The following is a 57,671-nucleotide window of genomic DNA, read 5'->3' as shown; positions in this document are numbered from 1 at the left end:
CGTCCCACGAACGAACCTGCGTCCCTATGGGAAAAGGTCGCGTTCATCGACGGTGCGGGCACGACAGATCGCCCTCAATCATACCAGTATAAATTCACGGTTGATGCGCCCGGTCAGTACAATATACGACTCCGTCAGGTAGACGTAGACGGTGCGATATCGCTCAGTCGGGTCTTACACGTGACCGTCGGTACAAACAGAAGTCTGTTCCTGTCTCCCATCGCACCGCATCCGGTTACCGCGTCATCCCAGGTGACGGTCAAATCGTCAATTGCTCAGGATGTTAGCATTGACTTGTTCTCTGTAACAGGCCAACACATCAGCACCATTCTGAAGACGAAGCTGCGTACCGGTGAGCACCGGACGTTCTCAATCGACGCAGCCAGCCTCTCTAGCGGTCCGTATGTTCTATCCGTCCAGGGTAAAACGCAAACAGTGTCGCAGCTCGTCCATGTCGTCAAGTGACGACACGGACCCTTTCGCTGGAGCACACTCGATCGAGCGAACACTCTCCGGCTTATGACACCATGCGATAGTTGTCGCTGTGATAATATCCGTACTTATAATTCGAACCGGACGCCTTGGCGTCGTCAAAGCGGTTAAATATGACACCGCTTATCGAAACCCCAACCCCTTCCAACATGTCACGCGTCAGATCGAGCGAGTCCACATCGGTTGAGTTTGCCGACGTTACAACCAGGGTCGCGTCTGCTCGTGGTGCCAGAACCAGTGGATCACTCGCTGCTAAAACCGGCGGAGTGTCAATAATGACGATATCGCACCTGGACTTGCCTAGTTCGATGAGCTTGTCCATCCGGACCGAATCTAGCGCTTCGGTTGGTGGATCCTCTGCTTTTCCTGCTGGCACGAAGTAGAGACCATCGACATAGGTTCGACGGACAACCTGAACCTTGTCATCCCCGCGGAGCATCTCTGCAAGACCGGGAGATCGCTCCATTCCAAGTAGCTTATGAGCTGTCGGACGACGCATATCGGCGTCGATCAAAAGCACTTTCTTCCCACTCAACACAAAGGTCAGCGCGAGATTTATGGCTGTTGTCGTCTTTCCGTCTCCCGGCTCCGGACTGGTCACAAGAATCGTTTGTGGCGGTTCGCCATACGATTGACCGGATCCGGCATACTGCATGTTCGTCCGAATCAATCGGTAGTTCTCAGTCACGGGTGACCACGGACTCAGAATAGGAAGAAGCCGCGTGGACAACTCGTGTCCTTCAATCTCGACGGTATCACGACCTCGAAATTCTTTTTTGATTTCGTTATCCATTTTGGGAACGACGCCGGTTACGCGATAGCCGTTCCGAAGAAGGTCGTCCGGACGATAAATTCGCGAGTTGGATGCTAAACGGAGAAAGGCCAGTCCGATGCCGAAACCGACGCCGAGAAGCAAACCGAGAAGCAGGTTTTGTTGAACGTTCGGTTTCACAGGAATCGACGGCACGAACGCCTTTCGGACCGTCTCCACGTATCCAAGTTCTGACTCTTCAGCAATGATGGTTTTCTGAAGTTCGGACGTTATGGACTGATAAAAACGTTCGGCCTGCTGTAGCTTACGATCGATTTGCTCCCGCTGAATCGTTTGCTGCGGAATTCGGTTCAATCGCGGCTCATAGCTTTGTATGGCGCTTTCTAAACCGGCAATTTGCGCCTCAATCTGACCGATTCGGATTTCTTGCTCTGTGATCCGGGTTTTAAGCTGCATGATGCGGTTTAAGGCACTGGTCCCCATCTGGGAGTCATTCCCGGCCGTTGCTCCCGGAAGTCCCGAGCTCTGCGTAGCCTCTGCAACAAGTTGATTCGTTAGCGAACGCTTGCGCTTCTCAAGCCCATTAATCCGCTCAAGCAAATCAGCAAGCTGAGGAAATTCAGTCTCGATGCGGTCGGTATCCCCTTCGAGCCCATCATTGGCAACGTAGTATTGAGCAGCTTCTGCCCTCATTTCACCGATCTTACGCTCCAGAACGCTAATCTCGCTTCGTAGCCCGCTTGCTTCTTGTTCCTGTTGAACCGTTTCACGAAGACCCGGCTCGAACTGAGCTAACTGATCGCGGAGGAGGCGAAGGGCTTCTTCCTCTTGCTCTAACTCAAATCGAAGAGCGTCACGTCGTGCAGTCAATTCGGTATATTCCGCCACGAGTCGCTCACCGCCGATCCCCTGCGTGACCACCTGATTATTCTGTGCAAAGGTTTCCCATTGTTGCTCCAGTTCTCGAATCTCCTCGCGGCGTTTCTCCGCCTGCGTTTCCAGGAAATCGCGCGCCGCCGTAACGCTCGCTCTCGCTTTCTCTCGGCTAAAGATTTCGTACTGCGAAGAATACAGATTCGCTACCGTGGACGCTTCTTCCGGGACACCGCTTTCCACGGTGAACTGGATCATGCTCTGGCTCTGCATGGGAACGAAACTCACACGTTGCATCATGTGAGACATCACTTCATTGGTTGACCTCGCTTGACCGTCCTCGCCGTATAATAGAGGAAACTTTCCTTTTTCCTCGAGAGCGGACTCGGTCGCACGTAACTCAGCAACGACCCGGGAGGCGAGTTCAGCGGAATACTGAAGAACGCCGACTTCACTCGCCAGATCACGCTGCTGCCCGAAGGCCCCCATCCCTCCAGGCCCGGATTGTGCACCTAAATCGATCTTCACGATACTCTTCGCCTCGTACACAGGGTCGACCGTGTAGGTGTACGCTCCGACCAGTGCAACCACAACAATCGTCGTGGCAGCGATAATCCACTTGCCGCGACGGAGCATATCCAGAATTTCCGCGACATCAATTCCTGCATTGGCTTCTGACGAAGAGCCAGACGAACCGCCACCATGGTGGGCCGAACCGTTCATCCGATTACTCGCGTGCCCGTTTCGAAGCGGAGCCGGCGTCATGTCGCCGCTGTCAAAGCGACTCAGATTCTTGTCATTCATGGGTCTGGGGGTGTTGCAATGATGGGGCGTACCGAAAGAAGGAGTGTTGAGGTTCTCTATAACCGCGTTCTGCACCCGAACGCTGAGTCAAGATGCGCCCTCGCCCGAAAGGACCACGGGCACGGTGCGAATGAGCAGGTAGAGGTCAAGCCATGGCGACCAGTTCTTGAAGTAGTGCACATCCAAATCCACGCGCCGCTCGAAGCTCAGAGCGTTTCGACCTGAAACCTGCCACAGCCCAGTGATTCCCGGTGGGGTCTGAAGAACGATGCGAGCGAGATTTTTCATCTTGGGAAGTTCTCTCGGCATGTACGCGCGAGGCCCCACGAGACTCATATCTCCTGCGATCACGTTGAAAAGCTGCGGGAGCTCGTCCAGACTGTATCGACGCAACACGCGCCCAATCCGGGTCACCCGCGGGTCTTCCTGCAGTTTGTGAAACTGCTCGTACTCGGCCCGTAGCGTGGGGTCCTTATCGAGCAAGTCGGCCAGGATGGCGTCTGCATCCACATGCATCGTCCGAAATTTCAACACGGAGAAACATCGGCCCTGGCGTCCCATCCGGTTCTGGCTGTAGAACACGCCCCCGGGGGAGTCGATCTTGATCAGAACGGCGATCGTCAAAAGCAGGGGAAACGATACAATCGTGAGTAGCAGGGCACCGATCATGTCGATGATGCGCTTGGCGAACCGCGCACCGACCTGCAATTCGTAGTGACTCACGCCGTACCCGACAAGGCCCTGATGCGAGCGTCCGGTTCGCCACAGCGCGGCGGCTCCCTTCTTCACGTCGGGGACGACGAGCACGTTGTCGAAGAACTTGCTGTAGCGTGCGACAAGATGGTCGTGCTCTTCGGCGTCGAGATTCGGTTCGACGACAATCGCGTACGGTATATCGTGATTCGCGGCCACATGTAGGGCCGTCCCGCTCGGGCCAGACCAGATCGGTGTATCAACAGGTCGATCGGTGAGAAGCGCAACGGGACGCAGCCCAATTTCCGGCCATCGTTTCAGCGTATCGGTCACCGTCAATGCTTCCTCCTTCTCGCCGATGACCACGGCAGGTTGTCCCCACCACTCTGCCCGTGCACAAATGACTCGGAAGAATCCCCGGCAAAGCGGGACCACAACTGCCCCAAGCAGAGCAGCTGCCACCATAGTCATCGCCACGATGGAGTTGCCGCCGCCCACGTACACAGCGATGGCCGCTGTCAAGCCGATGGTCACCGTCACCTGACTCGCCATCCGCATCTCATCTGCTGGATGCATTCGGGTGTGGTGATACAGCCCGAGAAAGACGAACGCAATGAGGATGACAGGAAGTAGAGCCGCCGCCGACCAGACCGTGCTCGCGTACGCAGGGGCAACGGCATAGGCCGCCAGATCGAGGATCCCAAGAACCGACCCAAACGCGACGAAATCGGTCACAGCAAGAGCCAGGAGCGTCATCCAGCGTGCACGTCGTGCATGTACGGCTTCTAACGACTGTGTGGACGCCGAAGCGACGTCTGCACGAGAGACAATCGTCAACTCGGGCGCAGGAGGCCCGATCATCGAATCATGCTGAAGAGTCGCAGCCACAGGATCTAGGTCGAAAGCGAAACAGATGATGAATGACCCACCGAAGGGCCGATGCGGCAACGGATCTCACGATCCGACGACTTCCGGCGCCACGGTACGCATTGCGTGGTCGTTGGACACGAAGTGATCGTCGATGAACTCGGCATAGGCTCGATTTACTGCTCGCGTGAAGGCGTCGCGGAATACCTGCGGCGAAAATCGCTCGGCATTTGCACGGATGGTTTCCGGATCAAGACGATCTTCAACCGCCTCAAAATCGTCAATAGCGTTTTTTAAATGAGCTACGTCTTGCTCCTGAAAGAAAATGCCCGTTTGTCCCGGCACGATCGTTTCCAGCGCACCGCCCCGCCCGTACGCGATGACAGGTGTTCCACAGGCCTGTGCTTCGACGGGTACAATGCCGAAATCCTCTTCTGCGGCAAAGACGAAGGCCCGGGCGTTTTGCATGTAGTACTCCACCGCCTCATCTGGCTGATAACCCAGAAGCGTCACGTTGGGCCCGGCGAGCTTCTCGATCTTCTTCATCTCCGGACCATCTCCAATGACGACGAGCTCCTTGTCTGGCATGGCCGTAAAGGCCTCGACGATCAGATCGATGCGCTTGTATGGCACGAGACGGGACATCGTGAGGTAGAAATCCTCCTTTTTCGCCTGAAGCTGGAACCGATCAACGTCTACCGGAGGGTAGATGACCTGCGCCTTGCGCCGATACGTCTTCCATATTCGGCGCGCTACATGCTGGGAGTTTGCGAGGAAGACGTCCACACGATTGGCCGCGATGGCGTCGTAGAGGCGAATGTAGTGAAGGATCGCACGGGCACACATGCTGCGAATGCCGCTTGTCAGTCCACTTTCGCGGAGGTAATCATGGTGGAGGTCCCAGGCATACCGGATCGGACTGTGCACGTAACTGACGTGGAGCTGATCGGCCTTCGTGAGGATCCCCTTTGCCACAGCGTAGCTAGACGAGACCACGACGTCGTAGTCCGTGAGGTCGAACTGCTCGATCGCCATCGGTGCCAGCGGCAGGTAGTAGCGGTACTTTGACTTGGAGAATGGTAGGCGCTGAATGAACGATGTCTCAACCGATTTCCCCTGCAAAAAGTCACGTTGATCATCAGGGATAAAGTCGATGAGACTGTACAGATCTGAGGAGGGGTACGCACGAATGATTTGTTCTAAAACACGCTCGGCACCCGCATACACCGGCAGCCAGTCATGCACTAAACCAACGTGTCCCGGCCGCAGCACGGTGGACGCATCGGGACCACCGTCTCCTTGCATCATACTCATGGAGCCAGATCGGTGGAGAATGTCGTGCGATATTGAGGGCATGTATCGTCAGAACGTTAGCGGAGTCGAAGATGACGAACGTGCCGATAGTCTACGACACGACGCGTCCAGACACGGTACAGGAGTAGCGCAATGATGACGGGCTTATGGCAAACAGATATGTCCAACGGATAGCCCTTTTTCCAGAACGGAGTGCGCCAAAGATCGGGGGACGTATGGTTGGAAATGTGCGCGAAATGGGTGATTGCATGAACCATCTTTTCTCGATGGACTCGCATCCGGAATCGAGACCGGACTCGCGGATACAGATCGTTACTGCCCATTCGCAGAACCCTCCTCTTCTCGACCATACGCCCATTGAACAGCGTATTGAAGGAGCTCGGCGACCGTCTCGAAGCCAAGCTTTTCTTTTGCACGGCGACGGTACGTCTCTATCGTTTTTCGACTCAGATCGAGCTGGGCGGCAATTTCGCGGACACTGTAGCCTTCCCCAAGCTTTTGAAAAACGGTCATCTCCCGATCCGTCAGCTTCTCTGTCGCCGAACCAAGCTGATAGTCCTGCTGCCGGATCACCTTGCTCAGGATGCGAGACGACATGCGACGACTCAGGTATACATCCCCTTCGCTCACGGCTTTCACTGCATTGACGACGTTTTGCGTCGGCTCGCTTTTCATGATATACCCAGACGCGCCGGCCCGTATCGCTCGCTCGGCGTAGACGCTTTCATCATACATCGAGAAGACGATGATCCGAACCGATGGAAACCGATCGCGGATCTCCTCTACGAGGTCGAGCCCGTGCGCGTCGTCCAGCGAAATGTCGACGATCACGACATCGGGGGCGTTGCGCTCCATTTGTCGCAGTGCTTGCGTCGCTGACCCGCTCTCCCCCACGAGACGCATATCGACCTTGCTATTGATCGTCGTCGCAAGCGCCTCGCGAATTGCAGGATGATCGTCGATGACAAACACGCGTGTTCGGTCGGAGGATGTGTTGTGCGAAGAATCCCGCCGAATGCGCGAGGACTGTGCCTCAGATGTTTCGTTCATGCGATTTTTGGTCACCTGTGGGTGCGGACCCGATCCCAAGAAGAGGACAGCCATCCGCGGAGTGAGGTCGTATCGTTCTACCCGCCAGGGCAGTAGTGCGCGGGTCGGCATCCGGAGATCAATTCCCATGCGCGCTCAATCTGGCTGGAGGCGATTGATTCACTTGGATGAGACAGTCTCTCGGAGGCGACGAGAAGAAAGTATCTTTTTGCTCTTTCCGCTTCGCATGAGTTCTCGCCCAACCCACAGTGTAGTTCGGGCGCATCTCCGGTTAACCGTTCCTATGGCACGAGTCAGACCTCGGGCGCGCGTCCAACGTGTATTGCGACCCATGCCATACCGTGGATGTCACTTGCTCCTGCCGCGAGTCATCGAGGCCGCCTTGATCTCAACTGAGATATAGGCGTTCTATGACCCGCGTGCATCGATGACGACACCGTACGAGATCCCATCCCCGGGTGAATGAATCTTTCCACCCCGCGCCCACACGGCCCTAGATTCTTCGCATAGACCCGTCGCGGACATGAATCGCGTTCCCCGCCCGGACGACACGAGGTGCAGTCGCGTCTCCGCACGTACCCTCTGTCCGATCGATCGACTCCGTGTCCCTCCCAAAACCGGGTGAGACGGTTGCGTACAGGTCCCCGCTACAGACCAGACGACGCTGACAACAACGCTCTGAATGACGTATGGGATAAACACACGACAGGCCCATCCTCCGAAGAGAATGAGCCTGTGGCTTGAGCACCGCTGGGGATGCAGCACGTTCAAAAACGTTCACGTGCTACGTGGGGATTGATGATGCAGCGCGTTGCACCATCATGATGAACAGGTCACTACACTATGAGGTGGAAGCGGGGGGCTTGGGCGTCGGCACATCCGCATCACGACCATGAGTACCCTGCCCGTACGTCCATTGGACGGCGTACTGCAGCAGTTCGGATACGGTATCGAACCCGAGTTTCTCTTTCGCTCGGCGGCGATACGTTTCGATCGTCTTACGGCTCAGACTGAGCCGATCCTGAATGTCCTGGACACTGTATCCCTGTCCAAGCATCTGAAAAACGGCCATCTCCCGATCGGTAAGCTCGTCAATCGCAAAGCTCGGCTCGGAGTTACGTCCCATTGCAACTTTGTTCAGAATCCGAGACGCCATCTTCCGGCTGAGGTATACCTCCCCGCGGTGGACACTTCGGATGGCTTCAATGACGCTTTTGGTCGGCTCACTCTTCATGAGGTAGCCCGACGCTCCAGCACGAATCGCCCGCTCAGCATACACGTTTTCATCGTACATGGAGAATACGATCATCTTCACATCCGGGTACTGTGCCCGGACATTTTGAACGAGGTCGAGCCCGTGTGCATCGTTGAGAGAAATATCGACGATCGCGACATCCGGCTCGAGTTCCTCGATCATGCGGAAGGCTTCATCAGAAGAGCTTGCCTGTCCACAGATTTCAAGGTCCATAGTGCCGTCGATCGTATCAGCGACCGCCTCGCGAATCGCAGGATGATCGTCGACGATGAAGACACGGATGTGGTCGCTCGCGCGGTTGTTCGTAGAGTTGGCCATGAGTGGTCGGTGCGGTCTGCTTCGGTCACAGGAAAGAAAGCGGGGAGTGTTCACCAACGAACGAACCCGCTAGGGTCCGACCCATCACACTTTTCGTCCCTGCGAGGAGTAATACGCTAACCTCGCAAGGAGACTACATCTGGATGATCGGAAGTCAACTGCCTACAACAACGTCAATACTGAGTGCGCCTCATTCATCTTTTGGATGAGAGAACACGGTACGCGGGGATCACAGATGGCGCAATTCGAGAATGTCTAGGCAATCCGCGCGCAAAAGCGTATTCCGCCTTATCCAAACCTTCGTTTAAAAGATACTGCACGCGAACCGAATAGCAAACTCGCGGGGAATATTGGCTTGCTCCTTCGGTCCTTTCGGGGCGCGTCTGGGATGGATCGCCCCGTCTTTCTCTCCATCATCGTAGCACCTTTCGTCGTCTGAAACGGGCAAACGCGCAATCAAGCGTGGGATACGCTCGCATCAAGCGACAAACGGCCCGTGGTTAGGCTCGGTCGCCGAACGCGGGAGTGTGACCTCGATCCGCGTTCCCTCCCCTTCCGACGAGTCGATGTGCAGCGATGCCCCAATGACGTGTGCACGATACCTCATACTGTGCAGACCAAGCGCCGACGCTTCCCCTTCCTGAAGGCGCTCGGGGTTGAAGCCCGCGCCGTCGTCCTCCACTTTCAGGTGGATGGATGATTCGGTGCCAACCAGTTCGATGTGGATGTGTGACGGATCACCGTGTGTAAGTGCATTTCGCGTCGCCTCCTGGGCGATACGGTACATCTGTAGCTTCACTTCGTGGTCATCGACATCCGTTCGACCGTCATGATCGTAGGTGCACCTGATTCCGGGAAGACGATCGATCCGGCTGCTCAGTTCGCGGAGTCCCTGCGCCAGTCCATCCCGATCTACCTGGACCGGCATCACGCCTCGCTGTAGATCTGAGACGTGCTGTGCAGCCTCCTGAACGTAATCGATAATCTTGTTGACCTCTCGCTGTCCCCTGGGATCATCATCGAAGTATCGGGACGACAGGTTTTGCGCGAGCATTCGGGTACCAGCAAGCTGCTGACTCACCCGGTCGTGGAGATCATGCCCAAACCGTTGCTGCTGCCGCTCAAGCGCTTCTACCATTCGGCGCTCAAGCACGACGCGATCGGTGACCTCGGCCCCACTCCCCCAGATGCCCTCGATTCCATTTCCGTCGTCCACACCCACGGTGTTGATGACGAAGTAGCGAGATGGCTGATCGTCGATCGACACCACATACTCGTACTGCTGAAGCTCAAATCCAGCCTCCGCGAGCTCAAAAAGAAAGTCCCGATTTACCTCCTTCATGAACTGAGATACAGGAATATCAATCAGCGCCTCCGGTGATGACACGCCAAAGAGATCTGCGAGTGCCGCATTGGCTTCGCTAACGACTCCGTATTCCAAAACATGATCGACCTGAGCCTGCACCGATGCCTCCTCAGGTAGCGGACGCGCCAGATCGATGCGCCAGATGGCTTCGGCGATCGTATCGACAAAGTAGCGATACCGCTGCTCGCTTCGACGCAGCGCCTCTTCCGATAGCTGTCGACGAAGATACGTGCACAGCATATCACCGAGGACGGAAAGGACCCGTGCATCCTCGTCATGATACGGGGCTGAGCCAACCTCATACTCGATGCCAAGGTATCCGAAAAGTTGATCGTCAGACGAAAGGATCGGAACGGCAAAAGTCGGCCCACTCTCAGCCTCCACATTCCGCTCATGCGATATTTTCGGAGACAGAAACCACTCGTACTGCCGGTAGGTGTCGAGGTGGATAGGCTGCCGGGTTACGTCCGATAGAGATCCACTCTGCGGAAAACCGACGACGTCATCGGGCGTGATGATGACGAGATACGCGTACTGCGCCCCGGTCGCTTGTCCGACAATATCGAGCAACTCGTCGAAGTCACATGCATCGGAGGAGACGAGCAACCTCGAGGCGTCGACCAGCGCACGCTCCGCTCGTACGCGGCGCCGAAGACTCAGATTCTGACGTTCGTTTGTTAGCGTGCAAACGTTTTCAGCCGTGCTTTGAAACCAGCACACCGAGCATACAGGCTCATCGGCGTCGTGTATTGGAGTCACATGCAGACGAAGGGAAACCGCGTCCGTCGCTCCGACCGACACATTGACGTCCAGTTCGGTTCCGTCTCGTAGAGCCGCGCGCAAGTCACCCCGACGCTCAACCGGTCGCACGACCGGAATCAGCCCTCCGTTCCGGTTGAGGCCCACACGCGTCTGCCCACAGATGTCGACAAGAGCATCATTCTGATACATGACCTGACCATCGGGGCTCACGACAGCGACGCCCCCCTTGAGCTGGCCAGACGACTCGGCATGCTCGATGACCTGAGATACCACATCCGGAAGTGGCGTCTGCCTGACCGATCGAGACCGGCTATGCCGAATGGCCTCGCCAAAATTCTGAGCCATGAGTTGCAGCACACTGATGCGCCGGCGAGTCCACTCCGCACGAGCGCTGGATGTCTGAAATTGAAGCGTCCCCCACGTCATGTCGCCAACGGTGATCGGCAACGTCATGGAAAAACCTGCTCCCTTCGCCGCCGAATGCTCGCCCCCTTGATCGGGCGAATCGGCTGCCGTCACGGTTTCCTCCGCAGGGGTCGACCAGGAATAGAGCAGTTGGGCGTGTACGCCCGAGGAATCGTCCCGGTGCTCGCGTGTCGCTGTCGTTTTGACATCGCTGACTGCGGCTGCCCGAGATGGCGTATACTCGTAGATGGCAGCGGCATCCGCTCCGACGGCTTGCCCCACCAGGTCAAGCGCGCGCTCCACGGCGAGATGCAGGTCATCACCGCGAAGCAGTTGTGCCGTAGCTAAAATGATGTTGCGCAGGAGAGCGCCGTTCTCTGTTTCCTCCATAGCAGGTAGAGCGGGTGCAGCCGAGCGGTCAATACTCATGGATAGAGTGTGTTGTAAGAGACCCGAATGTACTGGAAGGACACCACGAGTCTCGACTTGAGAAAACGGGAACGATACGATCGATACTCCGCCCGGGGTGCGTTCCAATACGTATTGAAGCGTATGACTTCAACATGCTGCTGAAGAATCAGTCAACTGATGTTGCAAAGCCAAGAACGACAGAAGATCGCTCTCTGTTGCCCCGCCAAATTGCCCGTACAGGCACAGTTCGGCATCATCCTATGGAGCATGCCGGCTCATCCTAAATCATAGGAATCTACTTCCATTCATAAGTCTCTCTTATATTACATGTTTTCATTCCGGAATCCATTACCCCATGCGCTAGCGAATACTCATGGACGGCAACGAATACGACCCGGTAACGACCGTCTAGACAATAAAAAAAGACGACGAAGGACGTTGAATCCTTCGTCGTCTAAGCCGATCTCGCGGAGCGGGTGATGAGATTCGAACTCACGACCTTCTGCATGGCAAGCAGATGCTCTAGCCACTGAGCTACACCCGCTGGAGGCGTCGATAACACCGTAAGCTACATACGTGCGATGCTATCTCAAAAATAAAATGTATACTCTGCCGGGTCAACCGGTCTGGAGCGGGTGATGAGATTCGAACTCACGACCTTCTGCATGGCAAGCAGATGCTCTAGCCACTGAGCTACACCCGCGGATTGCGGATCAAAACGGTACCAAATCGCACCGTCGATGTCAAGTCCGCGCCGCAGCATCACACGATTTGCACGAGCGGCCAACCCGTCCCGTGTGCTGCTCGGTTAAGGGATGCTGCGAAACGCCGCCCCCTACCCTCGGTTCCTAGACGAATCCGATCTTTTTCGTTCCTTCGTCATCCTTGGCATCCTCGGCGACCTCCCTCTCTATCGTGTACGTCTGAGAGAATGCAACGGCGTCCTGTGCTTCCCAGAAGTCTCGTGCACCGCGATTCAAGTCGAGGACGCTCAGTCGGATACGCTCGGCGTGAACGCGGTCACTCCATGCCACAACCGCCTCGACAAGCTGCTTCCCCCGGCCGGCACGCCGATAGTCCGGCTGGACGTAGATCTCATCAAGGTAGACCTCTCCGCGCGACTCGTAAATCGGCGGAGGAGCGGTGCGATGAGCGGTCGCAAAGCCAACGACATCACCATCTGCTTCGACTACATAGACGCGCCGAGTCTCGTCTTCTAGCCAGGCGGGAAAGTCGTTTTTCCAGCGCTCTTCTGCATCTTCCGACACGTCCAGACGGTCGTCGGTCTCCGCCTGCTCATCCAAAAAGTTGATCCACAGCTCCGTTACAGCATCACGGTCAGTTTTGAGCGCGCGGCGTACATCAGCGTAGGCCATACAAACATGTATCGGATGAATGAAAGCGATCGGATCCGGACGCATGCGTCCACGAACAATGTCCGTAGAGCACCCAGGAAGCTTTTACCTCATGCGGACAGGTAGCCATCGCGAGCGAGCAATTCGGCGTTTAGAACCGCACCGCCGGCTGCCCCCCGAATCGTGTTGTGTGACAGCGCAACGAACTTCACATGGTTAACGGGGCATTCCTGAATGCGACCAATCGAAACGGTCATCCCGTTGCCGTTCTTCACATGACGAAGCGGCTGCGGAGCATCCACTTCGTCCATCACGCGCAGGAACGCATCTGGCACGCTCGGTAGATCTTCAGACGTCAGAGGCGACCGGTATGACTCCAGTGCGTCAGTGACATCCGTAACGTTCACAGGCTCAGTGCAGGCGACGGAGATGCACGCGAGGTGACCCTGTCGAACCGGCACGCGATTGCACTGTGCGCTCACGACCATGTCCGCCGGCCTGATTTCGCCATTTTCCAGTTGCCCAAGAATCTTCCGTGGCTCCGTCGCAAGTTTGTCCTCTTCTCCTCCAATGTACGGAATCACGTTCCCGAGCGCATCGAGCGATGAAACGCCCGGATATCCCGCTCCTGAAAGGGCCTGCAGCATGGTCACCTGCACCTTCTCTACTCCGAAGGCGTCAACGAGTGGACGCAACGCGCACACAAGTCCAACCGTCGAACAATTTGGATTGGTGACGATGAACCCGTCAGAGCCCCAGTCCTGGTTCTCGACCAGTCGGGCGTGATCCGCGTTCACTTCCGGGATGAGCAGCGGCACGTCCTCCTGCATTCGGTAATTCTTCGCGTTGGAGATTACCGGAAAGCCAGCCTCCGCAAACGCCTTCTCAACGTCACCCGCAACGGACGAACTGAGGCCCGAGAACACGAAGTCGCAATCCATCTCCGACGGCTCCGTGGTCGTCACCTCGAGCTCGGCGACAGCATCGGGCATCCGCTTTCCGCTGAGCCAGTTGGCCGCCTCCCGGTACGGTTTACCTGCGGAACGCTCCGAAGCAGCGAGAGCCGTGACGGTGAACCAGGGATGATCTTCGAGGAGTCGGATGAATGTCTGTCCGACAGCGCCCGTAGCACCGAGAATCCCGACGTTGAACGAAGGCATAGACATGAGGCAGAAGGAATAGGTCTGGGGAAAAGGGCCGTCCGGTCGAGGGTCAGTCGGCCGCTGGCACTGGAGGTACGATCACGGAAAGGTCGACGCCGGTCGGGAGGATGCAGGTACCACGCGCCTGCGGGCGCAAGATCGATCGAACCTGCATCGGAATACCTGCGTGCACGAGTGGACGGAGCGTTTTGGGGTGCATGCCGAGAGCACCGGACTCCGTTCGCGCGTAGGCCTCTTCCATGTCGATCCGGTCGAGGCGTTCCGCGTTCGCGTCCGTGTTTGGGTCCGACGTGTATAGGCCGTTGACATCCGTGTATCGGGTGAGCGCACCGGCCTCAAGAATCGCGGCGAAAAGCGCGGCCGAATAGTCGCTCCCTTCGAACCCGAGGGTCGTGATTGTCCCGGCTCGTGTCGCACCGATGAATCCTGCTACGACTGGGATAGCCTTTTCGTCGAGCCCGCCATACCAGCGCCGGATGCGATCGGCTGAATCGGTGAGTTGAACATTGGCTCCACCGAACGCGTCGTCTGTAACCACAAGTTGCGTGGCGTCGCAATGGGGTGCGAGATATCCTGCGTCCTGTAGAGCAAGGGTGAGAATCGGAACCGACATCTGCTCTCCGGCCGCAAGCACGGAGTCCCGCAGCGCTGGAGAAAACCCTTCCTCCCGGACGCGCCCGAAAACGGTTCGAAGGCGAGACAGATGATCGTCCAGGATGAGTCGATACGCTTCGAGAGAGTCAGATCGCAGCGCCGCCTCGGCGTGATCGAGATGACGCCGTCGGAGCGTATCGACCAATTCATCGACGACGCCTTCGTCGTGATGATGCGTGGTAAAGTTTTCGAGGGCACCCGAGAGAAGTCGCGTGACCCGCGCGAGCGCAGAGGCAATGACGACGATGGGACCGTGCTTTACCGACTCAGATACCACATCCACCACGGTGGAGAACGTTTCGGGCGAGCCGACGGATGAGCCTCCGAACTTCAACACGGCCACTGGACGAGCGGCAAGAGGGACATTAGACCAGGAGGACGGCGAGATCGGCGACGGCGAAGCAGCGGTGGACATGCGATAAGCGCGGTGGCAGGAGGCGACGTGAGCGAAATCGGGGCGGCCCGGCCCGTTTTCGACTGGACGCGTTGCTACCCAGCGCCGACGAAGAACGTTCCGTTTGCGGTCCCGGGTTCACCTGCTGTCCTCGAAACGATCCGGGCATCTAGATCAAGCGGTACGTAGCCCGTTCATTTCGACCCATTACCACGTCGAAAAAGGGCCCTCCTCAATCACTTTTCGCATCTCTACGGGGAGGAGACGTTTCACACGGGGATAGCTTTTTGTATGGTGTAGAGTGTATTCTCCTCCACCGTCCCATCCTCACCGCTTTCTCCTCCCGTGGCCCAGATTCTCAACGGAAAAGAGCTCGCCCAATCCGTTCGCAATGACGTTGCTGCTGAAGTCCAAGCCTGGACCGACAGCGGACAACGCCCACCCTGCCTCCGCGTCGTCTTGATCGGCTCGAACCCGGCATCGGAAGCATATGTCCGCGGGAAGGAAAAGGACGCCCGCGAGGCCGGCATCGACAGTGAGACCCTCCGATTCGACGACGACATTTCCGAAGCCGACCTGCTCGGGGTCGTGGATCGACTGAATACCGATCCAAGCGTCGACGGCATTCTCGTCCAGCTTCCTCTCCCCGATCACATCGATGATCGCTCGGTGATTGACGCCATCGATCCAGAGAAGGATGTCGACGGGTTTCATCCGGAGAATCTTGGACGTCTCCTCATCGGTGCCCCGTCGTTCATCCCCGCGACGCCATTTGGCATCGTGGAAATGCTAAAGCGCTCGAAGATTGAGACAGAAGGAATGCGTGCTGTGATCGTTGGCCGCTCGAACATCGTCGGCAAACCACTGGCGGCCCTGTTGATGCAACGGGACATCAATGCGACGGTCACCGTATGCCATAGCCGGACCCGCAATCTTGCAGCACACACCCGCGAGGCTGATCTACTCGTTGCCGCCGTCGGGCGAGCCAATTTCATCACAGCTGACATGGTCAAGGAAGGCGCTGTCGTCGTCGACGTGGGCATCAATCGTGTGGACGATGAGTCCCGAGACAAGGGATACCGGCTCGCCGGAGACATCGATTTCGAGGGCGTTCGGGAGAAGGCCTCATGGATCACACCAGTTCCTGGCGGTGTCGGCTTGATGACGCGTGCCATGTTGCTAAAAAACACGATGAACGCAGCCCGTCGTCATGCTGACGTTGTGGCTCCGTAACGCGGCTCTTCTCTCAATCCCGTCGGAGCGTACTCGGACGTATCCGCTGCGCCTGCTTCCCAAACCGTTCTAGTCGTCTATGTTGCCTCAATCTGCCGATACGGCCGCTGCCGACTCGACGTCCGTGCCGTCATTTTTCAATCGAGGGATCTTCACGCCCTTCTCCAGCGGATCCAACGATTCAGCACCAACGGATTCGTCCGCAGTCGCTGATTCGGCCGATTCCAACCCGATGGATCAGGCAACGAATCTGGCTCAGGACTTTGGCGAGTTCGTCATTGACGTGATCCGCTATGCTCGTGCGGGCGACTGGCAGGCGATCGAGAAACTCGTTTACGAAGGCGCTATCGTCGCGGGAGGAAACATTCTTGCCAACGTGGTCGAGGCGCTTCTCTACCTCGTCATCTTGTTCACGATCTACCGACTCGTTGATCGCGCGCTGGCGCGCATCTTCGACCACAGTAGTAGAATTGATGCAGGCGTTCAGGGCCTGCTCATGAAATCATTTCGCGTCATCGCGATCACGTTCATCATCGCGATGGTCTTGAGTTCGCTCGGCGTGAATGTGACGGCCCTCGTAGCGGGTCTTTCGATTGCCGGTATCGCCGTCGGTTTTGCCGCACGTGACTCCCTCGAAAACTTCATCGCCGGTGTCACGATCCTCATGGATAAGCCGTTCAAGGTGGGCGACTACATCGTGATCAAAGATCACTACGGCCAGGTTCACGAAATCACGCTCCGCTCTACGCGTATCCGAAGCGTCCGGAACGAGGTGCTCGTCCTACCGAACACGGAGATGATAACACAGGAGGTCGTCAACCACACGAAGCAGAACACGCTCCGGATCGACATCGAGTTCGGGATCGCGTACAAAGAGTATCCGCAAGAGGCTCGTGAGGCCGTGCTTCCAATTCTGGAGGATGACGACCGCATTCTGACGCGGCCCGAGCCCTCTGTCGTCGTTACGGGGATGGCGGACTCGGCCGTCACCATGACACTCCGCTTCTTCATCCGCGAACCCAGCGAAGAGGTTCCGATGCGATGGGAGTACACCGAAAAGGTTCGCGAAGCCCTACGAGAGGCGGATATCGAGATTCCGTTCCCCCATCGCCAGCTCTTCCTCGACGAAGCTCGCGGCCTCCACGATAGCACGCTATTCAACAAACAGGAGAACGGGACGTCGACCAATCCTTCAGCTGAAGAGCCGGATGCATGACGGCCGGACATCGATCGGATATATCCGCATTGTCCTTACTCTTCCCCGTTCCACTGCCAGTCGCGAATGGATTTCAGGTGCTCGTAGGCAGTGAGATCAAACTGGATTGGCGTGACCGACACGTACCCATTTTCAATCGCCTCTAGATCGGTCTCGTCTCCATCGTCCAGGTTCACGAATTTGCCGGCTATCCAGTAGTAGGGCCGGTCGAACGGGTCGACGCGCGCCTCGAAGCTCTCTTCCCAACGCGACCGTGCCTGGCGGGTCACCCGGATTCCCTTAATTTCGCTCTTCTCGTAAGCGGGCACGTTCACATTTAGGAGTACGCCGGGCGGCAAGCCACCGGCTAACACGCGGTCAACAATCTGTTCGGCAAATCGACCTGCGGCTTCGTATTCGTCTCGAGTGAACGAGCACAGGGACACCGCAACCGCGTCGAATCCGAGAATGGCAGCTTCCGTAGCCGCACTCACGGTTCCGGAATAAAGAATGTTAACCGCCGTATTCGGCCCGCGATTGATTCCGCTCACGACAACATCCGGACGTCGGTCCAGCAGTTGGTGCGTCGCCAGCTTGATGCAGTCTGCCGGTGTCCCACTTACCGCCCAGGCCGGAATCGGGCCGGAAGGCACCTCGAACTCATACCTGTGCGCACGCACCGGATCGCGTACGGTAATGGCGTGACCCACGGCGCTCTGCTCCCGCTCGGGAGCGACGACGCAGAGATCACCATGCCCATCGAGGGCCGTGGCCAGCGCCTGGATTCCGGGAGCATCAATCCCGTCGTCGTTGCAGATGAGAATGAATGGGCGATCGGGGGTTGAATCGGTTGAAGACATGCAGATAGATCAAAAGAAGAATCTCATTCAGAAGTCGATTCCTACAGTCAAATCTCGACAGTAGGTCAGTAGCTTTCGTCTTCACTCGGAAAGTCGCGACTACGGACATCTTCGATATACCGCCCAACAGCACCTTTGATTTCCTCGTCTAAGCGCGCGTAGCGTCTCACAAATCGCGGATTAAAGTCCGTGGTAAGCCCGAGAGCATCGTGCATGACGAGGACCTGACCGTCCGTCCCACTTCCCGCACCAATACCGATGACGGGAATGTCGATCGACTCCGTCACCTTCGTAGCGAGACCGGCCGGGATTTTTTCCAGCACGAGAGCAAAGCATCCGGCCTCCTCTAATCGCTTCGCGTCTGCCAGCAACTGCTCGGCTTCTTCCTCTTCCTGGGCCCGGACTTTGTACGAACCGAAATTGTAAATGCTCTGCGGCGTGAGGCCGAGATGTCCCATCACCGGAATCCCCGCTGTCACGATTCGCTCGATCGTATCGGCTATGACGTGTCCACCCTCCAGCTTCACGCCGTGAGCACCTGCCTCTTTCATCACACGGATGGCGGACACGAGCGCCTCTCTCGAGTTGCCCTGGTACGTTCCAAACGGAAGGTCAACGACGACGAGGGCTCGCTCGATGGCATTCACCACGCACTGAGCGTGATAAATCATATGGTCGAGCGTCATGGGCAGTGTCGTCTCATTGCCCGCCATGACATTCGACGCGGAGTCACCCACTAGCAGGACATCAACACCCGCCTGGTCGAGTAGACGAGCCGACGTGAAATCGTATGCTGTGAGCATCGCGATCGGGATATCGGCCGACTTCATTTCTTGCAGCGTCTTTGTCGTGACGCGAGGGACGTCGGAGGGATTTGGAGGCGTCGTCTGGGTACTCATGGTTTCTGCTTTACGCGATCGAGGCGAGGAACGGGGTGGCAGGAGTAAGCGGGGCGGTGTAACGTACGAAAGATCTCGACTGCCCCCAAATGCGCATGCAGAATCTGTCGGCTCTCCATCCCGGCCATGCGAGCGTTCTGCGAGAACGCGTTCCGCCCAACACGACAGAAAACACGAAGCGCGGGCTCCCCGGTAAGGAACCCGCGCTCCGGCGTCATGCAATATACGATGTCGGGGGAAACGCCCGATCACGTCATGATCCGACGGACATCCCGACCTCGTGCTACAGGACTACGGCGTATCCGGACCCTCCATGTCGACCGTCGGCTCCGGCTGCGCATCGCCTTCCGGCACTTCAATGCCGAGCTGTCGCGCGACGTCAACGGTGATGTCAACGGCCGACTCTGTATTTTCAGAGACGTAGAGAAGGGCTTCCGTCCGCATCACGATGTCAATATTCTGCTGCTCGGAGACATCGCCAATGGCCGTTTGTAGTTCTTCGAGAAGCGGCTGCATAAGCTCCTGTTCGCGCTGAGCAAGCTGCTGCTCGCGCTGAGCGGCCGAACGCTGGAGCTCCTGCTGTTGCTGACGCAGCTCATTCTCTCGGCGAGCCTTTACGGAGTCAGCCAGTAGCGACTGCTGGCGCTGGTACGTCTGTAGACGCTGCTGAAACTGCTGCTGCTCCTGCTGCAGCTGCTGCTGCTGTTGCTGGGCCTCCTGCTGCAACTGCTGCTGCACGTTGGCGTATTCCGGCATGTTGACCAGGATCAGCTGCTGATTCGTGTAGCCGATCTTTTGTGCCTGCGCTGGAGCGGCAAGCAGAAGTCCGCCTACCAGAAGAAACAGGGCAAGCGTTTGTAGTCGTCGGATCATGATTAGTCAGTCGATTCTCGTAAGTACGATCAGGGGTGAAACGGAGGTCCGGTTGAGTTTCGTATCCGGGCTCGTATTCTTCACACGGAGCGGACTCAGCGCGGACAATGCACAATAATGTGCGCGGTCTCATTGGAAAAGGACCGTCTCTAGTTGTTGCGACGCCCGGGACTGTTCCCTTGCGGCTGCGTCCCGTTCGCCGGTGCAGCGTTGTTCTGCTGGCGATCGACATCGACGCCCAGCTCTCGCAGGACGGCGTCGCTCAAATCGTTCTGTTCTCGCGTAAACATGAAGAGGACGTCGCCACTTTGGTCCAGAACGTAATCGTATCCGTCGCTCGTAGCGACTTCTTCGACGGCGACCAGAATGCGTTCTTGAATCGGTCGCATCAGCTCGCGTTGGCGAGCAAACAGCTCACCATTTGGCCCGAAGTAGCGCTGTCGTAGCGCTTCTACTTCACGACGCGCTTCGTCAATCTCCTTCTGTCGCTCTGCTCGCTCTTCGTCCGTGTAGAGGAGCTCGCGCGCCTGGAACTCTTGACGCAGTTCTTCGACACGGTTCCGAGCCTCTTCTATCTCTGCTCGCCACTGCTGCTCGACCTGATCAAGCTTCTGCTGAACAGTCTTGTATTCAGGCAGTCGATCAAGAATGTACTGGGAATCGATATGCCCAATCTTCTGCTGCGCTTGAACAGACGACGGGATGAGGGCGGTGGTCAGAAGTAGAACGAGACATACGCACAGAGCACGTGCCTGGATCGAGCCCCCGTTCGAGCTCTGGCGTGTACCGCTCGTACGAGGGCGCGCTAGACATCGACGAGGTCGGAAATCAGGCACGGTGCGGGTTGTGCAAGTCAATGGAGAACATCGGGCGGAGACTCGCCCCAGCGGCAACAGAGCGCAAGAAACAGCTCAAGGCGAGACCCGGAAGGCGTTCTGCTAGTTAAATCCTCGGCCGAGAGAGAACTGGAACGTCCAGTCCGACACGCCGTCGTCGTTTGCCTCTAGCGGAACGTAGCTATCGAAGTTGTAGCCGTAGTTGACTTCGATCATTCCGACAATCGGTAGGAAGATCTTGAGTCCTACACCAGCAGCTCGGTATAGCTCGCTCGGATTGTAGCTATCAAACCCGATCCACGTATTTGCCGCATCGGCGAATAGGTACGGCTGGGCCTGCAGCTGCTGCGACTCGACGGCTTTCCAACGGAATTCGGCCGTATACTTATTCAGCACCGTACCGCCGATCGGAATCTGTCCGTCGTTGGCACGCGGGCCGATGACGCGGGCCGGGAAACCACGGACGAAGACAGGATCCGTCCCGTAATTATAGCCGCTGTAGTCGAAGGGCGTCCCGCCAACCTCAAAGCGCTCGAAGCCAACATCTTCGCCGGTCAGGGAGCCGATGTATCCGAAGTCGGTTCCGATGCCAAGCGAGAATTTATTGCCCATCGGTAGATTCCAGCGCGTATTCAGGCGCCACTTGTGGTACTGCTGCAAATCACCAATCGGCGGGGCCACCTCGAGCGAGAGCTCCATTTTGGAGCCACTTCGTGGGAAGAGCGGGTTGTCCTGAGAGTTGCGTGTCAGCGACTGGCGAATCGTCACCAGCTGGTTTCGCCCAGGCGGCACCGACGAAATCAGGCCGCGATTCACCGGCTCCGCACTAGGATCGGTGGAGGAGCGGTAGCGCTGCACGTTGTTGTATAGCTGGAAACCGAGCGTCGTGCCCGTGCTGAATTTGTCGTCCGGCCAACCGAGACGCCGCTCGTAAAAGACGGACCCGCTGACTCGCGTGAACCGGCCGTCGCCGACCTCCGTGCGGTCCTGCTGCTGAAAGCGGAACTGGCTGGGTGTGTTGCTGAAGCGCGAGTACGAGATCGACCCACCGAGAGGCGTAGGGCGGCCGCGGAACCATGGCTCGGTGAAGGACAGCGAATAGCTCTGGTAGAACGTACCGTTCGTGCGCACATTCACGCCGAGTTTCTGCCCGTCGCCGGTCGGCAGCGGGCGCCAGGCATCACCGTTGAAGAGATTCTGAATCGAGAAGTTGTTGAACTGGAACCCGAGCTGCAGGATAAGCCCCAGCTGGCGCCCATATGTTCCGGACAGCTCCACCTGGTCGCTTCCGACCTCCTCGACGTTGTAGGTCAGATTTGCCTGCTTGTCTTGCTCGTCAACTCGTACGTCTGGACCCGCTGCCAGCGATTCCTGACTGAAGTACTTCAGCTGCATGAGACGACGAATCGACTCCTGAATCGCGCTTCGGCTGAAACGCTGCCCCGGCACCGTGTACAGCTCACGACGGATGACATGACTCTTCGTCTTGTTGTTGCCCGTGATCTGGATGTCACCGAAGTTATAGATCTCGCCCTCCCGCACATCAAACGTGATGTCGAGGGAGTCATCACCGACAACCCGGACGGTCGGCTGGATGTTGGCGCGCATGTAGCCCTGATCCATGTAGAGCCCCATCACGTCGCTTCCCTCCCGGTTTCCGAGAAGATTTTCCTCCAGTCGCTTTCCATTCCACGGCTCATCCTCCTCCAGTCCGAGACGCTCCGTAAGGGTCCGGTCAGGGAAGATGGTATTCCCTTCCCAGTCGATGTTTCGGACGTAATACTTCTGCCCCTCCTGAACCTCTACCCGAATGCCGATCCCGTCCTCACTGCTGTAGTAGACGGAGTCGCTAACGATCCGGGCGTCGTAATATCCTCGCGCGTTGTAGTAATCAACGACACTTTCGAGATCGTCCTCGTACGCGTTCTCTTTAAACTTCTCCCCTTTCCAGAAGCGCCACCAGCGGTTCTCCTTGGTTTCGTCCATCGCGCCTCGGAGATCGCCATCATCGAACATTTCGTTACCAACGAAATCGATCGTCTCGACCTCGACTTTCTCGCGGCGATCAACCTTAAACGTAAGGTTTACGCGATTGTCCGCCGTCGTCGTTTTCTCAATATCGACCTCCGTCCGGAGATACCCTTTCTCAGCGTAAAAGGCCTTGATCTGTTGCTTCGCGCGTTCCGTATCCGACGGACGCACCGGACGTCCAGAAAGGAGCGTTATTTTTTCTCGCAAATCGTCTTCGTGACGACCTTTGATTCCGGTGAAGTTGTATCGCCCAAGGCGGGGCTCCGGCGTCACTTCGATGACGAGATCTACGTTCCGGCCGGTCGTTGATTCTCGGTAGATACGGACGTCCGAGAAGAGTTGCAGGTCATAGATGGATCGGATCGCGTCGGCAATCCTTTGCCCTGCTGGCATCTGAACCTCCATCCCACGAGCAAGTCCGCTCGTTTGCGAGATGAACGTTTGCGTCTGCTGGTCCTCGACGCCTTCGACCCGGATGTTGTCGATGATAAACGTCGACGCCTGTGCGCCGGGCGAACTCTGCAGTCCTCCGTTGGGGACTTGCGCTTCTGCCGGTACGACCCAGAGCAGAATCGCTAGAACGAGGAGGAGGGAGCGAAATCGCATGCCTGGAAACAAAAGGTGATCGGGTGACAAACGAGAGAGGGTCGCAGGGACGACCGCCGGCATCAATTCAGATTGGTACAAAATGCCGGGAATAGGACGATTCGACCTACGTCAGGGTATCGTTCAAGCAACCCGGCGGGAGGTTCGCAGTTTCGAAATGGACACCGGCTAAACTACGTTCAACGGCGTCTATTGCCATCGCCCCACAAAGTTGTTCCAGCCTTCACGAGCGCATGACGGTGGAGTCGGCGCCCTGCGGATTAGTTTGAACGCAGGTGGGGCGTCGTTATTGTCTTATCCGCTTCGTTTTCCTCAAGTCGACCCCGTCACAACGAGAATAGCTACAGGGCGCTGGCCGAACGAGGCCCGCAAGCGCTAGCCAATAGACGAAAGAAATAGACGAATTACCCTACCCGTCCAATCGCTGGGCGAATGGCGCTTCGGGCGAGGACATCGACAGACTAAGAGGCCCAATACTACCTCATTCGAGCTGTGCGCAGCCCCCCAGGGGCACGTCCTCCGGGGCGTGGAACCGCTTCACGTTCACCTGCTTCACGCGCCTGGATCCGGCCCGGTTTGCCCGCTCTCGCTCATCGAAGCACGGTTTGTTCGGTCCGTTAAGACGACGGAAGCACGTCAGGAGATGAGATGGTGGCGTCCGATGACGCATCGTTCGGGACCGCACCATCCCCAGATGTTGACTCCGTCGGCGCCTCGACGCGGCCAAATCGCCGATCACGATCCTGATACGTTCGAATTGCTTCGTACAGCTCGTCCGAACGAAAGTCTGGCCAGTAACAGTCCGTTATATACAACTCGGTATAGGCGCTCTGCCAGAGCAGGAAATTTGAAAGACGGTATTCCCCACCGGTCCGGATGATCAGATCCGGGTCTGGCATGCCAGCCGTATCGAGATAGCGAGCAAAGAGGGCTTCGTCTACGGCTTCCGGTTCCAACTCACCGTCGCGAACCTTTCGAGCGATGTCCCGAACGGCGTCGATGATTTCCCACCGCCCGCTGTACGATAGTGCCAGCGTCAATGTCATTCCATCGTTGACCGACGTTTCTTCTTTGGTTCGGTTCAACGCGTCACGGCATGGCTCGGGGAGTTCTTGCAGGTCCCCGATCGTGTTGAGCTGTACGTTGTTGCGCATCAGCGTCTCCCGCTCCTTCTCGATCGTCCGAACGAGAAGCTCCATGAGCGCATTGACCTCGAACTCGGGACGGTTCCAGTTCTCGGTGCTAAACGTGTACAGCGTGAGGTAGTCGACCCCGACGTGCGCACACGTTTCCGTCACGTCGCGAACAGACGAAACGCCCTCGTAGTGACCGTAAGAGCGGTGCTGATCCCTGCACTGTGCCCAGCGGCCATTGCCGTCCATGATGCACGCGATGTGCCGAGGGACCTCCCCTCGTTGACGCAACGCCTGCTGCTCGCGAACATCGGCAGCCGAGCGGGTGTCTTCGGTGGAGACTTCTTCGCCCGCAGACTTGGAAGCGGACGAGGACTCAGGTGTGGACATCGATTCGGAAGCCATCCTTTTTCGATAACGTGACAGGTTCTTCTATCCCGGCCTGCCGCAGACACGCGAAGGCCTGCACGACCAGAGCGTCGCGTTTTTCACGATGATACTCGCAGAGACCGGAGCGAGTATCGACTTTACAGATTAAAGGTATCGCTACCGAAGATCAACGCTGCCACGTGGAGGTTCGATCAACTGTGTGTAACTTGCAACATTTCTACCCCAAACGAAGCGGGTGGACGAAAAAAACCACAGTGGACGTTGCCTCCGCTCTGCCCTACAGACGCATCAGGTCGTTGAAAATCAGGAACGTGATGAACGCCAGGAGCAGAATCATGCCGATCTGCTGGGCCATCAGGCGGAAGCGCGTTGACGGCTCACGGCGCGTGACGATCTCATACAGCAGGAAGATCAGGTGACCACCATCCAGCGCCGGGATCGGAAGGATGTTCATGATGGCGAGCGTGATCGAGAGAATCGCTACGATGCGCCAGAACTGGCTCGGGCCGGCAGCTGCGGCAGAACTGGTAATCTCGACGATTTTTACCGGTCCACCGAGACTGTCACGCGGATCGTCTTGTCCCGTGATCACACGCTTCAGGCTGAGCACGGTCGTGCGCGTGAAATCCCACGTCTGGTTGGCGCCCGCCACAACCGCACCGGCCAGCGAATACGGCTCACGCTTTACCTCGTACGCACCCGAAATCGGGCCAGCAACACCTATTACGCGCTGCCCTTCCCGATTCTGCGTCGCAAGTGTCGCCTCGTATACGGTCCCATCGCCGAGGCGCTGCACCGACTTCGCATTCGCCGGCACCGCTTCTACCGAGTCGGCTCTCAGCCATTGGATCTGCATCGTGTCGCTCGGTGCCGTATTGACGCGGTAAATCAGCTCCTCGAAGTACCGCACCGTGTCTTGATTTACTCGTACGATCCGATCTCCCGCAGCCATTCCGACGGAATCAGCCGGATACCCCTCCGACACCTGCGACACTGTGGGCGGATCGATGCCGATTCCGATCGCCCGGCCGCGGAGCTCAGGACGATCCGAATTGTTCAAGCGTGTCACCTTCCGGATGATCGAGTCCCGCGAGATCGCAAGCGGAACGGTCTTTCCGTCACGCTGAACGGTGAGCCGAAGCGTATCCTTCTCGACAACGGAGTTGAGGTTCATGAGCGTGCCGAAACGCTCGACCGGCTGCCCGTTCATCGACAGTACGCGGTCGCCGGTCTTCATGCCCATGTCATCGGCAACCCCGCCCGGCACGACGTACACGTGCTCCACCCCGTCCATCGGAATGTATACGTCGCCCTCGCTGAAGCTAATGCCTGCAAAGATGAGCACAGCGAGGATGGCGTTGAAGATGACACCCGCCGTGATGAAAATCATTCTCTGCCACACGGGCTTTGCGCGGTAGTCGTGCGGCTCAGGCTCCTGGTGGATTGCATCGGTATCCAACGATTCATCGAGCATTCCGGATACACGCACATACCCACCAAGCGGGGTTGCCCCCACAACGTACTCGGTCTCACCGACCGTCTTACTAAAAATCTTAGGCGGAAAGCCGATCGAGAATTGTTCGACGCGCATGCCAAAATACTTGGCGGCGAGGAAGTGGCCGAGCTCGTGGATAAATACGAGCAGACCGATCCCCAGAATGACCCAGAGCGCCGAGGTTACGAAGCCGAGAATGGTTTCCATGCAAATGCTACTACAGAGGTGAGACAAACAGGTGCAGACCGTTTCGACACGAATACGGCGCTGCCGGAAGACAAGTTACACGTCGAACTCCCGCTCGGGAGCACAACAGTCAAAACGTGGACTCGCTGCCACCGAATCCAGATCGTCGGTTCAGACAGCTAGAGTCGCGTAAGTGCGGTGCGGTTCAATCTGCGGTCGGTTGTGTGAGTTCCTTTGTTACTCGCCGGGCCTCTGCGTCAACCTCCTTCAACGCATCCAGCGAGTCGACCCCAGGACCCGCGACATTCTGCATCGCTTCCTCGATCAGTTCAGGAATGAGAGTGAACGGGATCTGTTCATTCAGAAAGAGTTCGACAGCAACCTCGTTTGCGGCATTCAGGACGGCCGGAGCCGTGCCTCCTTGGCGCAATGCATCATAGGCGAGCCGAAGACACGGAAAGCGATCGGTGTCCGGCATTTCGAAATCCAGCGAAGCGGTGGCAGTCCAATCCAGCCGTTCATATGGCGCAGGCCAGCGATCAGGATACGTGAGCGCGTACTGAATCGGCACCTTCATGTCTGGGACGCCAAGCTCAGCTTTAATCGATCCGTCGGAAAATGCTACCATCGAATGGACGATCGACTGTGGATGCACCAGCACCCGAATCTCCTCCGGAGACAGATCGAAGAGCCATCGGGCCTCGATCACCTCGAGCCCCTTGTTCATTAACGTGGCAGAGTCGATCGTTATTTTAGCGCCCATATCCCAGTTCGGGTGGTCGAGCGCTTCCTCCTTTGTAATCTGATCGAAGGAGTGTTTGGGCCGCTGTCGAAACGGGCCGCCACTCGCTGTCAAAATCACCTCTTCGACGGAGCCGAACGTCTCGCCAGCAAGGCATTGAAATATCGCGGAGTGTTCGCTGTCCACCGGTATCATCGTGCTTCCGCTGGCGTCCAGCGCACGATTGACCAGGTCACCGGCAACGACCATGGTCTCTTTGTTCGCAAGCGCAATTCTCGCACCGGTTTCAATTGCAGCCAGCACGGGTTCAAGCCCGGCAAACCCGAGGATGGCTGCCATGACGACATCTGCCGGCTGCGACGCCCCCTCGCAAACGCCCTCGGGACCGGCTAGTACACGTATTCCCGTTCCAGCCAACTGCTCGCGACACGATTCGACATACGCAGGATTGCCGACGGCGACGCAGGATGGCTGAAACTCTCGCGCCTGCTGGACCAGGAGATCTACATTTGACCCGCAGGTCAACGCACTTACAGTAAAGCGCTCGGGGAAAAGGCGAAGCACCTCCAGCGTCTGCCGTCCAATCGACCCCGTGGAACCAAGGACGGTGACGCGCTGCGGATCGGAAGATGAGGACGCCTCCGAACCGGCATCCGATGCAGTGAGACGAGAGACCTTGTCGGGATCGATCATGAGCGAGGCAAGAGATTACTAGTAACGGAGGTCGTACGGTCGGGCAGCGACGCTGAACGACGGAGGCTCGTCAATTTTGAAATATGACGCCGCACGCTGGTCGACCGTTCGCTGCTTTGAAAAAGACCAAATCGATTCCGTGGAGCGAGATGATCTACCGAACAAACATGACGAAACGGCCGCATCGTATCTGAGAAATAGAGGAAACGCGCATGCCGGCCTCTTCGTACGCCTTCCAGATTATCTCACAGGGCGCCGTGCCCGATCGCCGCTTCGAGGATGCCTTCGATCAGGCGACACGGATGCTGCACTCTCCTCCTGTGAGGATACAACGAGGACGATCCCGTGTAAACGAATGGCCCGACGCGTGACAGCATTCTTCCCATTCTTCACGGCTTTACGGCCGGGCATTCAGCGTACAGTGCGTTTCTCCACGGTCACTGCCGGACTCCTTATCGCGCTTGTGATCGCGGGGCTGGGACCGAATGCGGTGAACGCGCAAAGTAGCGATGCTGAAAACATGCAACGCTTCCAGCTCGCCGACCAATTCATGCGAGCGGGGCAATACGATCGCGCGATTCCAATTCTCGAGGACCTGTACGCCTCCGCGTCGGACAATGCCGCCTTTTATATGAAGTTGAAGGAGGCCTACGAAAACGTTAAGCAGTATGACGACGCCATCCGCCTTGTCACGAAGCGCCTGGAGAACTACAATACTCCGATGCTGATGTCGGAGAAGGCACGACTACAGTATCTCGCCGGTCGCGAGGACGAGGCATACGATACATGGGACACCGCCGTATCGCTGGCGCCGGAGCGCTCGAGCACCTACCGAATTGTCTATCAGGCGCTGACGGACATTCGCCGGTTCGACCGGGCCATCGATATCCTGAGTCAGGGACGGGATGCGCTTAACGAGCCGAATGCGTTTTCAATCCAGATTGCCTACCTCCACAGTCTGGTCGGTAATCACGCAGAGGCGATGCAGGAGTACATCGCGATCCTGGAGCAGGACGCCGCGCGGCTCGATTTCGTACGAAGCCGCCTCGAGCCGTTCGTGGAACAGGGGGAAGGTCTGGACGCGAGTATCGAGGCGCTACAGCAAGCGGTCCAAGATGCGCCGCTCAACCGCGCCTATCGCGAACTCTTGGCCTGGCTTCACATCGAGAACGGTGACTTTCGCGCCGCCTTCGACGTGTATCGCGCCATCGATCGGCTCGAGAAGGAAAACGGCGCGACTCTCTTTCCTTTTGCCCAGAAGGCAGCAGATGCGGGCGCCGTGGCCGTCGCAACGGATGCATATGAAGAAATCCTGGAGCGTCATCCCGACGCCGCCGTCGCCCCCGCCGCCCAGCTCGGACTTGGAGACATGTACCGGAAACAAGCCCGCGACGCCGATGAGCGCGCAGTGAATGCCTCGGGAGAACGTGTCGAGGCTCCACTCTACAAGGCCGCCCGTGAGGCATACGAAATGTTTCTGGAGACCTATCCCGGGCACTCCGATGTACCGTCGGTTATGCTTCGACTCGCGCGCCTCGAACAGGACGTATTTCGGAATGACGATGCCGCAGAAACACGACTAAATGAGGTAATTGACCGCGTGCCTGGTAGCGAGACCGCCCAGGAGGCGCGCTACGACCTCGGTCGCCTGGAGCTTCAGCGCGATAATCTCAACGACGCTCGCCTCACGTTTTCCCGGATCGTCGAACAGGTTCGCACAGGAGACCTTGCCAACCGCGCCCGATTCGAACTCGCCCAGATCGACTTCTATCGCGGCAACTTCGACGCTGCTGAGACTCAACTCGATGCGACAAACGAGAACACCTCCGCGGACGTGGCAAACGACGCCATCAAGCTCGGCGTGCTCATCCGCTCCAACCGTGGTCCTGACTCGACGCACACTCCGCTGAAGCTTTTTGCAGAGGCCGAGCTTCTGGCAAGGCAGCGAAGCGTACCCGCAGCGACAGCCCGGCTCGACTCGCTCCTCGAAACGTACGGACGGCACTCCCTGGCCGACGATGCCCGAATGAAACGAGCACAGCTCCTGCGGGACCAGGGGCATACGGCGGACGCCGCTGCAGCCTTTGCCGAACTTCCGCTGATTCACCCTCGCAGTCCGTACGCTGACGAAGCTCTCTTCGCCGCGGGCGCCGCATATGAGGAGCTTGGCGACGTGAAGGCGGCCGTCAAAGCCTACAATCGGCTCCTGGAGAACCACGGCGGGTCCATCCTCGCTGCCGACGCTCGGTCTCGCCTCCGCGTTCTGTTTACCGAACGTGACAGCTAGACTGCAGACGCACCACCTTTGCGGTTCACCTCACGGCAGCAGACTCACGCCATACGCAACGGCGGGCCACGCGATCAAGAGGTCGAGCACCAGTACATGGGATTTCGCGGCGCGCGGTCGCGTCCGAGCGATGGCAAGAGCAAGTCCCCCGGCGCCGACTGCATCAACGAGTGCGAGAGAGAGGGACGCGAGTCCAGTAGCGCCCAGCGCCACGATGAGCGCGCCACCAAACAGTGCGGCACCAATCGCCACACGCTTCACCTCCTGCCCCGAACGACAAGACTCGGAGCCAAGACCGACGGCCTGATCACCGCACCGATCGGTCCAGTCGGCGACAGCGACATTGGCCCAGACGAGAACTGCCCGTGCAAGGACGAGCACCGCAACGACGTGCAGTGGTACGCTGCTCCCTCCTGCCTGAAGCCATGGTAGAATTACGCCGCCGGTTGCCCAGGTCGCTGCAATCGAAGTTTGCTTTCCCCAGGGCAGCGACTTGAGACGTCGCCCCCCCGGTAAAACGGGCGCGACGTGCACAATCCCGAGCCCGGCACAAACAGCGGCCCCGAGGAGCGTTTCGACCCGGAGCCATGGAAGGGTCGCGAGCCCCGCCCCGACGAGGCCGACGGCTTCCATCCGAAGCCAAGTCTCATGCGATCGTACCCACCGCACGCGATCCGGATGGGCGAACGTATCCTCTGGAGAAAACTCCAACACGCGGTCCGCCCAGTAGACGAGAGACGTTCCCGAAAACGCGGCGACGAGAAGCGGCACGGATACGGGCAGACCGAGTATAGCGTATGTACCCAAGATGACACCGACGGCAACCGCCCCGATCGGAAGCGGATCGTGGAGAACAGCACGCCAAATCGGTCGGCAGCGCTCTCGCTTGTCTCCCGGGAAAGGTATGGTGTTAGATCCCGGTCCCGGTTGTGGAGAAATGGGCGTCACGAAAGCGGTCAGGGACGGCGTATGGCGTTGGATCAGCGATTGTAATACGGGTTGTGACGCTCAACAGGTTCGACCGACCACCGCGTCGCAACAGATGTTCGTCCAGTCTGTCTCAATCCCAAACACATTGTTCATAGTATTCCCGGCTACCCGACCCATATATTGGCGACGTGAACATGGAAGCGCTTTCAGTCGCTCCCTGCGTGCATCGTGCCGCAGGTGTATTGCTCCTCCCACGAGTTCGCGATTCATCATGACCGTTCCGCAGCACGTCACTGCGCACCTCGATCGCCTGGGCCTGTCCCCAGACACGGTGCACTACAATCTAAAACCACCTGTGCTCTACGAACTATCGCTCGACCGGGGCGAGAGCGCACTCGCGAATGGCGGTCCGCTGCTCGTCAGGACGGATCCGTACACCGGACGAAGCCCGGACGACCGTTTTCTTGTGCGTGACGAGAACAACGCCGACACCATCAACTGGGGTGACGTCAATCGTCCCACGGACCGGGGTACGTTCGATCAGCTCAAGGCGCGGATGATCGAGCATGCCGGTTCGCGCGACCTCTTTGTGCAAGATCTCTACGCGGGATGGGACCCATCCTACCGGATGCCGGTGCGGATCATTACGGAGAAAGCCTGGCACAGCCTCTTCGCGTATAACATGTTTGTGCGGGGAGAGCACGATGATCGCGCAGACTTCGAACCGGGATTCACCGTGCTCGATCTTTGCACGTTCAAGGCCAACCCGGAGCGAGATAAGACCAACTCCGAGGCCGCGATTCTGGTTGATGACCAGCAGGAACTCGTGCTTATCGGCGGCACGCATTATGGTGGAGAGATCAAGAAGTCGATCTTTTCAATGCTCAACTACATGCTGCCTGAGCGCGACGTGCTGCCGATGCACTGCTCGGCAAACGAGGGACCGGATGGCGACACCGCGGTCTTCTTTGGCCTCAGCGGCACTGGCAAAACGACGCTTTCCGCAGACGCAAGCCGGACGCTGATCGGCGATGACGAACACGGATGGAGCGCCGACGGCGTCTTCAATTTCGAAGGCGGCTGTTACGCCAAGATGATCGATCTCTCCCCGTCCGGGGAGCCGGAAATCTACGGCACGACAAAGGAATTCGGGACGATTCTCGAGAACGTCATCGTTGACGAGAAAACGCGAGAGCCGGATTTCAGTGATGACAGCATTACGCGCAATACTCGTGGGTCGTATCCTCTCCACTTCATTCCGAACGCCTCGGAAAGCGGCACCGGTGGCCACCCGGACAACGTGATCTTCCTCACCTACGATGCGTTCGGCGTTCTTCCGCCCGTTTCTCGGCTTACGCCGGAGCAGGCTCAGTACCACTTCCTCTCCGGCTACACGGCCAAAGTGGCCGGCACCGAGCGTGGCGTCAGCGAGCCAAAGGCCACGTTCAGCACCTGTTTCGGTGAACCGTTCATGGTCCGCCATCCGTCCGTGTACGCGGAAATGCTCGGTGATCGCGTGGAAGAGCACGGCGCCAATGTGTGGCTCGTGAACACCGGTCTTACTGGTGGCCCGTATGGAACCGGTGACCGCATCAACTTAAAGTTTACCCGCGCGATGGTAGACGCCATCCTCCTCGGCGACCTCGACGACGTCCCGACGACCGAAGACCCTGTTTTCGGACTCGCGATTCCGGGCAGCGTACCGGGCGTTCCAACAGAGGTGTTGACGCCGCGGGAAACGTGGGCCGATCCGACAGCCTACGACCAGCAGGCACGCAAACTGGCCGACATGTTCGTCGACAACTTCGAGAAGTACGTGAACCACGTGGAGTCCGCTGTTGTCGATGCTGGCCCGACCCGGGCCTCGGCTTCGGTTCAACGATAGCGACACAAACACGGACGATTGAAAACGAGAAGAGCTGCCGGATCCCGGACCCGGCAGCTCTTCTCTATTTTCCTGCTATGTCTGCTCCGAATGGCAACGGGTCAGTTCCAGTACTGAACGACGGTCAGATGCCCACCCACGCGACTAATAGCCAGTCGTAAGTCAATCATAACATCGTTCGTCTGCCACCGCGCGCGGCGGAGGTACGAGTGACTTCCCTCCTTCGACTGCGTCGGCGTCGGATCGAGGAGGTTGGGATCTCCGAGACGACGCTTCACCGAACGAACCACTTCCTCAAACATGACGTCGTACGTGGCAAGCACGGCATCAGCATCAATCCCACCTTTCTGCATGAGCCGAATAAATTCCGGACCCGTGAGCTGGCTGATCTCATCCCACCGGTAGACCGCGCAACGAACCAGGGAGTCCTGCTTGGAGAAAAAGTATGCTACCTGACCCGGTGGTAGCAACGTGGCATCACGGTCGTATGACTCCGGTGCATCGAGATCATGGGTGTCGATCGCCGGACAGGCCTCCGCCGTCACCTCCGGGGCACTACCAGATGCGGTTTCCTCGTCGGACGCGGCGTTTGGCTTACGCGCATCAAACAGCGCCTCGTATGCGCGAACACCCTTCATCGTAGGCTGGTCGACCCAGACGGGCGGAACGGGCTCGAAGACACGTGCGCTGTCCGGCGTTTCAGGCCGCAAAACTGTGGTGCCTACCTCCTGGTCCGGCGCGTCCACTTCCATGACCGACGCGATCGTAAGGGCAGAATCAGACTCGATCGCCGTCGGCGGGTTCGAACGGACCTGATGCGGAAACGTCACGCCCGCAGGCAGCACGCCGGGGGGAAGCGCGGGCTGAGCCGCCGATACGTCGACGTTGCAGAAGCAACACAGACCAAGAAGACACGCGACATAAAACGAGCTGACGTTCTGCATGACACTCACGTTTGCCGTACGAAGGGGGAGGGAGATCGTGTAGACGCAATAATCGGCCCATCCTCGCTCCGATCTTCAGTTCCGGACCTGCTTCACACAGTCAACTGACGTTGACGATGCATCGACCCGCACACAACGACGGTATGGGCGGATCATGTGGAGTTGATGTTTGATTTTTCTAGCACCTCCCTTTGTCACGAGGTAAACCAAACCAGTATTCTGGCGAAGAAGTCGATGGCGACATTCCGTATATTTTGCCTGCCCGTTTCCTTCTGTGGGCTTTGGAAAAGTCAGAGCTGCACGTGACGCTTCTTCAATCCGAACGAATCAATTCCACGCAACCAATAATTGGTGTATCGCTGCCAACCTAATGACCTAATTTAGTGGTTTTATTGGTTTGTTATTTACTGGACTGATTGGTGGACTACCTGCGGAGTCGCTCAATGTGATCCGCGTCAGACGATAGCATATGTCGACATCGAGTTTCTGCATGGCTGATGACCAAGATGCGAACCGCTACATCAACGTACGGCTCTGTTGACATGAACAGTGCATTCCCATATCCAACGAGCTATTTCCAAACGGAGGCCGGACGGATGGCCTACACAGACATCGGACACGGGCCACCGATCGTGTGCCTGCATGGAAATCCGACGTGGGCCTTCATGTACCGGCACCTGTTGCGCGATCTATCGAACACCCATCGGTGCATCGCGCCGGACTATCTCGGCTTCGGCCGCTCGGACAAACCCACAGGCGCCTCCTATCGCCCGCCCGCCCAGGCTGCACGCATCGAAGCCTTTCTCCAACACCTCGAGCTTGAGCCCCTCACTATGGTCGTTCATGATTGGGGCGGACCAATCGGCCTCTCTTACGCTCTCCGGCATCCAGAGCGGATTGCACGCCTCGTGATCACAAATTCGTGGCTCTGGCCACATGACAAGGATCCATGGGTCGGCTCCTTCTCTCGATTCGTCGGTGGACCCATCGGACGCGTCCTGATCCGCCGATTCAATGTCTTTGCGGAACTCGGGCTTCGGCTCGGAACGACTCGCCCCCTTTCGAAAGACGTGCTTCGCGCGTACACCTCTCCGCTCGACACACCGGAACGACGGATGCCGTCATGGGAGTTTCCACGGGCCCTTCTGGCCGAGACCGACTGGCTGCGATCGCTGTGGACTAATCGGAGCCGCCTGAGAGACATAGACGCTATCATCGTCTGGGGACGACGTGACCCCGCGTTTGGCTCGACGCGCTATCTGGAACGTTGGACCCGCCTCTTACCGCACGCTCGTGTCCACGAGACCGACGCGTCGCACTACGTAGCGGAAGACCTCGGACCGAGACTCAGCGACATGGTGCTGCACGAAGAACGGTAGTGCAGCATAGACTGACAACGAAATGAACAACTACTCCGCATGCCGGACGCACCCCGCGACTGCGAAAATTAATCGCGCAATCCCGTCTCCTTCTTTGCTATTGACGGCACGCGATCTCCGTCCGGCACAGCACTCCGCGTTGTATCGTCCTCCATTTCATCACGTAAAACCGAGGACTGACCGTTGGTATACGCAAAGGATGGGGGCAAATCGACAGTAAAGCGCGTGCCTCGTTCCCCGTCGGACTCAACATTAATGTGTCCACCGAGCAGATCAACCATCCGCTTTGTGATCGCAAGCCCGAGACCCGTACCCTCGTGCGTGCGTGTCCGCCCGTCGGACTCCTGCTTAAACGGTTCGAACAGGTGCGGAATGAACGTGCTGCCGATTCCGATACCAGTATCCTCGACGATGAACCGCACCCCCGGATTCGACTTTTCGGCCGTGATGCGTACGTGCCCTTCGTTCGTGAACTTGAGGGCGTTGTGCACCAGATTGGTCAGAATGCGATAGCAAAGCACGCGGTCGGTCGAGAGTTCGGGCGCGTCGTCTGTGTTCAGATACAAGGCGACCCCTTCATTCGAGGCCATGGGTTCGTGTGCCGACACGACCTCCGCTGCGACTCTTCCAGTATCGACGTCAGCGATGTGAAGATCGACGGTGCCAGCTTCAATCTGAGCCATGTCCAGAACGGACCGGAGCGTTTCCGAGAGACGCCGACCGCTCTCCCGGATGCGCTGCGCGAAGAGATCATGCGTTTCCGCTGGCTCGTCCATGATCAACTCCGCATAACCAATGATGCTCGTGATTGGTGTACGTAGTTCATGGCTCATGTTGTTGAGTAGGCTCGATTTCAATCGTGCAACCTGTTCCGCTTCCTGTTTCGCCAGAAGGAGCTCGGTCTCATGCCTCTTACGCTCTGTCGCATCCCGGACCGCTACAATCCGAAGTTTCCTATCTCCCTCTACGACCGTCTTCGCCTGTATGTCAGCAGGAAACGTCGATCCATCCTTTCGAACGAGAACACACTCGTACGGGTCTTCTCCATCTCGGGCAATCTGAGTGGCTGCAATCGGCCGAGTCGACTCCGAAACGAACTCCATCGCATTTCGACCGAGAATTTCCTGACGCTCATATCCCGTCATATGAGATATGGCCTGGTTGACATCAATGATTTTCCCTTCCGCATGAATGACGATTCCCTCGAAGGTCGCCTCAGCAAGGCGCTGAAAGCGGGCGCGGCTTTCCGCAAGTTCATTCGTCCGACGTCGGACTTGAACCCGTAGTAGGACGACGGCGCCAACGGACAGAATGATAAGCAAGCCGCCGAGGAGAAGGGCATTTCGATAGTATCGGCGCGGTATAGCCGTCCGCACGACATCCGCAGAGGTTCGGGGAATGAGCTCGTAGTACGAGGTGTAGGGACTCGTGTAATCGTGCTGCTGAAGCACACCGCTCACAGTTACGTCATCGCCCTCTGCGATGGCACTGAGTGGGACCCGATCGACACGACTCATGGGCACGAAAACAGCAATTTCATCGCCACCCTTTGCGGACTCCAGCACAAGATAGTGTCCGCCGTTGTTACGGTCCTTTCGTTTGACTTGACCGTAGATTGTTGCAACGACACTCTCGTACCGCTCTCCGAGAGCTTGTCCGACATCTAACTGTACCGGCGTCGGAACGCGAGGAGGAACGGGCAACACAGAATACGATGATACGCGGACCTGCGTCCGTCCGTACTCCTGCTCCACGACTCCCGTCGCCACGATACTATCCCCCCTAACAGCCGCAGGTCCCCCAGCTGTAACCAGTGTAATCCCGTGTCTGGCGGACTGGATCACTGTCACGTTACTTCCAACCACGCCCCGTGAGGCGCCGACGCGACCTCCTACTCGAACAGTCTCACCGATGCGATCCGGACGTCCATCGGCATCGGCGTCGACCCGTACCTCTCCCGGCAGCTCGACCTCGAGGGAGTCTGCAGAGCTGGATGCTTCAGACGTACCCCCGGGGCCCGTTGCTTCGACGCGGTTGGGTACGGCAGCCTGTAGCGAATGACTGCTACACGCCAGGAAAACGAGTAGAGCGATGACCTGCATCAGAGAGAATCCAGATCGAACCTGTCCCCCAGAATGAACGTTCGGACACCCGGTTGTGGGATCGCCCTGAGGCGGTATACAGGCCTTCGTTTGCAAAGCAGACGACGGCGCCATGTTGATTCGACTTCAAAAAGGGCTGAGTAATCTGCGATCTCCCGGCTGGGACGAAAGGAGTTGTACTACACCGGCGTAATACAGAAAACAGTGTAAAATATTACAGAGGCTGACATTCACCCGCAACGACAGGATCGCCGGTGTCACAAATTTCACCACCTCCACAAATACGTCCGCCGGGGACCACGAGAATGTGCTCGTTCGAGTGGCTTCATCCTGCGACCGCTTTGCTTACATTCCAACACGTAGAAGTACGACACGCACAAACCGTTACATCCTGTGCATATTTTGTCCATACCCTATTCTGATCGCCATTAGAATAGTCAGAATCTGATTGGCGGACCGTCTTCGGTAATCCAACGGTACAGATCTTCCGCTGCTCGATCTTCGCTCTGCTCGCAATACACGGCTCGGTTGATCTCTTGCACCCTGTCTTCTGCCTCGTAGCGAACGTATCATTGGCCCCCGAATTTGCATAAACAACGTCGCTTCCGTTTTGCGCCCACCCGCCAAGCAGGTTGTGACGCCTGTGAGTAGGGTTGAACAGCTACGTTTCCGCGATCCATCCGCCAAACAGATTATCATGCTTTCTCCGGGTACGCTGAGCATTTTGCTTCTCTTCGGGCTCCCAATCGTAGCCGTAATTTCGTGGGTCTACGTAAAGCAGCTAGAAATTACGTCGCAATCTGGAGACGATGACCGGATGCGTGATCTCGAACAGACGATCTCTTCGCTCGCGAAAATGCTCGACGACGTGAAGCAGGAAAGAGATAGCCTACGACGGCGCATTCAGAACCTCGAAACAATTGTCACGAGCGAGTCCTGGGATGACTTGAAGGCCCGACGTGTGGATCAGGACACAACAGGTGACCTCGCAAACTCGAATGCATCTTCGACGGAAAAACGGACAGCCTCTTCGGATACGGAAGTCCCTGACTCAGCCGGCGGCGAATTAGGAACGGATTCCGATCGCGCGGCCCGACTGGCAGATCGGCTCCGTGGTTCTTCCTGAATAAAGCGCTCCTGATCAATGCCAATTCGGCATCAGGCGCGACCAGAGGGAGATTTTGAAAGGACTATGTCAAGGAGGTTGGAAATGAAAGCGTGACGTCGTAGGTTAAAGCTGTTCTTTCACAGGCACCGCAGGTTCTCGCGTCGCCGGCATGATCGGCCCGCGAGATGAAAAGGGAACGCCCGTGCGACAGACCGAATCGTCTGAGTTTTCAATTCTGACGTCTTCACTGTCAAGTCGGGGGCTGTACCCGCAACTGTTAACCGGGCGGTGCGTCGTCTCTCGAAGATGTCATGGGTCACTGTGCGTCAGCATGATCGCAAAGTCATATCTGGCTTTGCGTCTGCACGTGCGGGAAGGCCTTCGGCGGAGAGGACGGCGCTCTGCACTACGCGTCCGTGCGATCTGCTTCGTTCCACATCGGCCAACAGTCGAAAAAGAGAGCGAAGGAGCTATCCGCACGCCCGGTGAGCCAGGAGACCTGCCTGCGGTGTGATTCGCCAACATACCTTCGGGATCTGAGGGTGGTGGCGTGCACGACGCTTCGTACGAATCGCACCGCTCCCGGTCGACGAGTTTGTGCGAGAACGACTTTTGAGGAAACGCCCCCTCGTCTCGCATTCGCACACCTTCCGGCACCGCCCTTCGGGTCCTCTATCCGTATCGGTGCCCGTTCGTAACGTAGTTGTTCGTCCACGACCCCACCTCTCGTCTGAGGTGAGGTTTTTTTATGGACGTACGTTCTACATTCTGGGAAACTGTATACAGAGCCACTGTCGCTCTGCTTGTCAGCTCACTGACTGCTTGCGCGTGGTCGTTGCCTCTCCGTGCGCAGTCTGCGGCGAACGCTCAACCCGTCGCTTCCGCCGAGCGCACCAGTTCACGTGACACGTCTGACATCCAGTGGGAGCTTTCGCTGCCGAATGTTACGGTCACCGCAACCCGTCTTCCCACACCTGCGCTGACGTCCCCGGCGCGGATTTCTGTTTTCGATTCCACCTCAATCGCCCAGACAGGGGCATCCTCCGTCAGTGATCTGCTCGAGGATCGAGCGGGCCTGCATGTTCGCCGATATGGCGAAACGGGAATCGCCACCATGTCGCTGCGAGGTACCGGCTCTGCACAGACAGTCGTATTGCTCGATGGGCACGCGATTGCGGACCCACAGCTCGGCCAACTCGACCTGAGCCTTCTCCCCTCCACTCTGATCCGATCCGTGGAGGTGATGCACGGCCCCGCCTCGGCGCTCTATGGCTCATCGGGAATGGGCGGAGCCATCCACCTGCAAACCGTCCGCCCAACCGAAGAGTCCATCGCACGCGCCTCCACCTTTGCTGGAGCGTACGGAGAGCGAGGCGGCAGCCTTCTGACGGGGACGCATGCGGGGTCCGTCTCCGTGGTCGCAGCGGGCGAGATTCGGCATAGCACGAACAATTTTCCGTATCTCGACCAAGCCTCGTTTCCCCCGCAAACGGTCCAGCGGCAAAACGCAGATCGGACCCGCTACACGGGGTACGCAGCCGTCAGGGGAGGCGACGATAAGCACCCATGGCAAACTGCCGCGTGGTTCACCCACGCCGAGCGCGGTCTTCCCCGCCCCGGTGCCGCCGTGGAAGGCGATGAGCGACAGTGGGATACTCAGTTCCGCTTCTGGGCCCGCGACAAGCAACAGGCTAGCTGGGGGCAACTGGAAAGCAGCATGCTCGTCCAACACACGCAATTACGCTATCGGAATCCGTCGCAAAATGTAGACGATACGGGACGCACCTGGACGGCAAATTTCGATGTCGAAGGGCGCGTTCCCATCGGTTCCCGCTGGCTCGCGACCTCCGGCATCAACGGGGATGTCTCCCTCGCTCGCCATCCGAACCTGCAGGACGATGCACATCAATGGCATGCCGGAGCGTTTACGAGCGCGATCGGCACCTTCGGCCGGCTCCGTCTTTTTCCCGCGATCCGAATCGATTTGTACGTACCGCCGGCGGCACGGACCCGTACCGCGATGAGCCCTCGCATGGGTGCAAATTTCCAACCGATATCGACCTGGGAGAGCCTGCGTCTCAAGGCGCACGTCGGAAGCACGTTCCGGATGCCCACCTTCAACGACCGCTTCTGGCAACCCGGCGGTAATCCCGACCTTCAACCGGAACGCGGATGGAGCGCAGACGCTGGTGTCCACTGGCAACAACCGGCGTGGCACGCAGAGGCGACCGTCTTCCACAACTGGAGACACGACCAAATCATTTGGTCGCCCGTGCGCTCCGGTTCGTGGTCTCCCGAAAACGAACAGCGCGTTATCGCTCGCGGCGTCGAGTTCTCCAGTGGAACGCGACTCTCGCTGACCGAACGCTGGACGGTCGACACCGGGCTTACCTACACGTACACAGATGCGCGGAATCGCTCCCAGCCCGGTACAGCATCGTACAATGCTCCCCTGCGCTACCTTCCACGGGAGCAGGCGAAATGGCATGGTACCCTCACGTACGGCCCGGTGGCGCTGGATCTGAATGCCCGCTATACCGGTCGCCGATACATCAGCAGCACAGGCTCTCGCTATCTCGACGCGTACATCGTGACGGATGCCCAGATTCGGGTCACGCACACCTTCGACTCGCTTCGCGCGCAACTTAGCCTGCGCGCGGACAACCTCACCGGGGCCGACTACCGCACCGTCGGCAACCGTCCCATGCCTCCTCGCCACCTTCACGTTCGACTCATGGTCGAACTCTAGCCCCCTTCCCTATCTACCGGACTGTTTTGATATCAAACCGGAATGTCTTCGTATGTCATCGAAAAACGGACCTCGCGCGTCTCATGCGTTCCGAAAATACGGCGTTATGGTCAAACATGAGGCCCTCTCACACTCCCATTCCCGCATACTGCCGTACACGTCTGAGCAGCCGCGCCGTGGAATGCTGAAATGACACACGCTCTAACGAACGTGTCCGGTCGGTAACCCTCTCCCCTTACTTCGTTTCTCGAATATGCGCACAGTTTCGCTACTCTCCCTCCTTTCTCTGTTCCTTCTCTTTACCGGATGCGACCTCACCGAAGATGACTCTATGACGGTCGTAACATCTGGGGTCTACATCGCCAACGGTGGTGCGTTTGGCAATGCGAACAGTTCGCTGACCATCTTCAATCCGCAGACCGAAGCTCTTCAAACGCTTCCTCCTGCTGGTCAGGCCGGGTTTTCGTCTTACATTCAGAGCATCGAGGTCGGACCTCGCGGACGGCTCTTCGTCGTGTTCGGAGAAACGGCTACGGTCGACATCTACGACACCCCAACGAATGAGCGTATTGGCCAAATCACGGGTATTCCCAACCCGCGTTACGTCGCCGTGAACGGAGATCGAGCCTACGTGACAAGCCAGGATTACGGAGTTGACCCGTCCGATGTGGACGTGGTTGACCTCACGACGAGCACCGTCGTTGATTCTGTCGATGTCCCCGGTACACCCGAAGATGTGGAGGTGCTGGGCTCCACGATCGTTGTCGCGCTCGGCGGTTTCGGTAGCGGATCGTCCATCGGCATCATCGATGCGAATGATCTCACTGTCCAGACGATCGACATCGGTTGCACGGGCCCACGTTCTCTTGTACGTGACGAGGATGACGAGGTGATCGTGTTCTGCACCGGCATCCAGACCGGCAACCCGTCAACGTCGAGTCCAGGGGCCATCCGTGTCGTCGATCCGTCGACGGGCTCTATCAGTGACGAGGTCGAACTAACGACGCAGATCAGCTCGGCGAGCTTCGGCCAACACGTAAGCTACAGCTCAGCAGCAGAAGAGGCATATGCTCTTCTGGCCGATGGACGTGTTCTTCGATATGATACGGCAACGAACCAGATCGAGTCGCGTCTCGACGTTGCGGGCGACAGCCCCGGCGCTGTCGGCTACGACGATAGAAACGAGTTGTTGTACATCGGTCGCCTTTCACCGGCCAGTCCGTTTGACGAAAGCGGAACCGTCACCGTGCACGAGCGGGGTGGTGCAGCCGTCGACACGATTCAGGCTGGCGTTGCTCCGGCTCACATCGACTTTTCCATCAATGCCCGGTAATTCGCCTTCTTCTTTCGGCTCTCGTTCACCCGACGTCGCTTCCGATGAATATCGACCGTTGCTACTGCTTCCAGAAACCCTTCGTTGAGTTACGAGCGATCGCCGAGACAACCGGCGCTACCTCCGTGGAAGAGCTTCAGCAACACGTCGAGTTCGGCAAGAAATGCCAGCTTTGTCACCCGTATGTACGGAGAATGCTGCGAACGGGCGACACATCGTTCGATGAAATCATTCGAGAGCAAGACGAACCACGTACGTTCGCCTCATCTGATTGAACCTGAATAAGGGTCGGCGCATAAATCGGAGGGCGTTCGGTATCACCGGGCGTCCTCTTCTGTTTGTTATACCGTTTCGACTGTAAAATGTCGATGTCTCCAACGGCTTCGACTCGGCAGACGCGCCACACCCTAACAGAAGAACGGTTGAACGTGTATTGTTGAAACGTTGCTCTTCCCAACTCGGAGCCGCTGCGAGGACACGGTTTGGACGATCCCGGCAATATCATTCGGAAAACGGATTGGGGCAGTGCGACCTGAGCACAGAGGACTCTCGGGGGTAATTTCATCGCATTCAAATACGTATCCTAAGACCTCCGATCCGCGGACGTGCACAAGCACAAAGAAATTCGGAGCCACCCGAGACCTACGTCCTGTTGAGGTACGGGTACAAGATTCGTTCGCTTGCTCGCTCAATTCTTACTATGTATCGTGCTGACAACCTGTTTGGCAGGTGCATCACAAAAGAATGAGCGCAGCTGTTCATACCTATTATTCAGTCTGACGGTTATCCTTTCGCAATGACTTAGTAGACGCGATGCGCGAGCTCAACCGTGCCTGGGGTTTGGAGCGCAGCGAGGACCGACCGTCGTGAGGTCCGTACATTTGGGTGGCCGAAGGCCGTCCGCCAAACAGATTCTGACTTCTTAATTTCATCGTCACCTGCCTGCTATCCATTTCCCCATCTCACATGGCCTCCCTGCTGTACGTTTTTCCCCACCCTGACGACGAATCCTTCGGCCCAGCTCCTGCGCTCGCGCGACAGCGACGTGAGAACCACGAGGTTCATCTTCTCACACTCACGCGAGGAGAAGCAACGTCGCAGCGCGAGCGTCTCGGGCTATCGAAGGACGAGATGGGGAATGTTCGATTCAAGGAAATGCAAAACGTCGCACGCGAGCTCGACCTATCCTCCCTTCGGGTCCTCGACCTTCCCGACGGCGAACTCGATGCCATCGATCCGCGTCGGCTGGCTGCCATCATCGAAAAGCATGTCCGCCGCACGGCCCCGGATGTTCTCATCACGTATCCGGTCCACGGGATCAGCGGCCACCCCGACCATCTCGTCTCTCATGCTGTGGTGAAACACCTCGCCTGCGCCCTGCGAGCTCAGGGACGGCCATACCCCAAACGCCTCGCCTTCTTCACTCTTCCGCCTGCCCCGGACGACAGCGAACGCCCCGATCATCTGCAGTCGTCTCCCGCAGCGAAGATCGGCTGCGTTACGACGTTTACCGACTCAGACCTTGAGCGAGCGCAAGCAGCGCTGCACTCGTACGAGACGTACCTCCCGGTCATTGAAGAGCATCAGCCTCTTTCAGAGGTCAAAGACGGCGTTTCCTTTGAGCTCTTCGGTGAATCACACGACGCTCCTCTCTCTGATTTGACGGACGATCTTCCGGACATTGCATGGTGGGACGAAACCTCTTAACTTTACGGTAACCTAAGGGACTGCCCCCTTTATCGTCTCCCTGGCTACCACCGTCCTATCATGACACGCTCTGACGCTTCCGGTGACACGGTTATTCTTGTGGTCGATGACGAGCAGGATATCATCGATCTTCTGGACTACAACCTCACCAATCGAGGATACGAGGTTGCCGCGGCGCGAGACGGGCAGGAAGCACTGGCCACAGCTCGGGACATCGAGCCTGACCTCATCATTCTCGACGTAATGATGCCTGAGATGGATGGGCTCGAGACATGTCGTCGGATTCGGCAAGACGCGTACTTGCGTACGATTCCGGTTCTGATGCTCACGGCACGTACGGAGGAGGAAAGCATGATCGAGGGCCTGGAGAGTGGGGCCGATTCGTACCTGAGCAAGCCGGTCTCCATTCCTGTTATCGTGAGTCAGGTTCGGGCGCTTCTTCGGTCGTCGAAACGGAATGATACGCCGCCCGACACTCTGAGCATCCATGACCTAACCATTGATCGCGATCGGTTTATTGTCATACAGGAGCAAGAGAACGGCTCGAAGGAGATGCATTTCCCCAAGCAGGAGTTTGAACTGCTGCAGTTCATGGCTTCCCACCCCGGTACGGCGTTTACGCGTCAGGAAATTCTCGACGAGGTCTGGGGACCGGATGTCTACGTCGTCGACCGAACCGTAGATGTCCACGTGCGAAAGATCAGAGAGAAGATCGGATCCGACTACATCGAGACCATCAAAGGGGTCGGGTATCGATTCCGAGGTTAATCGGGCACGCGATCAATTGCCCCGGGCGCATGCACTGACGATCATGCGATCGTTAATCCCACGGTGACTCGCCTCATGTCGCTGCTCGCTATGTTGAGCCCCGACGCGCAACCCCATTCGTCTGCCCGTACCGTTCAGACGCTTTACCGATATGACAACATCGCCCCCTTCAACGCCCGACGAACGCCCCCCGCTGTTCTCTCGCCTGACGCTGAAAACGGCCGGGACGGTGATGGTGGTCGCACTCGCCCTTACGGTCGTTCTTTTTGACGCCTCGTGGCTCACCCTCGTCGCGATGACCGTTGGGATTGGGTTTGGCACGTACGTCGCCGTGTGGGGATTTGTGACGCCCCGCGTTCACCATGCCATACGCACGCTACAGCAGATTCGCCAGCACCAGTTCGACGATCTGGAAGCCGCCCCGCGGCCGAGCGGCGATGAGATGCGGAAGCTTGTGTGGGAAGTCTTCCGTACCGGCCAGACGCTTGAGGGGGAAATTCAGGACTTAAAACAGATGGAGAATTACCGACGTGAGTTCATCGGTAACGTCTCGCACGAGCTTAAAACGCCGATTTTCTCCGTCCAGGGATTTACGGAAACGCTGCTCGATGGAGCGGTCGACGATCCGTCCGTAAATCGATCGTTCCTGGAGAAAATCATGCGCAACACCAATCGTCTCGATAACCTTGCGCGCGACCTGTCGCACATCGCACGCATCGAGACCGGCGAACTCGAAATGTCAGCGGAGCCATTCGACCTTCGATCTCTGGTTGAAGGCGTCGTCGAGTCGCTTGAGATCAAGGCCGAGAACAAAAACGTGACGCTGCAACATCGGCTCCCGGAGAGTCTGCCAAAGGTGTACGGGGATCGTGAGCGTGTACGTCAGGTGCTCGTGAACCTCAGTGATAACGCGATCAAATATAACCGAGAAGGCGGCCACGTTGAGATTATCGCGCGCCTCCTTCCATCCGACGAGGTAAAGATTACCGTCGCCGACGATGGACTCGGCATTTCACCCGAGCACATCCCGCGTCTGACGGAGCGGTTTTACCGCGTCGACAAGTCCAGATCGCGCAGTCAGGGAGGGACCGGTCTCGGCCTCGCGATCGTCAAGCACATCCTCAGTGCGCACGGACGGGAGTTGATGATCGAGAGCACACCCGGCAGCGGAAGCACGTTTGGCTTTACCCTTCCGGCCGTGTACGACGGCGAGCCAACAAATGAGGCTCCGACAGCTTCCGAGCCGGCCCGCGACACGCACGCGTCGTAACGTATCTGACGGCGCGGAACGGAGGCGGAAATCATGCGGTACGGCCCAGAGAAGTCGTGGATCGCACCCTGCTCCCCTCCCGGCACTCTGCCCGTTTCACCCACCTCTCCCCTATGATTCGCGAGGCCTACGTTCTTTCCCGACCGCAGAAGCTGTATGTCATTTGCGCCGCCATCTTCCTGACGGCACTCGTCGTGGCGGAGGCGACAGCCAGTAAGTTTTTCACGGTCGTCGATCTGCCGTTCGTCATCAACCTTGCAGGGCAGGAGTTCACCTCGGTGACCATGACCGCTGGCGTGATCGCCTTCCCGATCACGTTCATCGTCACGGACCTGCTCAACGAGTATTACGGCAAGCGGGGGATCCGCTTTGTGACGTTCGTCGGAATGGCGATGATTTGCTTTGAGTTTCTGCTGTTGTGGGTTGCGATGGAGGTGCCCGTCGCTCCGTCCTCTCCGGTGTCGCAGGAGGCCTTCGTCGAGGTTTTCGGCAACTCCACACGCGTCATTATCGGGAGCTTGACGGCGTACCTCATCGGCCAGCTCGTTGATATTTTCCTGTTCCACTGGCTCCGCAACCTGACGAACGGCCGGTACCTGTGGCTACGCGCTACGGGATCGACATTCGGATCTCAATTCATCGACACGTTCGTCGTCCTCACGGTCGCCTTCGTCGGCCAGCTCACCGTCCAGGAGATCATTGCGATTTCGCTGTTCAACTACATCTACAAGTTTCTCATCGCGATCGGGATTACGCCGATCATCTACGTCGCACACTGGATCATGGACGATTACCTCGGCCACGAGACAGCCGAGGAGATGCGAGAGCGTGCGGAGGAGAATAAAGCCGTTGGCTCAAGCGATGAGGTGGGGGCGGAGGCAGATGCATCAACGGAGGAGGAGCGCCCAAAGGTAGAGTCACGCAGCGCATAACATACCGGACCGTCTATCGAAAACAGCGTCACACGGCCCATGCACAATCATTCTTCCTGGGTGAGAGGCGGTAGGGGCTGACCAACCCATTTGACGTGTTACGAAAAACCGTTAGGGCTTGTCGGGAAACGCCGGTAAACGCGTTTGAACGTATCGAAATGGCGTACCGTCTACCGAACACAGCGTCACACGGCCGTGTGACGCTCAACATTACGGTCTGTCGGTTCTCCCTTGCCCCCGAGCCGCATATCGGCCTGCCCGGAAGATCCATGCCGATTAATCGGAGCCGTAAACATTTCACCAAACGCCTTTTTGCTCCATAAAAAACGCTCCAGCCCTCGACGAGAGCTGGAGCGTTTCCTGTAGCAATCAGCAGTGTGGGACGATCTAGTCCCTGTGCCCGAATCTACTGTCCACCACCGGGAGGCGTCGTGCCGGATTCCGGCGGCGCCGTACCATCTTCTTCTTCCGTCGTGTCACCAGCAGCGTCGTCACCCGACTCCGAGTTGGCGTCACCACCTTCGTTAGAGGGATCCGGCTGCGGCGGCTCCGGGTCTTTGAAGCGACGCTGCGTTCCTTCGACCTGGCTGATGTCGGCAGCACAGCGGAAACCAATGCGGGGCGAGGCCTGGTCGGCTTCGTGCATGTCACGGAAGCCCACGCCAATGCGGAACGCATTCGAATCCCACGCACCGCCACGTACGACCTTGCGCGTCTCCTCACTGTCCTCGCCACGATAGACGGGGTCGAGGTCGGAGAGGTTGGCGTACGTTGGAGAGTATGTATCTTCGACCCATTCAGCCGCGTTGCCGGCGACATCGTGAAGGCCCCAGCGGCTGGGCGGGAATGAACCGACCGGTGCCGTGAAGGCATAACCGTCTGCTGCCTGCCCCTGGCGACCCGGGTTGAAGTTGGCGAGGTAGCGGCCGAAGGCATCGCGCGGCGAGAAGCCGGACCACGGGTAAACACCGCCGACGCGCCCGGCGCGAGCAGCATACTCCCACTCTGCTTCGGTCGGAAGGCGCTTGTCCTCTGCCTTGCAATAGTCCTTCGCGTCCTGCCATGTCACCGAGACGACCGGGTACTCATCATAGTTCGAGCCGTAGAAATACGTCGAGAAGTCGGCGCGGCTGGCCGAACTCGTCCAGGCTGTCGAATCCGGCAGTGCATCGTCGCGGACTCCCGGGGAGAGAGACTGAAGATACTCGCGGTACTCTGCATTGGTGACCTCGAAACGGTCGATGTAAAAAGCGCTCACCGTGACACGGCGACGACCGGCGCTCTGCATTTCGAAGGGGTCCTCGTCCGTAAGACCCATGATGAAGGTTCCATCCGGAAGACGGACCATATCACCGAACTGTGGGGCGACGGGAACCGGCATGGGAAGACCAGGAACGGTCATCATGGCAACGGGAGCGTCCTCGTTGCCGTCCGTCGCAGCTGATCCGTCGGTCGCGGCCGCCGGACTCGCCGAGACGGTCGCTACAAATGCGAAAAGAAGTAACGAGAGTACGAGATGTCGCATGAGGAAGGGGCGGGAGGGTTGAGAAAAAGATGGATGCATATGATCAGACCCTGTGGGGCGACGGCCTTTAAACTACGTTACGGATATCACAAAGAAAATGCCAAAGAACCGTAATCGTGTTAAGTGTCGTCGGAGCTTGCGAGGTCCTTGTAAAATGAGAGCGTTTGCTGCGCGATCGCTTGCCAGCTGAATACCTCTTCGACGCGGGTCCGAGCGGCGTCGGCCATAGCCGTACGTCGATCCGGATCTTTCATCAGACGGTTCACACCGTCGGCGAGGTCCCGGGCGAACTGCGTGGGATCACGCGGTTCGTGACTGTCGCCGCCCTCCGTCTCGAACGGGACGAGGATTCCGGTCTCGTCATCGACGATAATCTCGGGGATACCGCCAACGGCCGAAGCGACAACAGGCGTGTGGCAGGCCATCGCCTCGAGGTTGATGATTCCGAAGGGCTCGTAGACCGACGGGCAGACGAAGACCGCAGCGTGCGTGTACAGGGTGATCACATCGGCTCGTGGCAACATTTCGGCCAGCCAGACGATGCGATTGTCCGTTTCTGCCTTCACTTCATCCACGAGGGCCTCCATCTCCTTGCCGATGTCTTCGGTATCGGGAGCACCCGCACAGAGAACCACTTGTACGCCGGAGTCCATGTGATGGATGGCACGCACGAGGTGCAGGATGCCTTTCTGCCGCGTAATCCGGCCCACGAACAGAACGTACGGCTGATCTGGGTCGATGTCATACTGCTTCAAGACCTCTTCGTCTGGCGTCGGGCTGTACTGACCGACATCGATGCCATTGTAAATGGTTCGGACGCTATCCTCGGACACGTCGTAGAGCGAGCGGACGTCCTCGTTCATCGCTCCAGATACCGCGATGATGCCGTCCGCATTCTCGTAGGCAGTCCGCTCCACCCACGAACTTGCGTGGTACGCGGTACCGAGCTGCTCGACTTTCCACGGACGATGGGGTTCGAGCGAGTGCGTCGTAAGGACGAGTTTCGCCCCGGTAAGCTGTTTGGCCAGGCAACCAGCGAGGTGGGAGTACCAGGTGTGACCGTGCACGATGTCGGCGTCGGCAATCGAACCGGCCATAATCAGATCTCGCGCCATCGTGTCGAGAAACTTCGCGTGGCGATCGTCCTGATGCGGCAGTTCGAAGTCCGGTTTGACACCCCGAACCTTGAGGTTTTGATCTTCCACGTCCTGATCGCCGAAACACAACACCTCGATCTCGTGCTCTCGTCCATCGAGTTTCGCCAACTCACGCGTCAGATATTCGACATGCACACCCGCACCGCCGTACACGTTGGGCGGGTATTCATTTGTCAGAATGACAATTTTCATAGATAGAGGGCAGCTGAGAATGGAAACAATCTCGACCGGACACCGGGCAACCGTCCACACGGCGGAGCGAACGCTACATGTGCGATCTCGCGATCGCTGTTCGTTCGACTAAATAATCGTATCGTCGGGAATCTGAGTATTCTTTGGAATCACCACGATGCCGTCACGGATGTAGAAGTTCTCGTGCTCTGCTTCCTCGATGTTATCGCGATTTTTGATGATACAGCGTTTTCCGATCGAGACGTTCTTATCGATAATAGCACCTTCGACATACGACTCTTCTCCAATGCCGGGCTTGGCCGGACCTTCCACGTATCCCCGGTTTTCGGGCTTTTGCCACGGATAGTGGTCTGCTCCCATGAAAATCGCGTTTTTGATCGTCGTGTTGTGCCCGACGAACGAGCGGATGCCGATTACCGACTTCGACACCTGACTATTGACGACGACGCTCCCTTCCGCGATGAGCGACTGCTGAACAAACGAGCTCTCAATTTTCGCGGGTGGTAGCATCCGCGCGTTCGTGTAGAGCGGACGGTCCGGATCGTACAGGTCGAACTCCGGGTTCGGCTCAGCGAGCATCAGATTAGCATCATAAAACGACCGTATGGTCCCGATGTCGCTCCAGTAGCCCGTGAACGGGTAACTGACAACCTTTTTGCCCTCGATCGCCTCCGGGATGATCTGCTTACCAAAGTCGTGATGCTCCACGTTCGACTCGAGCAGGTCACGGAGAACATCTCGGCTAAAGATGTAGATGCCCATGGACGCGAGGTACACGCGCCCCTGATCTTCCAGATCTTGGCTGACCGGGCTCTCCTTCCCGTCGAGTTTATCTGCCGACGGTTTTTCGTGAAACTCCGTGATCGTGTGGTCCGCATCGGTCTTCAGAATGCCGAACGCGGGCGCATCATCGGACGTCACCGGAATCGTCCCGATGGTCACATCGGCTCCGGTCTCCTCGTGATGGCGAATCATCTCCCGGTAGTCCATCGAGTACAGCTGATCCCCCGAGAGGATGAGCGTGTAGTCATGCCGGTACCCGTCCACGTGCGGAATGACGCGGCGCACTGCATCAGCCGTCCCCTGAAACCAGTCCTTCGACGCAGGGGTCTGCTCCGCAGCGAGGATCGAGACGAACCCGTTGCTGAAACGGTCGAACCGGTAGGCCTGCGAGATATGCCGATTCAGACTCGCCGAGTTGAACTGGGTGAGCACGAAGACCCGCGTGATCCCAGAATTAATGCAGTTTGAGACCGGCACGTCGATCAGTCGATACCGCCCGGCCAGCGGAACGGCCGGTTTCGCGCGCAACTTCGTCAGCGGGAACAGGCGCGTGCCGGCGCCGCCCCCGAGGATAATCGCAAGCGCAGATAGCGACGAATCGACAAATTGGGAGCCGCCGGGAGTAGCGTTCGTTTGCGGTGCGTTCATAGAACGGGAACGGGTTGCGGTATCGAAAACAGATGAAGATAATTATACCATCGCGCGGGAGTACAAACGCGATAGAGAAATCGCAGCACAACGTCGAGTTCGCAGCAGTTCGTGACGAAGGGATGTGGGGCGGTGCTGCGGCACACAGATTCGGCACACCTGCACAGAATAATACCTCAACGGAAAAACGCAAAGAACGGCTTGCACAAGTCGAATCGCCGGTCACGGGGACACTTCGCCCTCGTGCAAATCGAAGATACAATGATGCCCCCTTTCTAACAAGCCGTCAATCGCGTATTCGCATCACGAAACAGTTTTCTCTCGCTGCCCTCTGTCATTCGACATGAAGGGGCGTCTATTGCCACCAGCGAAGGATAAGATTTAAGAGAACCGTCAATACAATACTGATGATGATCATGCTGGTGATCGGCACGAAGACTTTTACATTCTTTCCTTCAAATGAAACGTCTCCGGGCAAATGTCCGATGTCAATGAAACGCCCGATCCCCCAGACGAGGGCACCAAGAAGGACGAGGCCAATCCCACCGTAAATCAGCCAGCGAGCGATGACATCAGAGGACATGAGAATTCGTATGCTGTAATCAATTCGGTATTGTATGCGAGTAAGAGCGATCAAAACCGTCCGTGATGGGGGCGAACCGACCCGGCACAGGTATTATTACCTCGCCAACGACATCTGACCGACCTGCGCGCCAACGCTTTGATCCGTTTCCGGTGACTCATAGGTATCACGGGCAAGTCATGCAGACATCGCGCTCATCGATTCGGGAGCATCTCTGCCCTCATACACCGTTTCAACCCGATGGTGCCACTTTCGATACTCCTTGACCCGGACCCAACAAACCTGTACGGTCATCTTCCGTACAGGCGGTGGCGCAAGAGCACGTGTCATGCCTTCATCGCGTCGGCCCAGAGGTTGCGCGCGACTCGACTATTTCCCTCCCATCGACTCAGAGTAGCCACCGTGTCCGTACAGATTACACTGAAGTGGGTCTTCGTCATCCTTCATATCATCACCGCTGCCGGCTGGTTCGGCCTCGGGCTCAGACTTTCCGCCTGGGCGCGCAAGACCGTGGAACTGAGCGGCGAATCTGCTCGCGTCATGGCGGAAGATGGTAAACGCACCGTCAAACTCATGAACGTTTTCATCCTGCTAACCGCGGTCTTCTCTGTCACCGCGTTTATTCTGGGTGGAGCGTTTTCAGTCTACGGCCCGGCATATCACTCCTCGCTGCTGCTCATTGTCCTTCTGTTGCTGGACCAGTTCCTTGTCATTCGACCTGCCTGGGACACCCTCGTAACGGCCGTCTCTTCCGATGGTCCGTCAAGCGATGACATCCTTGCATCCGCCAAAAAGCGCGTTGCAATCGGCACCGGTGTTGGGCACCTGATGTGGCTCATCCTGCTCGTACTTATGTTCGCGAACCGACTATTCTAACGGCGGCCCCACCTGACGAGGCCTCGATCCGTTCGGGTTTATTACCCGCCTCGCCCGAACCGAAATAGAGAAGGCGCTGCACGGGTGATTCCGTGCAGCGCCTTTCGTTTTGCGTAGCGACGAGTCGCTCAGAGGGGTTACGAGCGAACGTGTACAGCCAGCATTACTCGTCGCCGTACCCTTCGAGAGCTCGTACACCAGCGGGGCTCGAAGCGGCAAGCGACACGGTACCTCCCGTGTAGTCTTCTTCGCGTCGATTCTTGAGGAAGAGCTGTCGGGCGGGCGACTTATCGCATTCCTTGAGGTCCGCAGAGGCCATCAGAAGCGACTGGTCACCTTTTGGCGCCTGCGCCACGATGCGGCCGTGCGGATCTGTGACCAACGACGCGCCGTCGAACAAGATATTGTCTTCACGGCCAACACGATTGGCAAGCGCGCAGAAGTAGCCGTTCTGGAACGACATTGCCTGCACCTCGGCTTCGAACACGCCTTTGGCCCATTCACCGGCAGCGCCAGCCTGCGGAATGCACACCACTTCAGCACCGCCGAGGGCGAGGGCCCGCATGTATTCTGGGAAATGGCGGTCGTAGCACGTCGCCACGCCGATTTTACCAACCGACGTATCGAACACCGGTGCACCGGTATCCCCCTCCGTGTAGTAGTCCTGCTCGTAGAAATGCTCGTACTGCGGAATGTGCATCATGCGAGACACACCGAGAACGGTACCGTCGCTGTCGATCACAACAGAGCTGTTGTAGCCTTTGCCGTCATCGACTTCGTAAAGGTTGCAAACCACGACAACACCATACTCCGCGGCCTGCTCCGCAACAGACTCAACCGTCGGTCCCGGAATCTTCTCTGCCAGATCGAGCACGTCGCCGTCCCGCTTATTTGCTGGCAACTGCGGAAAGAACTTGGTGAAAGACAGCTCGGGAAAGACGACGAGATCGGCGCCGGCGTTCGCGGCATTCTTGATCGCAATCAGCCCGCGCTGGAAAGCATCCATCGCGTCGCTGGGGTTGTATTGCTGAACGAGTGCTATATCCATAAAGCAGTTTCAGGAGCAGGGGAAGAAACGAACGGTGGGTGCCTTGCTTCCACGGTATGATGCCGAGAAGCAAGACGGCGATGCAAGGCGGGGCAAAACGCGGGGATCAGTCGGCACGACTCATCCCTATGTCAATCTAATTTCGAGCAATGAGCTCACGTGAAGCAGGATTGTACGGGTGCGCAAATTTCGCACCTCAGCCAACCTTCCGAAAGATTTTTGCGTGCGCAGTGCAGATGCAGACACCATTTATCCGGGCAGTCAATATCTTGAACCAACTGCTTCTCGGGCAATGAAAGCATCCGGAAAGTCGGATTTCAAGGCGTCGAGCACCGCAGTCGCCGCGTCGCGGGACGAAAACGGACCGATTCGCACACGATAGAACGGCGCCTTCCAGCGAACATCCACCGGCACGTTTCCAACACCGGAAAGGGGGTCCGGTCGATCGGCATCGGGTAACGCCTCGAACCAGGCCACAACGTCTGACACGGTACGATCGGCTGCTGTTTTTTCCTCAACAGTTCGCACCTGGACGTGATACGTGCGTCGGGGTGGCTCAGCTTCCGTCACGTCACCGCCAGATTCCTCCTCGGAGTCCGACACCCGTGCCGGAGTGCAAGCTATGCCGCCAAGCAGCAGACATAGACACAGCGCGGTGCGCATCCCATCCGCCCGATAGAAACGTCGTACAATCACGGTGATAGACGGAAAGCGTGGAGGAACAAGATGGCAGCCGGGTTACGCATTCGCAGTTCGCCATTTCTGAAACCTATTATACGACACAGTTGAGGGCGAACGCAATCACGTCGATGTTCATTCATCCCAATCACGTTACATGGACGTGACGACTGGTGGAATCCATCGGAGAATCGCCTAATCACCATTCCTGCGGAACGCAATCCAGAATCATGTCAACCGGCTTGACGGTTTAGAAAAGCCTGTTGCAATTTTCGGATCGAATGGGCCAGCGTTTACACCGCAAGCGGATCGTTCAGACCGCCGGGTAGTTTGAATTTGGCAACATATCCGTCCACTTCTATCCAAATGCTGTTTCCGCCGGGCATTCGACGTTGTCCCCGCCGATTTCTATGAGCGAACGCCCCTTTTCCGCCACCACGATTCAACGCCTGCGTGCGCATGGGCTGTACTACGCCCGTGGGCTATACGCAGAAGTTGCGGGAAAGAACCTTTTCCTCTGGGCACAGGCGATTGCCTTCAAGGTGCTGGTGACGATCGTACCCATCGTCATTCTTGCAACCGGTCTGGTCGGTCGCGTCCTCCGCGGCAACGACGCCTTTGCTGCTGTGGCTCGGTTTATTCACGACTTTCTGCCACCGAGCCAGAGTCATCAGGTTGTCAACTTCTTACACCAGCTACAGGTCTCGAGTGGCACAATCGTCGGCATCGGTGGCGTCGGCCTATTTCTATCGGCGGTCTCATTATTTATCACCCTCCGCATCGCCGTCGGAAATGCTTTCGAGCAGGACTGGCATGAAGGTCGAACGATTGTCGGCGGGTACCTCTTCGACGTTCGCATGGTGCTTCAAGTCGGCGTTCTGTTCGTCGTAACGATCGGTATGTCGGTCTTCGCGCAGTCGATCGATGGCTTTGAGATGCTTGCCTTCGCTGGCCTCGATCAACCCTGGGTCCGCGAAGGATGGCGTCGCGTTATCCAGACACTCGGACTGTTCGTTCCGTTTTTCATTACAACGGCGATGTTTTTTCAGCTTTACTATTTTGTACCTAAGCCGTCGCCACGTAAGCGAAGCGCGCTCTCCGGAGCCCTGATGGCCGGCGTGCTCTGGGAGATGGCGAAACAAATTTTTACGTACTACGCCACCTACGTCGGTAAATTCGATCGGTATGCGACCGAGGGGCTCGGTGCGCTGGGCAACACCTTTGCCCTGATCATCGCCTTCGTGTTCTGGGTTTACTTTTCCGGGATCGTTCTGATGCTCGGCGCCGTGATCGCGTCCCTCCGCGAGCACAGACATGTGACGTCAGGACTGCTTCCCGGAGAGCAGCCGGCAGACGAGGAGGCACACACGGAGGCTCCATCGCCTGCGGAACGTAGCGACATGGCGGCTCCGACGCCCCCGATCCCGACTGGACGCGGGTCGTCCGCTTATGGCCCCGATGACTCGGCGCCGTCCACCGCAGCACAACGGCCGACAGCGGAATCAGCGACTTCTCCCTCGTCTGAAACCGACTCGCACGCCGGTGATGGAGCGGGCCAGCAAACGCCACAGCACGGCCATTCTGGTAACCCCTCGGCGCCCGAAAGAACGACCGATACGGGCGCGAACACGCCGGTCGAAGAATCGGTTGATGCTCCGACGCGTGATCCGGACGACAGCGCCTGAGCGTCGCTATCGTTCCACCTCTCTCCGCCCGCTTTCCTTCGCCTTCTCTGTTCCTGTCGATTGGCTGACTCCATTCCTAATACGTTGCTTCGGCGAATCGCCCCTCTCCTTCTTTGTCTGCTGGCGAGTCTGAGCCCGGCTGCGGCCCAGAACTCGCTGCAGCTCGTGAACGACGAGACGACGGTCCGCGAGATCTCTTGGAATTTCGTCGACACAAAAACCTTCGACGCCGACCGGCTTGAACGGCAAATCGCAACCCAGGCGCCTGGGACATTTTATCGCCTGAAGAAATGGTTCGACTGGTTCCCTCGCATCGACCCGGGTCAGTACCCGTTCGATGCCGTCACGCTGCAGAAGGATGTCGTCCGACTCCGGGAGTTTTACAACCAAAATGGCTTCCTGACGCCTCGTATCGACTATCCAGCCTCGCAGTACGACACGTCCAGTAACACCATCCATATTCGGTTCGTCGTGAACGAGGGTCCACCGCTCATTGTCACAAACACGTCGTTTCGTGCGGCCGAGGGAGACTCCGCAGCTGTGCTCTTTGATGATGGTCTCGGCCGCGAGTGGCGCTCCTTTAAGAAGAACGCGATCCTCCAGCCGGGTGACCGCTACACTCAGTTCAAGCGCCTTCAAATCGAAGAGGCTACGACGACCTGGCTGCGCAACCAAGGGTATGCTTTTGCCGAGGTCAATTCGTCGACGGAAATCGACACCTCGGCAAATCGTGCGAGTGTTCAGTTCGAGCTTTCACCCGGCCCGGAGGCTCGTTTTAGTGAGATTGAAATTGATGGGACGACGTCGCTCGCTCCCAAAATCATCCGACGTGAATTGCCGTTCGAAGAAGGCGATCGCTTCAATGCGTCGAAAGTAACGCAGGGACAGCGCGAGCTCTTCGGCCTCAACCTCTTCCGCGTTGCGCTGGCCGACATTCCCTCCCAGCCGCGGGATAGCACGGTAACTGTCCGGTACCGCGTGC

General features: G+C 57.8%; 43 protein-coding genes, 2 tRNA genes and 1 riboswitch (2 of these 46 running past the window's edge). Of the genes, 17 read left to right on the top strand and 28 right to left on the bottom strand.

Annotated elements, in window-relative coordinates:
• On the top strand, window positions 1-465 hold the final stretch of the coding sequence (locus CRI94_RS12455; RefSeq protein ID WP_143815398.1) for a T9SS type A sorting domain-containing protein. 471 nt of this gene lie to the left of the window's left edge; only the last 465 of its 936 coding nucleotides appear in the window; the start codon falls outside the window, past its left edge; the stop codon is at window positions 463-465.
• 52 nt (window positions 466-517) lie between these two features.
• Here the strand turns inward: CRI94_RS12455 and CRI94_RS12450 are convergent, their stop codons facing one another.
• From CRI94_RS12450 to CRI94_RS12400, 11 genes are all read right to left on the bottom strand, one after another.
• The gene (locus CRI94_RS12450) at window positions 518-2,941 is read right to left on the bottom strand and encodes a polysaccharide biosynthesis tyrosine autokinase (protein WP_098076198.1); all 2,424 of its coding nucleotides are present in this window, start codon (window positions 2,939-2,941) and stop codon (window positions 518-520) included.
• An 87-nt stretch (window positions 2,942-3,028) separates the two neighbouring features.
• Window positions 3,029-4,522 carry an undecaprenyl-phosphate galactose phosphotransferase WbaP gene (wbaP, locus tag CRI94_RS12445; RefSeq protein ID WP_098076196.1) on the bottom strand — a complete coding sequence of 498 codons (1,494 nt, stop codon included), beginning with the start codon at window positions 4,520-4,522 and terminating at the stop codon, window positions 3,029-3,031.
• 66 nt (window positions 4,523-4,588) lie between these two features.
• On the bottom strand, window positions 4,589-5,806 hold the full coding sequence (locus CRI94_RS12440; RefSeq protein WP_098076630.1) for a glycosyltransferase family 4 protein: 1,218 nt from the start codon (window positions 5,804-5,806) through the stop codon (window positions 4,589-4,591).
• Window positions 5,807-6,127: 321 nt separating this feature from the next.
• Window positions 6,128-6,865 (bottom strand): response regulator transcription factor, encoded by a 738-nt coding sequence (locus tag CRI94_RS12435; protein WP_098076627.1) that lies wholly within the window; start codon window positions 6,863-6,865, stop codon window positions 6,128-6,130.
• Between the two features lie 841 nt (window positions 6,866-7,706).
• Window positions 7,707-8,438, bottom strand: coding sequence for a response regulator transcription factor (locus CRI94_RS12430; RefSeq protein ID WP_098076194.1), 732 nt, complete (start codon window positions 8,436-8,438; stop codon window positions 7,707-7,709).
• Window positions 8,439-8,916: 478 nt separating this feature from the next.
• Window positions 8,917-11,400, bottom strand: a complete 2,484-nt coding sequence (locus CRI94_RS12425; RefSeq protein WP_098076192.1) for a GAF domain-containing protein — start codon at window positions 11,398-11,400, stop codon at window positions 8,917-8,919.
• 453 nt (window positions 11,401-11,853) lie between these two features.
• Window positions 11,854-11,926 (bottom strand) — tRNA-Gly (locus CRI94_RS12420).
• 83 nt (window positions 11,927-12,009) lie between these two features.
• A tRNA-Gly gene (locus CRI94_RS12415) sits at window positions 12,010-12,085 on the bottom strand.
• A gap of 145 nt (window positions 12,086-12,230) precedes the next feature.
• Window positions 12,231-12,758: a GNAT family N-acetyltransferase gene (locus tag CRI94_RS12410; protein WP_098076190.1), complete on the bottom strand. Its 528-nt coding sequence runs from the start codon at window positions 12,756-12,758 to the stop codon at window positions 12,231-12,233.
• Between the two features lie 89 nt (window positions 12,759-12,847).
• Window positions 12,848-13,903, bottom strand: a complete 1,056-nt coding sequence (gene asd / locus CRI94_RS12405) for an aspartate-semialdehyde dehydrogenase (protein WP_098076188.1) — start codon at window positions 13,901-13,903, stop codon at window positions 12,848-12,850.
• Window positions 13,904-13,949: 46 nt separating this feature from the next.
• A complete protein-coding gene (locus tag CRI94_RS12400; protein ID WP_098076186.1) occupies window positions 13,950-14,969 on the bottom strand; it encodes an aspartate kinase in 1,020 nt (339 codons plus the stop codon).
• Between the two features lie 324 nt (window positions 14,970-15,293).
• Here CRI94_RS12400 and folD point away from each other — a divergent pair, with 324 nt between their 5' ends.
• Entirely contained in the window at window positions 15,294-16,181 is an 888-nt protein-coding gene (gene folD, locus CRI94_RS12395) for a bifunctional methylenetetrahydrofolate dehydrogenase/methenyltetrahydrofolate cyclohydrolase FolD (protein ID WP_098076184.1), read from the top strand.
• A gap of 79 nt (window positions 16,182-16,260) precedes the next feature.
• Window positions 16,261-17,397 carry a mechanosensitive ion channel family protein gene (locus CRI94_RS12390; protein WP_245846183.1) on the top strand — a complete coding sequence of 379 codons (1,137 nt, stop codon included), beginning with the start codon at window positions 16,261-16,263 and terminating at the stop codon, window positions 17,395-17,397.
• Between the two features lie 35 nt (window positions 17,398-17,432).
• Here the strand turns inward: CRI94_RS12390 and surE are convergent, their stop codons facing one another.
• From surE to CRI94_RS12345, 8 genes are all read right to left on the bottom strand, one after another.
• On the bottom strand, window positions 17,433-18,236 hold the full coding sequence (surE, locus tag CRI94_RS12385; protein ID WP_098076182.1) for a 5'/3'-nucleotidase SurE: 804 nt from the start codon (window positions 18,234-18,236) through the stop codon (window positions 17,433-17,435).
• A 65-nt stretch (window positions 18,237-18,301) separates the two neighbouring features.
• Window positions 18,302-19,135, bottom strand: a complete 834-nt coding sequence (gene panB, locus CRI94_RS12380; RefSeq protein WP_098076180.1) for a 3-methyl-2-oxobutanoate hydroxymethyltransferase — start codon at window positions 19,133-19,135, stop codon at window positions 18,302-18,304.
• A gap of 291 nt (window positions 19,136-19,426) precedes the next feature.
• Window positions 19,427-20,008: an OmpH/Skp family outer membrane protein gene (locus CRI94_RS12370; protein ID WP_098076176.1), complete on the bottom strand. Its 582-nt coding sequence runs from the start codon at window positions 20,006-20,008 to the stop codon at window positions 19,427-19,429.
• A 149-nt stretch (window positions 20,009-20,157) separates the two neighbouring features.
• Window positions 20,158-20,844: an OmpH/Skp family outer membrane protein gene (locus CRI94_RS12365; RefSeq protein WP_245846182.1), complete on the bottom strand. Its 687-nt coding sequence runs from the start codon at window positions 20,842-20,844 to the stop codon at window positions 20,158-20,160.
• A 102-nt stretch (window positions 20,845-20,946) separates the two neighbouring features.
• Window positions 20,947-23,481 (bottom strand): outer membrane protein assembly factor BamA, encoded by a 2,535-nt coding sequence (gene bamA / locus CRI94_RS12360; protein WP_098076174.1) that lies wholly within the window; start codon window positions 23,479-23,481, stop codon window positions 20,947-20,949.
• A 617-nt stretch (window positions 23,482-24,098) separates the two neighbouring features.
• Complete coding sequence (locus CRI94_RS12355) at window positions 24,099-25,019, bottom strand: undecaprenyl pyrophosphate synthase (RefSeq protein WP_245846181.1); 921 nt, start codon at window positions 25,017-25,019, stop codon at window positions 24,099-24,101.
• 262 nt (window positions 25,020-25,281) lie between these two features.
• Complete coding sequence (locus CRI94_RS12350; protein ID WP_098076170.1) at window positions 25,282-26,706, bottom strand: site-2 protease family protein; 1,425 nt, start codon at window positions 26,704-26,706, stop codon at window positions 25,282-25,284.
• Window positions 26,707-26,890: 184 nt separating this feature from the next.
• The gene (locus tag CRI94_RS12345) at window positions 26,891-28,120 is read right to left on the bottom strand and encodes a 1-deoxy-D-xylulose-5-phosphate reductoisomerase (RefSeq protein ID WP_098076168.1); all 1,230 of its coding nucleotides are present in this window, start codon (window positions 28,118-28,120) and stop codon (window positions 26,891-26,893) included.
• A 367-nt stretch (window positions 28,121-28,487) separates the two neighbouring features.
• Here CRI94_RS12345 and CRI94_RS12340 point away from each other — a divergent pair, with 367 nt between their 5' ends.
• Window positions 28,488-30,407 carry a tetratricopeptide repeat protein gene (locus CRI94_RS12340; RefSeq protein WP_179862284.1) on the top strand — a complete coding sequence of 640 codons (1,920 nt, stop codon included), beginning with the start codon at window positions 28,488-28,490 and terminating at the stop codon, window positions 30,405-30,407.
• A 30-nt stretch (window positions 30,408-30,437) separates the two neighbouring features.
• Here the strand turns inward: CRI94_RS12340 and CRI94_RS12335 are convergent, their stop codons facing one another.
• Entirely contained in the window at window positions 30,438-31,178 is a 741-nt protein-coding gene (locus tag CRI94_RS12335) for a UbiA prenyltransferase family protein (RefSeq protein WP_098076164.1), read from the bottom strand.
• Between the two features lie 430 nt (window positions 31,179-31,608).
• Here CRI94_RS12335 and pckA point away from each other — a divergent pair, with 430 nt between their 5' ends.
• Window positions 31,609-33,222 (top strand): phosphoenolpyruvate carboxykinase (ATP), encoded by a 1,614-nt coding sequence (gene pckA / locus CRI94_RS12330; protein ID WP_098076162.1) that lies wholly within the window; start codon window positions 31,609-31,611, stop codon window positions 33,220-33,222.
• A 101-nt stretch (window positions 33,223-33,323) separates the two neighbouring features.
• Here the strand turns inward: pckA and CRI94_RS12325 are convergent, their stop codons facing one another.
• Window positions 33,324-34,166: a hypothetical protein gene (locus CRI94_RS12325; RefSeq protein ID WP_098076160.1), complete on the bottom strand. Its 843-nt coding sequence runs from the start codon at window positions 34,164-34,166 to the stop codon at window positions 33,324-33,326.
• 506 nt (window positions 34,167-34,672) lie between these two features.
• Between CRI94_RS12325 and CRI94_RS12320 the strand changes: the two genes are divergently transcribed.
• A complete protein-coding gene (locus CRI94_RS12320) occupies window positions 34,673-35,545 on the top strand; it encodes an alpha/beta fold hydrolase (RefSeq protein WP_245846180.1) in 873 nt (290 codons plus the stop codon).
• Window positions 35,546-35,613: 68 nt separating this feature from the next.
• On the opposite strand, the gene CRI94_RS12315 is transcribed toward CRI94_RS12320, so the two are convergent.
• Window positions 35,614-37,647 carry a sensor histidine kinase gene (locus tag CRI94_RS12315; protein ID WP_179862283.1) on the bottom strand — a complete coding sequence of 678 codons (2,034 nt, stop codon included), beginning with the start codon at window positions 37,645-37,647 and terminating at the stop codon, window positions 35,614-35,616.
• A 697-nt stretch (window positions 37,648-38,344) separates the two neighbouring features.
• Between CRI94_RS12315 and CRI94_RS12310 the strand changes: the two genes are divergently transcribed.
• The 8 genes from CRI94_RS12310 to CRI94_RS12275 all read left to right on the top strand — a co-directional run bounded on the left by CRI94_RS12310 (window position 38,345) and on the right by CRI94_RS12275 (window position 47,514).
• On the top strand, window positions 38,345-38,773 hold the full coding sequence (locus tag CRI94_RS12310) for a hypothetical protein (RefSeq protein WP_098076156.1): 429 nt from the start codon (window positions 38,345-38,347) through the stop codon (window positions 38,771-38,773).
• 115 nt (window positions 38,774-38,888) lie between these two features.
• A riboswitch (cobalamin riboswitch) is annotated at window positions 38,889-39,276 on the top strand.
• A 227-nt stretch (window positions 39,277-39,503) separates the two neighbouring features.
• Complete coding sequence (locus CRI94_RS12305; RefSeq protein WP_098076154.1) at window positions 39,504-41,504, top strand: TonB-dependent receptor plug domain-containing protein; 2,001 nt, start codon at window positions 39,504-39,506, stop codon at window positions 41,502-41,504.
• A gap of 253 nt (window positions 41,505-41,757) precedes the next feature.
• Window positions 41,758-42,837, top strand: coding sequence for a YncE family protein (locus CRI94_RS12300; RefSeq protein WP_098076152.1), 1,080 nt, complete (start codon window positions 41,758-41,760; stop codon window positions 42,835-42,837).
• 44 nt (window positions 42,838-42,881) lie between these two features.
• Window positions 42,882-43,112: a (2Fe-2S)-binding protein gene (locus tag CRI94_RS18035; protein ID WP_098076150.1), complete on the top strand. Its 231-nt coding sequence runs from the start codon at window positions 42,882-42,884 to the stop codon at window positions 43,110-43,112.
• 691 nt (window positions 43,113-43,803) lie between these two features.
• Window positions 43,804-44,544 (top strand): PIG-L deacetylase family protein, encoded by a 741-nt coding sequence (locus CRI94_RS12290; protein ID WP_098076148.1) that lies wholly within the window; start codon window positions 43,804-43,806, stop codon window positions 44,542-44,544.
• 60 nt (window positions 44,545-44,604) lie between these two features.
• Window positions 44,605-45,312: a response regulator transcription factor gene (locus CRI94_RS12285; RefSeq protein WP_098076146.1), complete on the top strand. Its 708-nt coding sequence runs from the start codon at window positions 44,605-44,607 to the stop codon at window positions 45,310-45,312.
• A 151-nt stretch (window positions 45,313-45,463) separates the two neighbouring features.
• On the top strand, window positions 45,464-46,582 hold the full coding sequence (locus tag CRI94_RS12280) for a sensor histidine kinase (RefSeq protein ID WP_245846179.1): 1,119 nt from the start codon (window positions 45,464-45,466) through the stop codon (window positions 46,580-46,582).
• A gap of 113 nt (window positions 46,583-46,695) precedes the next feature.
• Window positions 46,696-47,514 (top strand): queuosine precursor transporter, encoded by an 819-nt coding sequence (locus tag CRI94_RS12275; RefSeq protein ID WP_098076144.1) that lies wholly within the window; start codon window positions 46,696-46,698, stop codon window positions 47,512-47,514.
• 406 nt (window positions 47,515-47,920) lie between these two features.
• Here CRI94_RS12275 and CRI94_RS12270 read toward each other — a convergent pair whose 3' ends face one another.
• The 4 genes from CRI94_RS12270 to CRI94_RS12255 all read right to left on the bottom strand — a co-directional run bounded on the left by CRI94_RS12270 (window position 47,921) and on the right by CRI94_RS12255 (window position 52,402).
• Window positions 47,921-49,039: a formylglycine-generating enzyme family protein gene (locus CRI94_RS12270; RefSeq protein WP_179862282.1), complete on the bottom strand. Its 1,119-nt coding sequence runs from the start codon at window positions 49,037-49,039 to the stop codon at window positions 47,921-47,923.
• 119 nt (window positions 49,040-49,158) lie between these two features.
• Complete coding sequence (gene glgA, locus CRI94_RS12265) at window positions 49,159-50,388, bottom strand: glycogen synthase (RefSeq protein ID WP_098076140.1); 1,230 nt, start codon at window positions 50,386-50,388, stop codon at window positions 49,159-49,161.
• A gap of 108 nt (window positions 50,389-50,496) precedes the next feature.
• Window positions 50,497-51,819 carry a glucose-1-phosphate adenylyltransferase gene (locus CRI94_RS12260; RefSeq protein ID WP_098076138.1) on the bottom strand — a complete coding sequence of 441 codons (1,323 nt, stop codon included), beginning with the start codon at window positions 51,817-51,819 and terminating at the stop codon, window positions 50,497-50,499.
• A gap of 355 nt (window positions 51,820-52,174) precedes the next feature.
• Entirely contained in the window at window positions 52,175-52,402 is a 228-nt protein-coding gene (locus CRI94_RS12255) for a DUF2905 domain-containing protein (protein WP_218919392.1), read from the bottom strand.
• A gap of 402 nt (window positions 52,403-52,804) precedes the next feature.
• On the opposite strand from CRI94_RS12255, the gene CRI94_RS12250 reads away from it, so the two are divergent.
• A complete protein-coding gene (locus CRI94_RS12250; protein WP_245846178.1) occupies window positions 52,805-53,278 on the top strand; it encodes a hypothetical protein in 474 nt (157 codons plus the stop codon).
• A gap of 163 nt (window positions 53,279-53,441) precedes the next feature.
• Here CRI94_RS12250 and CRI94_RS12245 read toward each other — a convergent pair whose 3' ends face one another.
• Together CRI94_RS12245 and CRI94_RS12240 are read right to left on the bottom strand one after the other, a co-directional pair.
• Window positions 53,442-54,326 (bottom strand): carbon-nitrogen hydrolase family protein, encoded by an 885-nt coding sequence (locus tag CRI94_RS12245; protein ID WP_098076136.1) that lies wholly within the window; start codon window positions 54,324-54,326, stop codon window positions 53,442-53,444.
• 261 nt (window positions 54,327-54,587) lie between these two features.
• Entirely contained in the window at window positions 54,588-54,929 is a 342-nt protein-coding gene (locus CRI94_RS12240; RefSeq protein ID WP_179862281.1) for an SPOR domain-containing protein, read from the bottom strand.
• Window positions 54,930-55,414: 485 nt separating this feature from the next.
• Between CRI94_RS12240 and CRI94_RS12235 the strand changes: the two genes are divergently transcribed.
• A complete protein-coding gene (locus CRI94_RS12235) occupies window positions 55,415-56,689 on the top strand; it encodes a YihY/virulence factor BrkB family protein (RefSeq protein ID WP_098076132.1) in 1,275 nt (424 codons plus the stop codon).
• A 60-nt stretch (window positions 56,690-56,749) separates the two neighbouring features.
• Window positions 56,750-57,671 carry the 5' end (the start) of a BamA/OMP85 family outer membrane protein gene (locus CRI94_RS12230; RefSeq protein WP_245846177.1) on the top strand. 1,400 nt of this gene lie beyond the right edge of the window, so 922 of the gene's 2,322 nt are visible here — the first part of the coding sequence; its start codon is at window positions 56,750-56,752; its stop codon lies beyond the right edge, outside the window.

Origin of the sequence: Longibacter salinarum (genome assembly GCF_002554795.1) — a bacterium.
In the GTDB taxonomy this organism is placed as follows: Bacteria; Bacteroidota; Rhodothermia; order Rhodothermales; family Salinibacteraceae; genus Longibacter; species Longibacter salinarum.
Note: the sequence above shows the minus strand (reverse complement) of the source record. Positions and strands in the feature narration are given on the sequence as shown.

Bases quoted from the DNA above. Each gene is read 5' to 3' on its own strand.
- CRI94_RS12450 (WP_098076198.1), bottom strand. From the start codon at position 2,941: ATGAATGACAAGAATCTGAGTCGCTTTGACAGCGGCGACATGACGCCG.
- CRI94_RS12440 (WP_098076630.1), bottom strand. From the start codon at position 5,806: ATGCAAGGAGACGGTGGTCCCGATGCGTCCACCGTGCTGCGGCCGGGA.
- CRI94_RS12435 (WP_098076627.1), bottom strand. From the start codon at position 6,865: ATGAACGAAACATCTGAGGCACAGTCCTCGCGCATTCGGCGGGATTCT.
- CRI94_RS12430 (WP_098076194.1), bottom strand. From the start codon at position 8,438: ATGGCCAACTCTACGAACAACCGCGCGAGCGACCACATCCGTGTCTTC.
- CRI94_RS12425 (WP_098076192.1), bottom strand. From the start codon at position 11,400: ATGAGTATTGACCGCTCGGCTGCACCCGCTCTACCTGCTATGGAGGAA.
- CRI94_RS12410 (WP_098076190.1), bottom strand. From the start codon at position 12,758: ATGGCCTACGCTGATGTACGCCGCGCGCTCAAAACTGACCGTGATGCT.
- asd (WP_098076188.1), bottom strand. From the start codon at position 13,903: ATGTCTATGCCTTCGTTCAACGTCGGGATTCTCGGTGCTACGGGCGCT.
- CRI94_RS12400 (WP_098076186.1), bottom strand. From the start codon at position 14,969: ATGTCCACCGCTGCTTCGCCGTCGCCGATCTCGCCGTCCTCCTGGTCT.
- CRI94_RS12390 (WP_245846183.1), top strand. From the start codon at position 16,261: ATGTTGCCTCAATCTGCCGATACGGCCGCTGCCGACTCGACGTCCGTG.
- surE (WP_098076182.1), bottom strand. From the start codon at position 18,236: ATGTCTTCAACCGATTCAACCCCCGATCGCCCATTCATTCTCATCTGC.
- panB (WP_098076180.1), bottom strand. From the start codon at position 19,135: ATGAGTACCCAGACGACGCCTCCAAATCCCTCCGACGTCCCTCGCGTC.
- CRI94_RS12370 (WP_098076176.1), bottom strand. From the start codon at position 20,008: ATGATCCGACGACTACAAACGCTTGCCCTGTTTCTTCTGGTAGGCGGA.
- bamA (WP_098076174.1), bottom strand. From the start codon at position 23,481: ATGCGATTTCGCTCCCTCCTCCTCGTTCTAGCGATTCTGCTCTGGGTC.
- CRI94_RS12355 (WP_245846181.1), bottom strand. From the start codon at position 25,019: ATGGCTTCCGAATCGATGTCCACACCTGAGTCCTCGTCCGCTTCCAAG.
- CRI94_RS12350 (WP_098076170.1), bottom strand. From the start codon at position 26,706: ATGGAAACCATTCTCGGCTTCGTAACCTCGGCGCTCTGGGTCATTCTG.
- CRI94_RS12345 (WP_098076168.1), bottom strand. From the start codon at position 28,120: ATGATCGATCCCGACAAGGTCTCTCGTCTCACTGCATCGGATGCCGGT.
- pckA (WP_098076162.1), top strand. From the start codon at position 31,609: ATGACCGTTCCGCAGCACGTCACTGCGCACCTCGATCGCCTGGGCCTG.
- CRI94_RS12325 (WP_098076160.1), bottom strand. From the start codon at position 34,166: ATGCAGAACGTCAGCTCGTTTTATGTCGCGTGTCTTCTTGGTCTGTGT.
- CRI94_RS12320 (WP_245846180.1), top strand. From the start codon at position 34,673: ATGCGAACCGCTACATCAACGTACGGCTCTGTTGACATGAACAGTGCA.
- CRI94_RS12315 (WP_179862283.1), bottom strand. From the start codon at position 37,647: ATGCAGGTCATCGCTCTACTCGTTTTCCTGGCGTGTAGCAGTCATTCG.
- CRI94_RS12310 (WP_098076156.1), top strand. From the start codon at position 38,345: ATGCTTTCTCCGGGTACGCTGAGCATTTTGCTTCTCTTCGGGCTCCCA.
- CRI94_RS12305 (WP_098076154.1), top strand. From the start codon at position 39,504: ATGGACGTACGTTCTACATTCTGGGAAACTGTATACAGAGCCACTGTC.
- CRI94_RS12300 (WP_098076152.1), top strand. From the start codon at position 41,758: ATGCGCACAGTTTCGCTACTCTCCCTCCTTTCTCTGTTCCTTCTCTTT.
- CRI94_RS18035 (WP_098076150.1), top strand. From the start codon at position 42,882: ATGAATATCGACCGTTGCTACTGCTTCCAGAAACCCTTCGTTGAGTTA.
- CRI94_RS12290 (WP_098076148.1), top strand. From the start codon at position 43,804: ATGGCCTCCCTGCTGTACGTTTTTCCCCACCCTGACGACGAATCCTTC.
- CRI94_RS12285 (WP_098076146.1), top strand. From the start codon at position 44,605: ATGACACGCTCTGACGCTTCCGGTGACACGGTTATTCTTGTGGTCGAT.
- CRI94_RS12280 (WP_245846179.1), top strand. From the start codon at position 45,464: ATGACAACATCGCCCCCTTCAACGCCCGACGAACGCCCCCCGCTGTTC.
- CRI94_RS12275 (WP_098076144.1), top strand. From the start codon at position 46,696: ATGATTCGCGAGGCCTACGTTCTTTCCCGACCGCAGAAGCTGTATGTC.
- CRI94_RS12270 (WP_179862282.1), bottom strand. From the start codon at position 49,039: ATGCGACATCTCGTACTCTCGTTACTTCTTTTCGCATTTGTAGCGACC.
- glgA (WP_098076140.1), bottom strand. From the start codon at position 50,388: ATGAAAATTGTCATTCTGACAAATGAATACCCGCCCAACGTGTACGGC.
- CRI94_RS12260 (WP_098076138.1), bottom strand. From the start codon at position 51,819: ATGAACGCACCGCAAACGAACGCTACTCCCGGCGGCTCCCAATTTGTC.
- CRI94_RS12255 (WP_218919392.1), bottom strand. From the start codon at position 52,402: ATGTCCTCTGATGTCATCGCTCGCTGGCTGATTTACGGTGGGATTGGC.
- CRI94_RS12245 (WP_098076136.1), bottom strand. From the start codon at position 54,326: ATGGATATAGCACTCGTTCAGCAATACAACCCCAGCGACGCGATGGAT.
- CRI94_RS12235 (WP_098076132.1), top strand. From the start codon at position 55,415: ATGAGCGAACGCCCCTTTTCCGCCACCACGATTCAACGCCTGCGTGCG.